Source organism: Pseudoalteromonas sp. DSM 26666 (assembly GCF_900116475.1).
Classification (GTDB): Bacteria; Pseudomonadota; Gammaproteobacteria; order Enterobacterales; family Alteromonadaceae; genus Pseudoalteromonas; species Pseudoalteromonas tetraodonis.
On record NZ_FPAR01000001.1, the window covers coordinates 689059 to 746729 of the forward strand.

53 protein-coding genes (1 of these 53 running past the window's edge) are annotated in these 57671 nt (G+C 39.3%); 9 read left to right on the plus strand and 44 right to left on the minus strand.

Annotated elements, in window-relative coordinates; translation table 11 throughout:
• The first annotated feature begins 49 nt into the window (after positions 1 to 49).
• The gene (locus BM380_RS18460; protein ID WP_302847025.1) at positions 50 to 175 is read left to right on the plus strand and encodes a hypothetical protein; all 126 of its coding nucleotides are present in this window, start codon (positions 50 to 52) and stop codon (positions 173 to 175) included.
• Between the two features lie 316 nt (positions 176 to 491).
• Positions 492 to 1265: a type 2 periplasmic-binding domain-containing protein gene (locus tag BM380_RS03115; protein ID WP_090492844.1), complete on the plus strand. Its 774-nt coding sequence runs from the start codon at positions 492 to 494 to the stop codon at positions 1263 to 1265.
• Positions 1266 to 1301: 36 nt separating this feature from the next.
• Here BM380_RS03115 and BM380_RS03120 read toward each other — a convergent pair whose 3' ends face one another.
• Positions 1302 to 2225, minus strand: coding sequence for a V-type ATP synthase subunit I domain-containing protein (locus tag BM380_RS03120; RefSeq protein WP_090492846.1), 924 nt, complete (start codon positions 2223 to 2225; stop codon positions 1302 to 1304).
• A gap of 196 nt (positions 2226 to 2421) precedes the next feature.
• On the opposite strand from BM380_RS03120, the gene BM380_RS03125 reads away from it, so the two are divergent.
• Positions 2422 to 3321 carry a substrate-binding periplasmic protein gene (locus BM380_RS03125; RefSeq protein ID WP_090492847.1) on the plus strand — a complete coding sequence of 300 codons (900 nt, stop codon included), beginning with the start codon at positions 2422 to 2424 and terminating at the stop codon, positions 3319 to 3321.
• Between the two features lie 47 nt (positions 3322 to 3368).
• On the opposite strand, the gene BM380_RS03130 is transcribed toward BM380_RS03125, so the two are convergent.
• The 6 genes from BM380_RS03130 to BM380_RS03155 form a co-directional block, all read right to left on the minus strand.
• Positions 3369 to 4664 carry a sensor domain-containing diguanylate cyclase gene (locus tag BM380_RS03130; protein WP_090492849.1) on the minus strand — a complete coding sequence of 432 codons (1296 nt, stop codon included), beginning with the start codon at positions 4662 to 4664 and terminating at the stop codon, positions 3369 to 3371.
• A gap of 220 nt (positions 4665 to 4884) precedes the next feature.
• Positions 4885 to 6060, minus strand: coding sequence for a 2-methylaconitate cis-trans isomerase PrpF (prpF, locus tag BM380_RS03135; RefSeq protein ID WP_090492851.1), 1176 nt, complete (start codon positions 6058 to 6060; stop codon positions 4885 to 4887).
• 12 nt (positions 6061 to 6072) lie between these two features.
• Entirely contained in the window at positions 6073 to 8682 is a 2610-nt protein-coding gene (gene acnD / locus BM380_RS03140; protein ID WP_090492853.1) for a Fe/S-dependent 2-methylisocitrate dehydratase AcnD, read from the minus strand.
• Positions 8683 to 8795: 113 nt separating this feature from the next.
• A complete protein-coding gene (gene prpC / locus BM380_RS03145) occupies positions 8796 to 9923 on the minus strand; it encodes a bifunctional 2-methylcitrate synthase/citrate synthase (protein ID WP_090492861.1) in 1128 nt (375 codons plus the stop codon).
• Between the two features lie 25 nt (positions 9924 to 9948).
• On the minus strand, positions 9949 to 10827 hold the full coding sequence (prpB, locus tag BM380_RS03150; RefSeq protein ID WP_013464731.1) for a methylisocitrate lyase: 879 nt from the start codon (positions 10825 to 10827) through the stop codon (positions 9949 to 9951).
• Between the two features lie 336 nt (positions 10828 to 11163).
• Complete coding sequence (locus BM380_RS03155; protein ID WP_024601689.1) at positions 11164 to 11877, minus strand: GntR family transcriptional regulator; 714 nt, start codon at positions 11875 to 11877, stop codon at positions 11164 to 11166.
• Positions 11878 to 12140: 263 nt separating this feature from the next.
• Between BM380_RS03155 and rsmF the strand changes: the two genes are divergently transcribed.
• Positions 12141 to 13580 (plus strand): 16S rRNA (cytosine(1407)-C(5))-methyltransferase RsmF, encoded by a 1440-nt coding sequence (rsmF, locus tag BM380_RS03160; RefSeq protein ID WP_090492864.1) that lies wholly within the window; start codon positions 12141 to 12143, stop codon positions 13578 to 13580.
• Positions 13581 to 14311: 731 nt separating this feature from the next.
• Here rsmF and BM380_RS03165 read toward each other — a convergent pair.
• The 22 genes from BM380_RS03165 to galU form a co-directional block, all read right to left on the minus strand.
• Complete coding sequence (locus BM380_RS03165; protein WP_090492866.1) at positions 14312 to 15025, minus strand: VpsP family polysaccharide biosynthesis protein; 714 nt, start codon at positions 15023 to 15025, stop codon at positions 14312 to 14314.
• The gene (locus tag BM380_RS03170; protein ID WP_090492868.1) at positions 15018 to 15746 is read right to left on the minus strand and encodes a tyrosine-protein phosphatase; all 729 of its coding nucleotides are present in this window, start codon (positions 15744 to 15746) and stop codon (positions 15018 to 15020) included. Before BM380_RS03170 ends, BM380_RS03165 begins: the two co-directional genes overlap by 8 nt.
• A gap of 12 nt (positions 15747 to 15758) precedes the next feature.
• On the minus strand, positions 15759 to 17966 hold the full coding sequence (locus tag BM380_RS03175) for a GumC family protein (RefSeq protein WP_090492869.1): 2208 nt from the start codon (positions 17964 to 17966) through the stop codon (positions 15759 to 15761).
• A 24-nt stretch (positions 17967 to 17990) separates the two neighbouring features.
• Positions 17991 to 18512 carry a polysaccharide biosynthesis/export family protein gene (locus BM380_RS03180; protein ID WP_090492870.1) on the minus strand — a complete coding sequence of 174 codons (522 nt, stop codon included), beginning with the start codon at positions 18510 to 18512 and terminating at the stop codon, positions 17991 to 17993.
• Positions 18509 to 19723, minus strand: a complete 1215-nt coding sequence (locus BM380_RS03185; protein ID WP_090492871.1) for an outer membrane beta-barrel protein — start codon at positions 19721 to 19723, stop codon at positions 18509 to 18511. Before BM380_RS03185 ends, BM380_RS03180 begins: the two co-directional genes overlap by 4 nt.
• Entirely contained in the window at positions 19707 to 21110 is a 1404-nt protein-coding gene (locus BM380_RS03190; RefSeq protein ID WP_090492872.1) for an undecaprenyl-phosphate glucose phosphotransferase, read from the minus strand. Before BM380_RS03190 ends, BM380_RS03185 begins: the two co-directional genes overlap by 17 nt.
• A 190-nt stretch (positions 21111 to 21300) precedes the next feature.
• Positions 21301 to 21699 (minus strand): hypothetical protein, encoded by a 399-nt coding sequence (locus BM380_RS03195; protein ID WP_055011913.1) that lies wholly within the window; start codon positions 21697 to 21699, stop codon positions 21301 to 21303.
• Positions 21700 to 21809: 110 nt separating this feature from the next.
• Positions 21810 to 24023, minus strand: coding sequence for a choice-of-anchor A family protein (locus BM380_RS03200; protein ID WP_090492873.1), 2214 nt, complete (start codon positions 24021 to 24023; stop codon positions 21810 to 21812).
• 389 nt (positions 24024 to 24412) lie between these two features.
• Positions 24413 to 25144: a WecB/TagA/CpsF family glycosyltransferase gene (locus tag BM380_RS03205; RefSeq protein WP_090492874.1), complete on the minus strand. Its 732-nt coding sequence runs from the start codon at positions 25142 to 25144 to the stop codon at positions 24413 to 24415.
• A 15-nt stretch (positions 25145 to 25159) separates the two neighbouring features.
• Positions 25160 to 26353, minus strand: coding sequence for a glycoside hydrolase family protein (locus tag BM380_RS03210; protein ID WP_090492875.1), 1194 nt, complete (start codon positions 26351 to 26353; stop codon positions 25160 to 25162).
• A 2-nt stretch (positions 26354 to 26355) separates the two neighbouring features.
• Positions 26356 to 27438, minus strand: a complete 1083-nt coding sequence (locus BM380_RS03215; protein ID WP_090492885.1) for a glycosyltransferase family 4 protein — start codon at positions 27436 to 27438, stop codon at positions 26356 to 26358.
• 1 nt (position 27439) lies between these two features.
• Positions 27440 to 28777 carry a phenylacetate--CoA ligase family protein gene (locus tag BM380_RS03220; protein ID WP_090492886.1) on the minus strand — a complete coding sequence of 446 codons (1338 nt, stop codon included), beginning with the start codon at positions 28775 to 28777 and terminating at the stop codon, positions 27440 to 27442.
• Complete coding sequence (locus BM380_RS03225; protein ID WP_090492887.1) at positions 28771 to 29820, minus strand: polysaccharide deacetylase family protein; 1050 nt, start codon at positions 29818 to 29820, stop codon at positions 28771 to 28773. Before BM380_RS03225 ends, BM380_RS03220 begins: the two co-directional genes overlap by 7 nt.
• The gene (locus BM380_RS03230) at positions 29813 to 30409 is read right to left on the minus strand and encodes a GNAT family N-acetyltransferase (RefSeq protein ID WP_090492888.1); all 597 of its coding nucleotides are present in this window, start codon (positions 30407 to 30409) and stop codon (positions 29813 to 29815) included. The genes BM380_RS03225 and BM380_RS03230 overlap by 8 nt, the downstream gene beginning before the upstream one ends.
• Positions 30406 to 31500: a hypothetical protein gene (locus BM380_RS03235; RefSeq protein ID WP_090492889.1), complete on the minus strand. Its 1095-nt coding sequence runs from the start codon at positions 31498 to 31500 to the stop codon at positions 30406 to 30408. The genes BM380_RS03230 and BM380_RS03235 overlap by 4 nt, the downstream gene beginning before the upstream one ends.
• Positions 31501 to 31579: 79 nt before the next feature.
• The gene (locus BM380_RS03240; protein ID WP_090492891.1) at positions 31580 to 32803 is read right to left on the minus strand and encodes a VpsF family polysaccharide biosynthesis protein; all 1224 of its coding nucleotides are present in this window, start codon (positions 32801 to 32803) and stop codon (positions 31580 to 31582) included.
• Positions 32800 to 34212, minus strand: a complete 1413-nt coding sequence (locus tag BM380_RS03245; protein WP_090492893.1) for a lipopolysaccharide biosynthesis protein — start codon at positions 34210 to 34212, stop codon at positions 32800 to 32802. The genes BM380_RS03240 and BM380_RS03245 overlap by 4 nt, the downstream gene beginning before the upstream one ends.
• Entirely contained in the window at positions 34212 to 35381 is a 1170-nt protein-coding gene (locus BM380_RS03250) for a VpsD family glycosyltransferase (RefSeq protein WP_090492895.1), read from the minus strand. The genes BM380_RS03245 and BM380_RS03250 overlap by 1 nt, the downstream gene beginning before the upstream one ends.
• Positions 35374 to 35916, minus strand: coding sequence for a serine acetyltransferase (locus BM380_RS03255; RefSeq protein WP_090492897.1), 543 nt, complete (start codon positions 35914 to 35916; stop codon positions 35374 to 35376). The genes BM380_RS03250 and BM380_RS03255 overlap by 8 nt, the downstream gene beginning before the upstream one ends.
• Positions 35917 to 35927: 11 nt before the next feature.
• A complete protein-coding gene (gene wecC / locus BM380_RS03260; RefSeq protein WP_090492899.1) occupies positions 35928 to 37178 on the minus strand; it encodes a UDP-N-acetyl-D-mannosamine dehydrogenase in 1251 nt (416 codons plus the stop codon).
• Positions 37179 to 37211: 33 nt separating this feature from the next.
• On the minus strand, positions 37212 to 38345 hold the full coding sequence (wecB, locus tag BM380_RS03265; protein WP_090492902.1) for a non-hydrolyzing UDP-N-acetylglucosamine 2-epimerase: 1134 nt from the start codon (positions 38343 to 38345) through the stop codon (positions 37212 to 37214).
• Between the two features lie 39 nt (positions 38346 to 38384).
• On the minus strand, positions 38385 to 39281 hold the full coding sequence (galU, locus tag BM380_RS03270; RefSeq protein ID WP_090492904.1) for a UTP--glucose-1-phosphate uridylyltransferase GalU: 897 nt from the start codon (positions 39279 to 39281) through the stop codon (positions 38385 to 38387).
• A gap of 259 nt (positions 39282 to 39540) precedes the next feature.
• Here galU and BM380_RS03275 point away from each other — a divergent pair, with 259 nt between their 5' ends.
• The 4 genes from BM380_RS03275 (at position 39541) to BM380_RS03290 (ending at position 44183) form a co-directional block, all read left to right on the plus strand.
• Positions 39541 to 40239 (plus strand): transglutaminase-like cysteine peptidase, encoded by a 699-nt coding sequence (locus BM380_RS03275; protein WP_024601407.1) that lies wholly within the window; start codon positions 39541 to 39543, stop codon positions 40237 to 40239.
• Positions 40223 to 42229, plus strand: a complete 2007-nt coding sequence (locus tag BM380_RS03280; RefSeq protein WP_090492907.1) for a bifunctional diguanylate cyclase/phosphodiesterase — start codon at positions 40223 to 40225, stop codon at positions 42227 to 42229. Before BM380_RS03275 ends, BM380_RS03280 begins: the two co-directional genes overlap by 17 nt.
• A 21-nt stretch (positions 42230 to 42250) precedes the next feature.
• Complete coding sequence (locus BM380_RS03285; RefSeq protein ID WP_058154463.1) at positions 42251 to 42796, plus strand: hypothetical protein; 546 nt, start codon at positions 42251 to 42253, stop codon at positions 42794 to 42796.
• Between the two features lie 64 nt (positions 42797 to 42860).
• Positions 42861 to 44183 carry an O-antigen ligase family protein gene (locus tag BM380_RS03290; RefSeq protein WP_175527440.1) on the plus strand — a complete coding sequence of 441 codons (1323 nt, stop codon included), beginning with the start codon at positions 42861 to 42863 and terminating at the stop codon, positions 44181 to 44183.
• Between the two features lie 571 nt (positions 44184 to 44754).
• Here BM380_RS03290 and BM380_RS03295 read toward each other — a convergent pair.
• The 14 genes from BM380_RS03295 to yceD form a co-directional block, all read right to left on the minus strand.
• On the minus strand, positions 44755 to 46614 hold the full coding sequence (locus BM380_RS03295) for an alkaline phosphatase D family protein (protein ID WP_090492910.1): 1860 nt from the start codon (positions 46612 to 46614) through the stop codon (positions 44755 to 44757).
• Between the two features lie 4 nt (positions 46615 to 46618).
• Entirely contained in the window at positions 46619 to 47398 is a 780-nt protein-coding gene (locus tag BM380_RS03300; protein ID WP_013464702.1) for a TatD family hydrolase, read from the minus strand.
• A gap of 17 nt (positions 47399 to 47415) precedes the next feature.
• Positions 47416 to 47742 (minus strand): PilZ domain-containing protein, encoded by a 327-nt coding sequence (locus tag BM380_RS03305; protein ID WP_008109887.1) that lies wholly within the window; start codon positions 47740 to 47742, stop codon positions 47416 to 47418.
• Between the two features lie 12 nt (positions 47743 to 47754).
• On the minus strand, positions 47755 to 48669 hold the full coding sequence (locus tag BM380_RS03310; RefSeq protein WP_016899839.1) for a DNA polymerase III subunit: 915 nt from the start codon (positions 48667 to 48669) through the stop codon (positions 47755 to 47757).
• A gap of 1 nt (position 48670) precedes the next feature.
• On the minus strand, positions 48671 to 49297 hold the full coding sequence (tmk, locus tag BM380_RS03315; protein ID WP_016899838.1) for a dTMP kinase: 627 nt from the start codon (positions 49295 to 49297) through the stop codon (positions 48671 to 48673).
• Between the two features lie 5 nt (positions 49298 to 49302).
• On the minus strand, positions 49303 to 50289 hold the full coding sequence (mltG, locus tag BM380_RS03320; protein ID WP_090492912.1) for an endolytic transglycosylase MltG: 987 nt from the start codon (positions 50287 to 50289) through the stop codon (positions 49303 to 49305).
• Entirely contained in the window at positions 50289 to 51080 is a 792-nt protein-coding gene (pabC, locus tag BM380_RS03325) for an aminodeoxychorismate lyase (RefSeq protein ID WP_090492915.1), read from the minus strand. The genes mltG and pabC overlap by 1 nt, the downstream gene beginning before the upstream one ends.
• 68 nt (positions 51081 to 51148) lie before the next feature.
• Complete coding sequence (fabF, locus tag BM380_RS03330) at positions 51149 to 52387, minus strand: beta-ketoacyl-ACP synthase II (RefSeq protein ID WP_008109876.1); 1239 nt, start codon at positions 52385 to 52387, stop codon at positions 51149 to 51151.
• Between the two features lie 269 nt (positions 52388 to 52656).
• Positions 52657 to 52893, minus strand: coding sequence for an acyl carrier protein (gene acpP, locus BM380_RS03335; protein WP_008109873.1), 237 nt, complete (start codon positions 52891 to 52893; stop codon positions 52657 to 52659).
• A gap of 250 nt (positions 52894 to 53143) precedes the next feature.
• Positions 53144 to 53890 (minus strand): 3-oxoacyl-ACP reductase FabG, encoded by a 747-nt coding sequence (fabG, locus tag BM380_RS03340; RefSeq protein WP_013464697.1) that lies wholly within the window; start codon positions 53888 to 53890, stop codon positions 53144 to 53146.
• An 11-nt stretch (positions 53891 to 53901) separates the two neighbouring features.
• Positions 53902 to 54828 carry an ACP S-malonyltransferase gene (gene fabD, locus BM380_RS03345; RefSeq protein WP_036956225.1) on the minus strand — a complete coding sequence of 309 codons (927 nt, stop codon included), beginning with the start codon at positions 54826 to 54828 and terminating at the stop codon, positions 53902 to 53904.
• A gap of 53 nt (positions 54829 to 54881) precedes the next feature.
• Positions 54882 to 55922, minus strand: coding sequence for a phosphate acyltransferase PlsX (gene plsX, locus BM380_RS03350; RefSeq protein ID WP_013464695.1), 1041 nt, complete (start codon positions 55920 to 55922; stop codon positions 54882 to 54884).
• A 12-nt stretch (positions 55923 to 55934) separates the two neighbouring features.
• Positions 55935 to 56105 (minus strand): 50S ribosomal protein L32, encoded by a 171-nt coding sequence (rpmF, locus tag BM380_RS03355; RefSeq protein WP_008109865.1) that lies wholly within the window; start codon positions 56103 to 56105, stop codon positions 55935 to 55937.
• Between the two features lie 9 nt (positions 56106 to 56114).
• The gene (gene yceD / locus BM380_RS03360; protein WP_013464694.1) at positions 56115 to 56639 is read right to left on the minus strand and encodes a 23S rRNA accumulation protein YceD; all 525 of its coding nucleotides are present in this window, start codon (positions 56637 to 56639) and stop codon (positions 56115 to 56117) included.
• Between the two features lie 131 nt (positions 56640 to 56770).
• On the opposite strand from yceD, the gene BM380_RS03365 reads away from it, so the two are divergent.
• The gene (locus BM380_RS03365; RefSeq protein ID WP_090492917.1) at positions 56771 to 57367 is read left to right on the plus strand and encodes a Maf family protein; all 597 of its coding nucleotides are present in this window, start codon (positions 56771 to 56773) and stop codon (positions 57365 to 57367) included.
• Here the strand turns inward: BM380_RS03365 and BM380_RS03370 are convergent.
• Positions 57360 to 57671, minus strand: partial view of an HAD-IA family hydrolase gene (locus BM380_RS03370; protein WP_090492920.1) — the end only. The gene runs 333 nt beyond the window's last position; only the last 312 of its 645 coding nucleotides appear in the window; its start codon lies beyond the right edge, outside the window — the gene reads right to left on this strand; the stop codon is at positions 57360 to 57362. The two genes, BM380_RS03365 and BM380_RS03370, sit on opposite strands and share 8 nt — an antisense overlap.

The window sequence follows — 57671 nt, forward strand, 5'->3', positions numbered from 1 at the left end:
TTCGAATCCACTCAGTCGTACCAATAAAAAAAGAACGTAGGTCGGTTAAGTGGCGAAGCCGCGCCACCCGACATTGGTAAAACACCATAAATTAGGTAACATTCCAACACCAAACGCCACCCAACATAAAGCAAAGCCTGCACCGGTAATAACCAATACCAACATCGTCGGATGACGCCTCCGGCTTATCCAACATCGTCGGATGACGCCTCCGGCTTATCCAACCTACGTTAATTATTAAGGACGTAGGTTGGTTAAGTGGCGAAGCCGCGCCACCCGACATTGGGGAAACACCCGCCATCAAGCAACGCCAACATCAAAAAGCTCCAAAAAAGCGCTCACGATCTAAACTTCCTTAACAAATATTAGGTAACATCCATTTAATCACGTTGCAAAGTCAGAATTTATTGCTTGAAAATTAATACTATGTTAACAAGTAGGCTATCTTATAAGATGAAATATCAGAAAGTATTCTAGGAAAGGATTTACCTGTGAAGTCTGCTGCACTCATTACATTACTATTGCTATTTATTTTTGCTGGGCAAGTTCAAGCTAAAACTCTGGTCAAAGTGGGTGGCTATGAATTTCCTCCCTACATAGAGATTGTTGACGGCCGTGCTTCAGGTCTCACCGTAGAGCTAATTGCTGAACTTAATAAAATACAATCTGACTATCATTTTGAGCTTGTGCTCACCACACCTATTCGGCGCTTTAAAGATTATCAGCAAGGTTTGTTCGATGCGGTATTTTTTGAAGATCCAAACTGGGGGTGGCTACAAGGCAACCATATAATCAGTAACTCCCCTGTGATAGCAACAGACAGCGAAGTATTTATTGCTTTAAAGCAATTTGCAAAGTCACAAGCTTGGTTTGATAACTTAGACGATAAAACCCTAATTGGGATTTTAGGCTATCACTATCAGTTAGCAAACTTTGAAAACAATCCCTCAATACTTGAAAACGAATATAAAATGACGTTACTGAGCAGTCATAAAAAAAGTATTGAATTAGTATTAAAAAAACGCAGCGATATGGCGATTGTTACCCGTTCTTACTTAAATCAATACCTCAATAAATACCCAGAAAGTAAAAAAAAGCTGCTTATCTCTGAACGCGTCGCGCAAACCTATAAACACCAATTATTAATTCGCGCTACACACCAACTTAATGTAAACACACTTTATAAAATAGTAAAAAAAACACTTGCACAAAATACCCTAGCAACCAAATTAAAAATACTTGGCCTACAACAACATGATATTTAGTGGTGCTGCTTTAATACTAATAACATTACTAATAACTTAATGGCAATAACTAGAAAATTTGCTATTTTCATCGTGCGTCGCAAACTCAACTAAAGTCATCAATAAATTACTGTGTTTATGGGTAAAGCCAGTACTAGAAAGGCGTTTTTCTAAATAGGACGTAAAGTTTTTTCGTTGCAGGTGTTGGCTATGTAATTTTATTAACAGCTCTGACTGCTTTTGGTTAATTAACCGCGTCTCGTAAATCGGGTCTTCATCTGGCCAATTTTCTACAGGCGAGCCCTTTTGCTTAAACACAAAATCACTAAGTGAACGCTCGATTTGATTATAATCGTGCTCCCCTAGCAGTTTTTCTATTTCCTTTAATAAGCTTGAGTACAAAACACGCGGGAAAAGCTTGTAAAAATCATGATTTTTAAAGGGCTCTCCTTGTGGAGTTTGCTGCCAATTTTCAAAACTTGCTCGCAAAGCCTGAACTAATATACGTCCTACATAATGGCTTTTTTGGAATGAGACACCTTGCGATTCTAGCCTTGAAAGTACGTGATTTAAACGTTGCTTTAAGCTACGTACTTCTAGCTGCAATTCGCTTTTTTCTGTCTCTAATAATTGTATTTCTTGAGCACTGGTTGTTATTTTTTGCTCTAGTTTATTTATTTTAACTTGCGCGCCATAAAACAAATCACGGGTATCATTAAGCTCAGCCATAACACTGGCATTTTTTAATTTAATACTCGAATTACCCTCAATAGCATAAGTAGTAAGCTGTTTGCTCTGAGAGAGCGCTTTATTTAAAGTACTTTCTAACTTACTCTCAATAACTTGCCCAGACTTACTGCCTTTAAGTAAAGAATGTAAAGTTGAAGAAATATGCTTTTGGTACCAATTTTGGATCTGCTCACACTGCACATCAGATAAATTAGCAAATGGATTGTCTTCACTTATTGGCTTGTTAGCCATAAAAATTCCCTCTAGTAAAAAGACTTTTTGTTGTTATGTCGTATTAAAGTGAAATTACTTACCTTTGCATGTTAATAGCTATCGCTTTTTAAGGCTATATTTAATTGTTTGTATACTAGAAGAACCTCACTATTTAAGTTGTTTATTCCAAATAACGCACTAAACTTAAAATTAAAGATAAAAATGCATTATCCTTATGAGAATATTTTTAATCGCTGCCTTAGTACTATCATTTTTCACTTACGCACAACCTGCGCCAGTAACCTATACGGTCGACAATAAAAATATCACACTTCTCGGAGAGAAATACAAAAGCGGCTATGGCTATAATTTAAAAGCCGATACAGTTCTTCGCTTAGTTACACTTAATTGGCCCCCTTATATAGACGATCACTTATGCAATAAGGGCTGGCTATATCAACTTACAGTAAGCATGTTAGTAAAACGCGGCTATGGTGTACATATAGAGTTTTACCCTTGGGCGCGTGCCGTTCGTGAAGCTGAATTAGGTAAAGCTGATATTTTATTTCCTGAGTATTTTATTAGTGACGATGTAATGTCAGAAAACATTTTAACCAAAACACGTAATCAGTTATTGGCGTTATCTGAGCCCATTCCTGGTGGCGACTTATCATTTGTAGCACTTAGAGATCACAGCATAAATTACGATGGCAGGATTGATTCTGTAAAAAACAGGGTTATGGGGGTGGTACGTTCATATAAAAATAGTAAAGAATTAGATCAACTTATTGAACAAGGCGAAATAAAAACCATCGTTGCTAACAGTGAGTATCAGCTTATTCATTTGCTTTTAAATGGTCGGGTTGAGCTTATTGTTGCCGACTTAGAAGTGCTAAGAGCCAGTATTTATAAATCATTATTATCAGCTAGAGAAAAAAAGAGGATGCTTAGTGCGCTAGTTGCATTAACGCCAAGCATAGAATACAAAGCCCTGTATTATGAAATCAGTAAAAGTACGCCTAATTGGCAATTTATCTTAGATGATATCAACGCAGAAATAGCGAATATGCGTGCAAATAATGAATTTGAGCGCTTTATAAAAAATAAAAAACAGCAGTGTTATAACCTCGATTAAGCCGTAGGCAGCTAAATTTGAGCGTGCCTGTTTTCAGTTATATCTACTCATAGTCTAAGGCTTTGGTTAAACACCACCGTTTGGTTCCGTCCGGTTGTTTTTGCATTATAAAGTGCGGTATCGGCATTTCTTAATAACCCCTGCAGCGAACACGACTCAGAAGTCAAACTTGATACACCACTGCTTATTGTATAACTCACCTGCCCGCCACTTGATAACTGCACTGGGTTATCTTTTAAATGATCTTGCAACTTTGCTAAGGTTTTAACAACGGTACTGACACATTTGGTAGGCGAAACAATGCAAAACTCTTCTCCTCCTAAACGCGCTATAATATCATCACTGTCACAAAATGATTTAAACGTAGCAGCTATGCTTTGCAACACACTATCTCCACCTTCGTGGCCAAATTGATCGTTAATGCGCTTAAAGTGATCTATATCTATCATCGTAAGGGTTAAGTGCTGGCTGTCTTTAATACACTCATCAAGTGCAAGTTTAGCTGTTTCCATAAACCCTCTTCGGTTGAGCAAATTAGTAAGCGGATCTTTAATGGTTAAATCTTTTAGTTGTGCTTGATACCGCTTCATTTTTGTAATATCGCGCTCAATCGCTGCATAGTAAGCCACCTCACCTAAGGCATTTTTTAATGGAAAAATATTCATATCAATCCAATAAGGCTCACCTGATTTTTTATAATTTAGAATTTGCTCAGATACTTGCTGTTTATTTTCTAGCGCATGCCTAATTTTATCGCGTGTGGCTTGTTGAGTTTTAGCGCCTTGTAAAATGCGCGGCGTTTTACCTCTAACTTCATCTAAATGATAACCCGTTACTTTAGTAAACGATTGGTTTGCATAAACAATTTTAGGGCCATCATTAGTAATAGGGCTTGCCTCGGTAACTAAAATAACGTCGCTGGCTAATTCAACAATTTCTTTAAATGGAATAGCTTGTTTTTGATGAGTAATATCTATAAAAGTGACGACTATTTCAGCAATGTTATTCTGCTCGTCAAACTCTGGATAAGCGTTACATAGCACCCATGTAATTTCGTCGCTTGAGCTGTCACATATACCTATTTCAAGATTCATCAATGGTTTTTGGGTTTTAATAACAACACTAACAGGATACTGAGAACTCTGCAGTGGTTGACGAAATTCATCCAGTAATTTCCATTTACTATCAAACGAGTCGCGCCCTAACGCTTGCTCTTTTGTTAAACGTAAAATATTTAAAGCCGCAGGATTTGCATACAAAATTCCTGTGTCTGGTGAATGCACCACCACACCGGTTTGTAAGTTTTGTATTAACCTTTCTGCATTTAGCCTTGATAAATCCATTAATGTACTCCGTACAAACTGTATTGAAAAAATACACGGGCTAGTGTTCATTTCAATATAAGTGAATATTTGCCGACATAACAGAAAAAATGTTGCTGTTTATTGGGCACCCCTCAACAAAGTACATTTTACAACCTACTGAATTGCTAAATAAAAAAGCCGCAAACTAAGTTAAGTTCGCGGCTTATTATTTTACTATAGTACGTATTTTGGGTGCTAGTTAGTCATAATCAAATGGCGCTCTTACCCAGCCTTCCATTAATACACGTGCGCTGCGGCTCATACTCGCTTTAGTCACTTGCCATTGGCCATTTGTAACAACCGCCTCGGCACCTACTTTAAGTGTGCCCGATGGATGACCAAAGTTAACCTCGTTAATAGCACCGCCACCAGCGGCCAAATTGACTAATGTTCCGTCAATTGCGGCTGCTGTGCCAATAGCGACGGCGGCTGTGCCCATCATCGCATGGTGTAACTTACCCATTGACATTGCACGTACTAACAAATCTATATCGCTTGCATTAACCTGCTTACCACTTGATGATTTGTAATTAAGCGGTGCAGCCACAAACGCCACTTTAGGTGTGTGTTGGCGTGCTTGCGCTTCATTAATAGTATTAATTAGTCCCATTTTTACCGCGCCATAGGCACGAATGGTTTCAAGCTTAGTGAGTGCGGCTTCATCAGCGTTTATATCATCTTGTAGCTCAGTACCGGAATAACCAATATCGCTGGCATTTACAAAAATAGTAGGGATACCTGCGTTGATCATAGTTGCTTTTAATGTCCCCACACCTGGTACTTCTAAATCATCAACCACATTGCCTGTTGGAAATAGCGCACCATCACCATCAGCAGGGTCAATAAATTCAAGCTTTACTTCAGCGGCAGGAAACGTCACACCATCTAACTCAAAGTCACCGGTTTCTTGTACTGCACCGTTGGTCATGGGTACATGCACTAAAATACTTTTTTTAATGTTCGCCTGCCATACGCGCACAATAGCAATACCATTATCCGGTACGCGAGATTTATCAACTAAACCATTGCTGATGGCAAACGCGCCCACAGCAGAGGTTAAGTTTCCGCAGTTACCACTCCAATCAACAAACGCTTTATCAATGGCGACTTGACCAAATAAATAATCAACATCGTGTTCGGGCTGTTCACTCTTACTCAAAATAACCGTTTTACTGGTACTTGAGGTTGCTCCGCCCATGCCGTCGGTTTGTTTACCGTATGCATCTGGGCTACCAATAACGCGTAATAATAAGCTATCGCGCGCCGCACCTGCCACTTGGGCTGGTGCGGGTAAATCGGTTAAATTAAAAAAAACCCCTTTACTCGTGCCACCACGCATATAGGTCGCAGGCACTTTAATTTGTGGTTTAAACATAAACGTGTGTCCTTATGATGCTTGCGTGGCTTCTAAAAAGTCTTGCGCAAAGCGTTGTAACACACCGCCTGCCGCATAAATAGAGAGCTCTTCTTGCGTATCTAGTCGACATTTCATCGGTACGTTTAATACCTCGCCATTTTTACGCGTAATAACAAGCTCTAGGGTTGCGCCTGGTGTTGGTTCGCCCTTCACGTCGTAGCTTTCGCTACCATCTAGGTTAAGTGTTTTACGCGTTGTACCTGGTTTAAATTCAAGCGGCAATACGCCCATACCAATTAAGTTAGTACGGTGAATACGTTCAAACCCTTCGGCTGCAATAACCTGAACACCAGCAAGCCTAACGCCTTTTGCTGCCCAATCGCGCGAAGAGCCTTGGCCGTAATCAGCGCCTGCCACAATAATGAGTGGCTGTTTACGCAGCATGTAGGTTTCGATTGCTTCCCACATACGCGTGTTTTCACCTTCTGGCTCTATGCGTGCGTACGAGCCTTGCTTCACTTCTCCGTTTTCATCTAATACCATTTCGTTCAATAATTTAGGGTTTGCAAATGTAGCTCGTTGTGCGGTTAAGTGATCGCCTCGGTGAGTGGCGTATGAGTTAAAGTCTTCCTCTGGTACGTTCATTTTAGTTAAGTATTCACCTGCCGCGCTGCTGGCCATAATCGCATTAGAAGGTGATAAATGATCGGTTGTAATGTTATCGCCAAGCACTGCCAACGCGCGCATACCTGTCATACTGCGCTCACCTGCCAAAGCTCCTTCCCAATAAGGTGGGCGGCGAATATATGTACTTTCTGGGCGCCAATCGTAAAGTGGGTCGTTATCTTCGCCGTAATCAACAGTTAAGTTAAACATTGGCTCGTATACTTTTCTAAACTGCTCAGGTTTTACGCTTTGTTTGATAACCGCATCTATCTCTTCATCAGATGGCCATAAATCTTTTAAGGTTACATCGTTACCTTGCTGATCTTTACCGAGTATATCTTTTTCTATATCAAAACGAATGGTACCCGCAATTGCATAAGCAACCACAAGCGGTGGTGACGCTAAAAACGCTTGCTTTGCATACGGATGAATTCGGCCATCAAAGTTACGGTTACCCGAAAGTACAGCCGTTGCGTATAGGTCGCGATCAATCACTTCTTGTTGAATTTTAGGGTCCAACGCACCACTCATACCGTTACAAGTGGTACAGGCAAAACCCACAATACCAAAACCAAGTTGCTCTAGTTCAGTGAGTAACTTTGCATCTTCAAGATACGATTGCACTGCTTTAGAACCCGGCGCCAATGAGGTTTTAACCCACGGTTTACGCATTAAGCCTTTAGCGTTTGCATTTCGCGCCAATAAACCTGCAGCAATTACATTGCGCGGGTTACTGGTATTAGTACAGCTGGTAATAGCGGCGATAATACAGGCGCCATCTGGCATTAAGCCTTCTTCGTTCTCAACAACACCCGAAATACCTTGCGCTGCTAAATCGCTGGTAGATACACGACGATGCGGATTTGAAGGCCCTGCAATGTTACGCCCTACGCTTGATAAATCAAACTTGAGTACGCGATCGTATTGAGCAGTTTTTAAGCTATCACTCCATAAACCTGCTGTTTTAGCGTAGTTTTCTACCAGGGCAATTTGATCTTCATCACGGCCTGTTAAACGCAAGTAATCAATAGTTTTATCGTCGATGTAGAACATAGCCGCGGTTGCGCCAAATTCTGGGGTCATGTTCGAAATGGTGGCTCTATCGCCAAGGGTTAGTGCATCAGCCCCTTCACCGTAAAACTCAAGGTAAGTCGATACCACACGTTGCTCACGTAAAAATTCGGTAATCGCCAGTACAATATCGGTTGCAGTTATGCCAGGCTGGCGTTTACCGGTAAGCTCTACGCCCACTATATCTGGTAAACGAATATATGATGCGCGTCCTAGCATTACGCTTTCGGCTTCAAGGCCACCTACACCAACAGCAATAACACCTAAAGCATCAACATGTGGGGTATGGCTGTCTGTTCCCACTAAAGTATCTGGGAAGGCAATGCCATCGCGGTTTTGAATAACCGGCGACATTTTTTCAAGGTTAATTTGGTGCATGATGCCATTACCCGGTGGGATCACATCAATATTTTTAAACGCTGTTTTGGTCCAGTTTATAAAATGAAAACGGTCATCGTTGCGTCTATCTTCAATGGCGCGGTTTTTTTCAAATGCATCGGGATCAAAACCTGCGTGCTCAACAGCTAATGAATGATCCACAATCAGTTGAGTCGGTACAACCGGATTTACTTTTGCAGGATCGCCGCCTTTTGCAGCAATAGCATCACGCAGGCCCGCTAAATCAACCAGTGCGGTTTGACCTAAAATGTCATGACATACAACGCGTGCCGGATACCACGGAAAATCTAAGTCTTGTTTACGCTCAATTATTTGGCTAAGCGCATCGGTTAGCATTTCGGGCTCACAGCGACGCACTAAGTTTTCTGCAAATACACGCGAACTGTAAGGTAGTGTAGCGTATGCGCCAGGCTTAATGGCATCGACCGCGGCTTGGGTATCGTAGTAATCAACATTGGAGCCTGGTAAAGGCTTACGGTATTGGGTGTTATTAATAATGGTCATAATAAATTCGCTAATTTGGTGACGGAGGAGAGTACGCTAAAGCGCTATAATGAGTAATCATCAGCGCTATAAACAATAAAAGGTGAGCTAGGCTCACCTTAAACGCTAACTAATTAGCCTCTTGATTCAATTGGCGTGTAGCTACGCGCATCTGGCCCGGTGTAATCAGCACTTGGGCGAATAATACGGTTATTTGCACGTTGCTCTTTTACATGCGCTGTCCAACCAGTTACACGGCTCATTACGAAGATAGGCGTGAACAACTTGGTAGGAATACCCATAAAGTGGTACGCCGATGCATGGAAAAAGTCAGCATTACAGAATAACTTCTTCTCACGCCACATTACTTCTTCACAGCGAACTGATACCGGGTAAAGCACCTCATCACCCACTTCTGCGGCTAATTTTTCAGACCACTTTTTAATAATAACGTTACGTGGATCTGACTCGCGGTAAATTGCGTGGCCAAAGCCCATAATTTTATCTTTACGCTCCAGCATCCCCATTAGCGCGTCTTCAGCTTGATCGGCGCTGCTAAAGCCTTCAATCATATCCATGGCGGCTTCGTTGGCACCACCATGAAGTGGACCACGTAAGGTACCAATTGCGCCAGTTACACATGAGTGAATATCAGAAAGCGTTGATGCACACACGCGACCGGTAAAGGTAGAGGCATTAAACTCATGCTCTGCGTACAAAATTAGCGATACATTCATTACTTGTGCAAATAATTCACTTGGCGCTTTATCGTGTAATAGCGTTAAAAAGTGTGCGCCTACTGAATCGTCATCAGTTTGTGTTTCGATGCGAACACCGTCATGAGTAAAACGATACCAGTAACAAATAATACTTGGGAAAATTGCCACCATACGGTCAATCGCATCGTTTGCTTCGCTAAAGTCATTTTCCATTTCAAGGTTACCTAGCATAGAACACCCTGTGCGCATTACATCCATTGGATGTGCCTCTTTTGGAATGTTCTCAAGCACTGTTTTTAGCGCAGCGGGTAAACCGCGTAAACTTTTAAGTTTAGCTTTGTACTCTGCCAGTTCGCTTGATGTTGGTAGCTCGCCGCGAGAAAGTAAAAACGACACTTCCTCAAACTGTGCTTTTTCAGCCAGTTCGCTAATGTCGTAACCACAGTAAGTTAAACCAGAACCTGTTTGCCCTACTGTACATAATGCGGTTTGTCCTGCTACTTGGCCACGTAAACCTGCGCCACCTAATGCTTTATCTACCATGATGTGTCTCCTGTTGAATTTATTATTATTTGTCAGATTTTGCTGAAAAAAGGTTATCGAGCGTGTTTTCGTACGAGTGATAATCTAAAAAGTCGTAAAGCTCTGCACGCGTTTGCATGTTTTCAATTTGGCTTTGTTGAGAACCTTCATTCAAAATTGCTGAATACACGTTAAGTGCGGCTTTATTCATTGCTCTAAACGCACTAAGTGGGTAAAGCACCATTTCTACGCCCACATCGCTTAGTTGCTCTTTGGTGTAAATTGGGGTTTGGCCAAACTCAGTAATATTGGCCAAAATAGGCACATTAATCGCCTTAGTAAATGCTTGATAATCAGCAAGATCATGAACCGCTTCTGCAAAAATCGCATCGGCACCGGCTTCAACACAAGCTGCTGCACGGTCTATCGCCGCATTTAAGCCTTCTTTTTGAAACGCATCGGTACGCGCCATAATGTAAAAATCGCTATCGGTTTTAGCATCAACCGCAGCTTTAATTCGGTCTACCATTTCAGCTTGGGTAACTATTTCTTTATTAGGGCGATGGCCACAACGCTTTTGCGCCACTTGATCTTCAATATGAAAGCCTGCTGCACCCGCTTTAGTCATTTCTTTAACGGTACGGGCAATATTAAACGCCCCACCCCAACCTGTGTCGGCATCCACTAACAAAGGTAAATCGCTAGCACCGGTAATACGGCGAATATCTTCAAGCACGTTATCAAGGCTGGTCATCCCTAAATCTGGCATACCAAATGAGGCATTAGCCACACCCGCACCCGATAAATAAATAGCCTGATGGCCCATTTTTTCAGCCATCATCGCGGTGTACGCGTTAATAGTACCTACCACTTGTAACGGGTGGTTATTTGCAATTGCCTGTTTAAATTTTAATCCTGCTGACATTACCTTCTCCTAACTTTGAACGGGGCTGCTCATTGGCAACTTAGTATTTTTTAATAATGTGACATCTGTATTAGGGTCTATTGACCTTTCAAAATTTAATTTGCAGCAGCCTGTTTGGTATTTAGGCAAGGCAGAGCCTATGTGGTGTGGTTATTCCCCATAAATAGGCGATAACGCAGCATCAATACCAAACAGGCGCTGCCCTTCGGGTTCTGCCTTGGAGCGATTTACTCTTTGTTGCTCGGTTTTGACTTAGCCCACTAGGTTACAAACCTCGCGCCGTGATTAAACCGCTCCTAGTTTGAACAAATTATAATCCGCAAAGGTCAACAGACCCTAGTTAGCCATTTCATTTTGAGTGGCTTGTACTGATTGATATCTATCAAATTTTGTTTGTATATTCGCTTGTGATGCACTGATATGGCGCTTCATTAGCATTTCGGCCAGCTCACCATCATGATTTTCTATGGCGTTAATAATGGCTAAGTGTTCGTCAAATGCTTTCGATACTCGCGGCCCTACCATACCCATTTGTACACGGTACATTCTTATTAACTGGTACAGGTCGTGGCATAGCAAATGTATTAAGTGCGCGTTTTTACTGCCTTTGATTATTCTGTAATGAAAGTCTAGGTCGCCTGCTTCTTGATAGTACGACTCACCTTCTTTAACACGCTGAGTTTGCAAATGCTGATTAAGTAATTGTTTCAAGCCTTGCACTTCATCTGGTTCCATATTGTCGGCAGCTAACCTACATGCAAGTCCCTCAAGAGCACTGCGCACTTGATACACCTCAATTAAACGCTCTGCGGTTAATGCCACAACACGGCAACCTATATTGGCTTTGCGCTCAACTAAATAACAACTTTCTAAACGGTTTAATGCCTCTCTAAGCGTTGCACGGCTCACACCATAACGCTTTGCAAGTTCCGGCTCAGATATTTTACTGCCTTGTGCAATGCTGCCCTCTACAATTTCGCGGCGCATATCTACAAACACTTTATCGGAAGCGGTTGTGATAGATGTTTCATTTAACAAGTGCTGTGTCATAAAGTATTTTTATATTGTCGACAATTTATGCTCTAACTATGTGCTTATTATTTATACCTGTCAACCCTAGAACCACTTAAACTGAGTGAAAAACCACCACATTGTCGACATTATTAGCCGAAAGTATAATAAAAAATGTATTTAAGCTGTTTTACTCAACAAGATGTCGACACCTTTTAAGGGTTACTATTTCGTTTTTAACACTGAAAAAAATCGTTAAAAATGCTATTATCCTGCTTTATTTTGACTGTATGAGCCAAATCGTGGACGCAAACACTTACATCCCTGAGCCATTTATTAACGACGTAAAAACCTATTTACCCGAGCACCTAAACTTAGATGACTTTTTAAGTGCGTGTCGTCGTCCACTGCGTAAATCTGTTCGCGTTAATACATTAAAAATGAGTGTTGAAGAGTTTAAGCAACAAGCGGCTAAAAAAAATTGGCAACTTACCGCTATTCCTTGGTGCGACGAAGGTTTTTGGTTAGAGCGCCCAAACGATGAAGAGCAAAACCTAGCGCTGGGCAATACCGATTTACACTTAAGCGGGGCTATTTACGTGCAAGAGGCAAGCTCAATGTTGCCGCCAATGGCACTAAAGCAAAGCCTTAAAACCAGTAACACAGTGCTCGATATGGCCTCGGCACCGGGCTCTAAAACCTCACAACTTGCCGCGTTAATGAACAATCAAGGCGTGCTTGTGGCCAATGAGCTGTCGTCATCACGTTTAAAAGTACTCAGTGCCACGCTAAAGCGTATGGGTGTAGGTAACTGTGCGCTATCGCATTTTGATGGTGTGGTATTTGGCAATTACATGTTTGAATGCTTCGACAGCATTTTACTTGATGCGCCCTGCTCTGGCGAAGGCACGGTACGTAAAGATAGTGACGCGCTAAAAAATTGGTCTATCGAGTCAAATATTACCATTGCCCAAGTACAAAAAGATCTGATTAAAAGTGCATTTTACGCACTTAAACCTGGCGGCACATTGGTGTATTCAACCTGTACATTAACCCCTCTCGAAAACCAGCAAGTGTGTGATGCATTGCTAGAAGAATTTGGCGAATACATTACGCCAGAGCCTTTAAATGACCTTTTCCCTGGCGCTGAAAAAGCCACTACAGACGAGGGTTACTTACATGTTTGGCCGCAAACCTTTGACAGCGAAGGCTTTTTTATTGCCAAATTTAAAAAGCACAGCAGCTGCGAAAACCAAAACATTAAAGTGAAAAAAGGGGCATTCCCGTTTAACCAATTTGACAGTAAACAGCAAGATGAGTTTATGAGCTCTCTCAAAAAGCAATTTGGTTTAACAAGCCTGCCAGGTACGTTAAAACAACGCGACAAAGAGCTTTGGCTGTTTCCTGATGAATTTGAAGCAATACAAAATAAAATAAAATATGCGCGATTAGGCATACAAGTAGGCGTTATTCATAAAAATGGCGTACGCCTAACGCACGAATTTGCCACCGTATTTGGTAAGCAGTGTAAAAGTAATGTACTGGTATTAACCAATGAACAGGCTAACGATTACTTTAATGGTAAAGATATACGCCTAGAAGAGGTAACCAAATCCAGCGGCGAGGTGATCCTAACTTTATGTGGTTGCCCTATTGGCTTAGGGAAATGGCAAAAAAATAAAGTTAAAAACTCTTTACCACGAGATTTAGTACAAAATACGCAGTTAATAAACTGGGCGTAAATTCTAATAAAGGTGTGTATAACAAATGTAACTTGCTGTAATTACAGCAGTATAAAAAATGAACAAAAATGTGTATTTTTAGCACTTTTGACTATACTTAAATAACTTTCTTCTTCTCCCTAAGAATCTGAAAGTGTCTTTAGTTAGCGCAGGGCTCAAATACGAGCCCCTCTATAACCCAGAGTTCTTATAGCTCTGGGTCTTTTTTTGTCTAGGCGAAAGTTAACGATCTGCGAGAGTCGGGTTACGAGCTTAATCACTTACCCAGCCCTATTATTACAATAAGAACTTAGTGATTTATTTACCACAGAGGATAGGAGAACACAGAGAAAGTAATTAAAGACAAAGATTAAAGAACTGTTGTTAGTTATTAGATTTCCAAAATTGAAGCTTTTTCTCTGTGCAGCGCGAAGCGCCTCGGTGTTCTCTGTGGTTCAAAAATAAAGGTTTTAGGAGATAGTTAACTGGTTGCAGGGATCGGACAACCGGACCTGGGCATTACAATAAGCTCTTAAAAATTTATTTACCACAGAGGATAGGAGAACACAGAGAAAGTAATTAAAGACAAAGATTAAAGAACTGTTGTTGGTTACTAGATTTCCAAAATTGAAGCTTTTTCTCAGTGCAGCGCGAAGCGCCTCGGTGCTCTCTGTGGTTCAAAAAAGGTTAAAGTTCAGAGTAGACGAGCTGCGAGGTTCAAGGCCCGTTACCCGAAACTCGTGGCTCGTGTTTTAACCACAGTATTTATTAAACATCCAACTGCCTCTAATAGCCTCATAATGAGATCCAAATTGCAGCGATAAACACACTATTGGCAAACGATTCATTTGCTCAGCCATACTAAACACATCATAAAATTTATAACCATATTTAGAGGCTAACTTTAGCTCATTCACATAAAGGGCTTTGTAGGTAGGTGGTAGTTCACTCCAGTGCATTAACGCAATTTGAATAATGCCTAAATGAATATCTAACTTATACGGGCCCACTTTTTTGGCTTGCTGAATATAATTGTATACCCGCTCTGTTGGTCCCTCTTGATAACTTACAACTTGCGCTAAGCTCATCCAAGTTTGTGCCCAAGTTTGTCTAAGCTCAACCGACTTTAATAAAGCCTGCTCAGCTTGTTGATATGTTTGCTTTACTTTATCTGATTGCTCACTTGATGTGGTATCTATACCACTGAGGCTTAGTAATTTTATATGGGCTAAAAAATGCCAATAATGAGGATGCTCGGGATCCATATTCGTAGCTAACGTAATCGCATTTTCTGCAGCTTGAAGCGATGAACCAGATAAAGCACCATCCGACTCTTGCACAATATTAAGTGCATGAAAGTACCATGCATTAGCGCGCATACTTTGCATGCTGCTATATGCAATTACAAGCACTATTAGAGCTAAAATAACAGCAGGCACTACCTTGACCATGTTTAATTTAGTCATTAAATAAGCTCTCGGTTAATTGCAGCGGGTTAGTTACAAAAAGCGCTATTGCCTGCTCTTCACCTATTAACTGCGCTACTGTTTTTCTAGCTTGGCTTAAAATAGGCGGTCGGCGCTTTACTGAATGCGCATCAGAGGCAACATAGTTCACAAAACCATCTTTTAACATTTGCAACGATATTGCTTGAGCGCTTTCGCCCCACTCCCCTTCAATACTCGATGCAGTTAATTGAAAGTCGCAGCCTAACTGCTTTAAGTGTTCAATATAATAAAGGTTTGACTGAATATCGCGATTACGCTCAGGGTGCGGAATAATAACGCGTGTGTTTTGTTTAGCGAGCCACTGTATAAACTTATCGTAACCTTGTGGCATGTGTGAATGCGGTAACTCTAATAACAACACATTTTTGTCTGCTATTTTACCAATAAAAGGCAGCTTATTAGCCATCACCATTGCCATCAGTTCTATGTCTAAACGCACCTCTGCAGCGGCCGCTAATTTAACATTAATACCCTCTTTATGCGCCTCTAGCTTTAAACTCTCTAAATCGTTTTTGATTTGAGCAGTCGCATTGTTAAAGCGACCCACATGTATATGTGGCGTTGCCACCATATGAGTAATGCCGTCGTTTTCAGCCAATTTTAAAAGCGCTAAAGATTCAGTTAAATCTTTAGCGCCATCATCAATACCCGGCAAAATATGCGTGTGAATATCAATCATAAATTAACTTAGTTAGGCTTGTGGCTTTTCAGGTTGTTGTGAGTAATCGTAATAATCATAGTAACCATGACTATGCTCATCTTTCGACTTGCTCATATCTACCTGATTAAGTACAACACCAGCAACGTGGGCTTTTACTTCAAATAAACGCTCAAGGCCGGCTGTAATCGGTTTAATACGAGTTATGTCTGACTTAACAACATACACAACCGAGTCAACACTTTGCGCAATTACCAATGCATCACTTACCGCTTGGGTAGGCGGAGTATCAACAATAATATGATCGTACTGCGCTTTTAACTCGCCAAGTAGCTCAGCAAAACGTGGGTTTGATAAAAGCTCAAGCGGATTAGACGGTATTTGCCCGCTTGGCATAATAGTGACACCCGATTGTGTATCAACATGAACACACTCAGCTAATTGCTCAGTACCTATCATTAAATTACTTAAACCTGGGTGAAATACCGGTATATCAAAACGTTTAGCTAACGTTGGTTTACGTAAATCGGCATCTATCAGTAATACCTTGCCCATTTGTGCCAACGACATCGCTAAATTGGCAGAGGTGGTGGTTTTACCCTCTCCAGGAGAAGTAGATGTAACCGCTATAACCTGATGCGCACGGTCAAGATGAGTTAACAATAAACTAGTACGGAAGGTACGTACCGACTCAGCAAAGCGGCGATAGGTATCTTCTAAATAAGCATGAATCGGAAAATAGCTCTTTTTAGGAACAGCAACGTGAGGCAACAAGCCAAGCATACGCTGAGCAAGTTTATTTTCGACATCATTTTTATTTTTAACTGTGTCGTTTAAGGCATCAAAAACAAAGGTCATTACTACCGCAAAGCCTAAACTAGCCGCAAAAGCTAAAATAACAATTAACTTTTTGTTAGGTTTGCTAGGTTGATTTGGTGCATAAGCCCGGTCTGTAAAGCGCGCAGCAGCAGAGCTAAAGTCACTGGTTACTTCAGTTTCTTTAGAGCGAGATAAAAAGGTATTAAAAATATTACGGTTTGTTTCAACTTCACGTTTTAATTGATTATATTGGGTTTCTTTACGGGTAATATCTTGATATTCAGCACGAATTTTAGCTAAGTCGCGTTCAAGCGCATTTACAGTTCGGGTTGTTCTGTTAAGCTCTTTTTCAATACCGGTAATTAATCCTTTAATTTGCTTATTGAGGTTTGATTTTACGGTTGCAAGCTCAGCCTTAGCTGAAATCATTTTAGGATGTTTAGGGCCGTAAACCTCGCTAAGTTCACTCACCTTACGCTCAACCAATACAACTTCGCGTTTAACATCTTGTACTACACGGTGTGAAGTAATCTCAGGCATACTGCCAAGTAACTCTATGTTATCGTTACCATATTCATTAATAACACGGTTTATGCTTTCAAGGTTATTTTTAGTCGCACGCGCATCAACTAACTGCTTTGAAGTTTGCTCAAGCTCTTGAGTAACAAGCCCTGCTATACCTTCTATATCAACCAGTTTTTGTTCTTCTCGGTAAGCTTGCAAACGAACTTCAGAACTATCTAGTTGTATACGCAGCTCTGATAAACGGGTATTTAACCAGCTCGATGCCTGTTGAGTAATACCCATTTTAGCGCGCATTTGGCTTTCTATGTAAACTTCGCCTACCGTATTAGCCACCAAAGCAGCTAACTTAGGGTCACTTGACTCAAAACTTACACGCACTAATTGCGTTTTCATTATAGGAGAGACACTCAAACGCGATTTGAATGCAGCAAGCAAACCTAACATTTCTCGCTCTGCTTGCTCTTCTTCGCTAAGAGCTGAGCTTTCTTTTTTATTTAAAAAAGGTAACAGCTGCTTAACCATGCCTTTTAACTCACCTGTGATCGAAGGCTTAGCAATAAAGTCGGTATGAGCTTTTAAATTAAGTTTAGTAATTACCTCACGAGCAATACTGTTTGACTTAATCACTTCAAATTGAGTTAAGTAATATTCTTTTTTAGTAGAATCTAAGCCATATATTTCGTCAAAACTCACCGCCTTGGTTTGCTCCGACTCAATCAATAAAGTGGCTGTAGCTACATATTTAGGCACTAAAGTTAACGCAACCATTATAGTTAGTAATGTAACTACAATAGCAAAACCTAAAATCTTCCATTTACTTTGCTTAATAACATTAAGATAAGCACCTAAATCAATAACTTCCTCGTTGTTGCTAGGCTTTTCAGAGTGTGTATTCATTTTATTATTACTGCCTTAAACTGCTTAAAACAAGCGCTGTTCTATTTTTATGGTGTCACCCGCTGCAATTTGGCTATTTAAACTACCTTTTTGTTGCTGCTGTTTGGTTTGCTCTTTAAAAATAAATATTTTATCAACCGAGGCGCGTTCAGTTAATCCACCGGCCAATGCTATTGCTTGATTTACCGTCATAGCAGGTTGATAAGGATAGCCACCTGGTTTTTTAACTTCACCATGTATATAAAAAGGGCGGTATTCTATAACTTGCGCATACACATTAGGGTTTACTAAGTAATCAGGCTGTAAGCCTTCGCTTATTGTTTGCTCAACTTGAGCAACACTTAAACCAACTAGTTTCACCTTACCTAAAAATGGGTAGTTAATCTCACCACTATTGCCAAGCAGTGAGGTTACATCTAAGTCTGGTTGGCCAAAAACTTTAATTTCTATTTTATCACCTGCACCTAAAATGTAGTTTTGCGAATCACTCGCAAAACTACAAAAGCTGAGTAACAATATAAAGCCAGTTAAGATTTTAACCTTCATTCATTACCCTTTAGTGCAAATGTAAAGTTAAGGCCTACAATTACGCGGTCAAACTCAATGTTAGTTTGAGTTGAATTACGGTCAATAAATTCAACATAGCCTGTTAGCATGCCAAAGTTGCTTGCTAAATAATTTAAGCCTAGGCGGGCATTTTTAACTTTATCTTTTCGGTTAAAATTACCAGAGTATTGCTGGTCAACGTAATTAGCACTTACTACAGAGCTTAAGTAGTCGCTCCAATCATGCTGCCATGTTGCACCATAAACGCTTTCACGAATGTAATCGCCTTGCACTAATGGATCTTTGGCTGCACGGCTAGTAACTAATTGTAGTGATGAGTAAGAAAGCGGCTTCCATACAGCGGCAGCTTCCCAACTTAAACCACTAAAGTTATCGCGCAGGTTCGACTCAAAATCTTTATTTTGGTAACCCACTTTAAATGAGCCAGAAGTAACAGCTGTTGCTTCCCACTCCATACCTAATAATACTTTAACGTCGTCTGAGTCACGTGAAATACCGTTTGAATCAATAACGTCGTATTGATAGTTTTCTTGCTTAACCTCTAAAAAGGCACGCGTACCAGCTTGGGTATTATAATAACCTGTAATACCTAGCATAGGCTTGTCGTAATCACGAAACTGCGATATTGCCGTAAAATTTTGATAATTTTTATTATAATAACCTGCAGTTAAAGCAACCTGGGCTTTAGAGCTTTCTGCGCCATATTCGTAACGAGCTGTTAGGTTTTGCTGCTGGTAATGAACTAGCTCATCAACAACATTACCTTGGCCTTCGGTTAAACCCGCACCGCGTGGCTCGTATAACCAATCTGCGTCACCAGTAACATCTAAGCGGTGTTGGCTAGTGAACTCTTTATGCACACCTGCGCCCAAGTTTACTTGAGTGAAATTATCGGTAGTGTCTTTATTGTGGAACGACGTGCTTGATGCAATATCAAATTTATAGCTGTCAGGGCCGTCTTCAATAAGCGCTTCTATACTCGGCGCTATATTCCATATTAAACGCGACTCGGTGTTTTCTGGAGTGCTAAAAAAGTTGTCGTTGCTACTTACACCCAACTGCAGCATAGGTGTAACCTCAGCGCCATCTTTTGTCATTACACTGCCTGGTTGTAATTCTACTGCTAATGCAGGTGCTGATAAGCCTAACGCAACGAGTAAAGTGGTAATTGTATTAGTACGCATTTTCACTTTTAAATCCCTTAAAAATTGTCATAAAAATTATTTTCACATCAAACCATAAAGACCAATGTTTAATGTAATGTAGGTCGTATTCAACTCGCTTGGCCATTTTATCAAGTGTATCGGTTTCGCCGCGCCAGCCGTTTATTTGTGCCCAACCGGTAATACCCGGTTTGGTTTTATGCCTAAACATATAAAACTCTACTTTTTTTCGGTATTCTTCGTTGTGAGCAACTGCATGGGGCCTTGGGCCAACAATCGACATATCGCCTTTTAAAACATTTATAAACTGCGGCAGTTCGTCAAGGCTAGTTCGGCGCAAAAAACCACCTAGTGGAGTAATGCGGGCATCATTTTTAGTTGCCTGAGTCACCACATCGCTGTTTTCGGTCACCGTCATCGAGCGGAACTTCCACACTTTTATTTTTTGCCCATCTAAGCCATAGCGATCTTGCTTAAATATAATAGGCCCTTTTGATGTCAACTTTATTGCGGCCGCTATCATTACTAAAACCGGGGCGATTAAGGTAACAATAATAGCCGAAACAACTATATCTTCTGTGCGCTTTATAAATTCATGAGTACCAATACATGGTGCTTCAAACACGCTTAACGTATCAACATCACCCACGTGCTCAATGCGAGCATGTATTAAATTTGAGAGTAAAAAATCTGGCACTATGTGCACATCTACTGTGGTATCGCCCAACTGCAATAAAATGTCGGCTATACGTTTTTGCGCTTTCATAGGCAGCGCAATATAAAGTATGTCTATTTCGCCATTGCGTGCTGCGTCTACCGCACTTTGTATACCGCCCTCAACACCTTGCTGTTCAAGTTGTTCAAATAAACGTTCAGGGCTTCTGTCGTCATAAAAACCTTTAAAGTTAAACCCTAACTCGTCGTGTTTTACAATTTCAGCATGTAAATAAGCAGCAGACTCAGTGGCGCCAATAATGGCCACATTGCGTTGCGATAGTCCTAATTTACGGCGGCTACGTTTATACCAATAAACCCCTAAGCGCCAAATATATAAATACGCCGCACTTAATAAAAACCAAATAACCACACCAACACGTGAAAGAGACTCGGTAAACTTAAATACAAAAGACACGACTAATAAAAACGCAAAAGCAATGAGCACACTACCCCACGCACACATTACCATTGTTCTAAATTTGCCCGCTCGCCAAGAGCGATAAGTAGAAAACAGCTCAGCGCTGTATAAAAAGCTAAGTGCAACGGTTAGTGCAGAAGCAGCATAAATAGGAGTGAGTTTAAAATTATAAATTAGGGCTGCGCACTGAAAAGCTAAAAACAACGCAAATATATCAAATAATCGGTAAAAATTGGCATCAGAGGAACCTGAAGGTTTAAAAGTCCTTGGAGATGTCATTTTGCTTAATTCCTTATAGCTAATTCAGTGTGAGTAGCACCTCACAAAATCCACGGGGATAATATAGTATTAGCCAATTTTGTTCAATTACTGATTCCGACAAAAGTACTAAAATTCATATTTAAATCTTTTAGCAAACTCTTACTTTGTTTATTAAGTATCAAAGAGAGTACTCGCATTTTATTTAAGTTTAATTAAATAACCCCTTAAACCAGCTCCAAACCCCAAACGAATATCCATCAAAAATATCAATTCCCAATGCTGACTTAATCAAATATAAAACCAGCAAAGTAAATAAAATAGTAAACGTAACTACCAAACTTAAAATTATTGCTTGAGTAAACCTTGCTATTTTTTGCTCTTTTATGCTTAATTCGCGTCTGTTTCGCCCCGCTAAAAAAACATAGTAGTAACGGTATTTAAAAAACTTAACTACGCCTCTGCAATCAACAGCATGATTACCCCACTGCCTTGCACCTATGGCTATTTTTAAATGCGCTAATTGTTCATCAGTAAACGTAGTTTGAATGTTTTTAGGCATTCGCTCTAGTAAACTTCTAATAGCTGGATCTTGCTTTAAGTTCGACAAAAAAACCTCAAATGCAATATGATTATTAATTGTCAATTATTTTAAACAACTATTTAATAATAAAAAGCCAATTAAAACTTAATTGGCTTTTTATTTGCTAAAAGTACTTTTTATTTAAGCGTACTAGAGCGATAAGTATTGTTATTTAACCAACTTGGTAGTTCATAGGTTGGTACCTTACCATCTTGGCTAATGTTAGTTTGATGATATGAATGTTGGTTCCAAATGCGAGTTGCATTTTTCCAAGGCTTGCTATTATCAGCAGCACCATACACAGTGACACCATTATTAATGCTATATCTAGAATCAGTATTATTTGATACAACAACAAGCTCTGCATTATCGTCGCCCTCTAGGTCAACAACAATTGGGTATTCCCAAAGCGTTCCTGATGAGTTAGCAACTGTCGATAATACTTCACCATTAAGGCCATTTAATACTCTTACTTTATAGTGATCTTGCACTATAACTTCGTCAATACCATCACCATTAAAGTCATATGCACTCAAGCCTATTTTACCGCTCCATTCATCGTCATTAGCTACTGACCATTCTAAACCACCTTGACTATTGTACATATCAATTGATTTATATCCAGCATGGGCTATACCCATATCATCTTTACCTAAAAAGTTAGATATTGACTGTGCACCGCTACCGCCGTTTACTGAATTATCTAACTCCCATTTAACATTTCCATTTGCTTCAAGTGCGACTAGCTTGCTCTTGTTAGCTGTAGCTGATGTGGCTGGAATAGACAGGATAACTTCAGGCTGTTGGTCTCCATCAATATCTGCTATTGATGAAAACCATATTTTGTCCTCACCGACATATCTCCAAAGCTCTGCTCCATATACATCATTAAGCTGACCACTAGATAATACTTCTTGGACACCATCAGAATTAGAATCAAATATTACTGAAGAAGGAGCCCAGTCAAAAGTATAAACTGAACCAGTATCATAGTTATAAACGGCATCACCTAGCGAAAACTCTACAGAACCATCATTATCTAAATCAGCAATAGAGACGTTACCAATCGTTGACCAGTTAGAACCGACTTTTGATATCTGTTTTTTAGTTATACCATTATTATCGATAACAGATACATATTCACTAAGCCTACTTGAAACAATAATTTCAACTACACCATCACCATCTAAGTCGGCAACTGCAGGAGTATATCTAGCATCAGCTGCAATAGCGCCTGATGTATAACTCCAAAGCTCGCTTCCATCTATTCCACTCAACGCTCTAACTACACCGTTAGATAAATCGGTTCCTTTGTAAGAAACAATAACAACGTCAGCAACATCATTATTATTAATAATATCATCGCCATTATCATCGTTTAACTGCGCTACTACAGGAGTAGAAATTACTTGGTTATGCTCAGGCATAAAGTCGCTAGAATTCCAACTCCACTTTTGTGCCATTTCAAATGGTGCAATAGGCTCAGCTAAAGCAGGTAGGTCACCATTAAATTCGCCACCTAGTAATGCCATAGAACCTTTAAAACTTTGGCCAATAATTGGCATTTTAGCCGTACCGTAAGCGCCTTTAATATCAGCGTAAGGGGCAAGTATTACACCCTCCCAACGGTTACCTTTAATATTAAGGTTTTGCGCATCAGGGAAGTTAAATACTGTTTTACTTGCGTGGCGGCGTAAATGCCAAAAACCTTTACCGCGTACATGTAAATCAGCACCACCTGTAATATTAAAAATTACAGTTGCATCGCTTGGTATGCCCCATACTTTAAAAGTATGCGCTTTCGCAAAATCACGGCCATCAATATTAAACACTTGCGTTGAAGAACTGCCGTCACCTTCTAGGTATAAACCACCCCATTTACGGTAAACTGTACCTGTTTGGCTTAACTGGTTTAACTCGGCGCTTAAATTTTTGTAGTATTGTTCTTGTTCATCAAAGTTAAATGGCATGGCCGATTCATCTTGGTTAGAAAGGATTTTAGAACCCCATTCCATACCCCAGCGTACACCCCAATGAATGTCAGTACCGCCACCGGCAATCATGCTACCTACATATTGGCGACCATATTTAAAATCGATAGTTGATTCACTAATTAAGTAATATTCTTCAGAGCTGTATGGGCGAGTGTAACCTACACTGTAACCTTGAAGATCGATTTCACCGGCAGCAATTGCGCCATCTGCACGGCCAAAGTTTGATTTAAAATCATTAAAAACAAATGCTGAAAAATTATTGGCTACGCCTAAGTCTGCAGCTAGTGTTGTAGAGCTGGCTAAAGAAAGTGCGATCACTGCACTTATCTTTTTAAATTTAAGTAATGAGTTAGTCATTTTTTCCCTCGAAAATGAAAAGTGCATTATAGGCACCAAGTTTATGTCATTTGTTTAATGAAAGTTAATTCATCAAGCGCTGGTGAACATTATATACACAAATAAAATCAAAAGGAACAAAAAACACTACGAAAGTACCAATTTCAGACCCCAAAAAAGGAACTGAAAATTAAAATCAATGACTTACAGTTCGTTTTAATAAAAAAACAATTTAAAAAAAACAAAAAAACACCGTAAAGGATTGCTAAATGTTAATTTTTAGTTAATATTTACATTTGGAAGAAAAGATCAACGATTTCACGTTAATCTTATCTTTTTGTCGTTAATCACTGAAGAGATATAGTAGAATTGTGTGAGGGGATAAGTGCCTTAAAATAGGTTTCTCAATATCAACCGTTAAACTTATTTTTTATTAAAAGATAGACAAACTTTGAATTTGTAACTAAGTAGCGCTTCCACATTCTGCCTGGTTCTTGAATTACCCTATATAGCCACTCTAAACCGGCTTTTTGCATCCACTGTGGTGCTCGCTTTACTTTTCCTGCTACAACATCGAACGTACCGCCAACACCCATTACAAAGTCTACACCAAGCTTATCTTGCCATTTATTAATAAAATTTTCTTTTTTTGGGGAGGTAATCGCAACAAATAATAACTTAGCGCCCGATTCGCGTATTTTAGTGACAACGGCCTCTTCATCATCCCAAAAGTAGCCATCGTTATAACCTGCTATGTTTAAATTTGGGTTCTGCGCTTTAACTTTGCTTACTGTTTTGCTAACCACCTCTTCGGTGGCACCGAGCAAAAACACAGGGAAGTCTCGCTTGGCGCTCATTGCTAACAATTCATGAAATAAGTCAACCCCTGCTACACGCTCTGGTACTTCGTGCCCTAAAAAACGCGCACCAAACACTACACCCATACCATCAATATTAATTACCTCACACGCTTTAACCGACTCAGCTAAAACAGGGTCTTTTTGCATATTTACTATTTTGGCTACATTAACCACAACATGCTGTAAAAACTGCTTTTGCTCAATTCTACTTTCAATAAAAAACACCGTCTCTTGCATGGTGGCAATATCCATTGGGGCTTTTAAAAATTCAATACGTTTCATTGTTGAGTCCGTTTTTTAATGTTGTTCAATAACTGCACTTTTAGCGCTGTTCATTTTTTGTCGATTAAAATAAGCAAACGAATAATATACCCATGCTTGTGTCCAACGCACATAGTCAACCTTATTGGTAAAGTACTTATTTTTTTGATAAATAAAACGCTGCTTTTTAGGCATATATAGGGTTTTAATAGCGCGGTTTATTACTTTTTCGGCCATCGTAAAGTCATCTGGCGTTTTACCTACTTTTAATAATGTAAAAACAGCTTGCGATACACTGTGCATATCGAGTGGGTAGCGATTATTATTGTAATATTTTGCAGTGCCATCTTGCTCAAATAGATGCGTTTTATAATAAGTAAGTCCTTTAGCAATTGCAGATTCAAACTCATCAGTTTGTAATTCATCACTCAGTAAGCGAAGTGCCTCTAGGTTATAACCGGTATGAAAGCCATCAATAAACTGATGATGATGACGAGCACCATATACCCATGAGCCATCAGCCCCCTGTTCGCTTACCGACTGCCTTGCTGCATTTAAAGCAAGCTGTTTGTAATGTTGGTTGTTAGTAAGTACAGCAACTTTTGCAACCCATGCAGCGCCCCAAAGACTAGCATTATGCACAAAGGCCGTTTCACCTGGTATGTAACCAAAAAACTGTCTACCATCACATTCTTTGTATAATGTTTTTACAATAAAATGCGCACTATCAATTGCAGTTTCTGAGTATTTTTTGTCTTTGGTGATTTCACCTAACGCATATAAAGCCTGAGCAACATAAATAGTAGTAATTACGTTTGGCTTACCTTTAGGTACAAAAAAAGCACGAGCATTCCAATCAAAGTGATAACCCCAACAGCTATGTTGCCAAATAGATTTATCACTTTGCTGGGTCAATAACCAATCAGCTAGCCCTATTGCTTCATTTAAATAAGTTTGCTCATTGGTTGCTTTATAGTCTTCCAATAAACCTAAAATAAACAAACCAATACCCTTAGGGTTACGCTTTTTAGGCACACCACATAATGGCCGCAAGTTTATAGCTAAACGTTTATGCAGCTGAATCCAAGCAAGCCCTACAATGCCTTGTTTAAATCGAGGAATTAATTCAAATAGTTTACTATTGAGCCCATCAAATGGATCCTGACCAGCGTATTCATATTTTTGTGCTAGTTTTAGTATTGTTTTTGCGCAATAAAAGCTGTCAGTCATAATCAAGCGGCCCCTGCTTTTCTAGTTAAGCTATCGTATATAGACTGTAGCTGAGGAAGAATTGCTTGTTGGGAGAAGTTGTTTTCAAACTTTGTCTTTCCAGACTTAGCTAATTGGGCATTTAGCTCTCTATCCTGTATTAGTTTAATTAATGCTTGTGCTAGGGCTTCAACATCACCTGCATTCACTAATAAACCATCTTTATCTGATTCAATTGCATCAGGGATACCTCCGGCATAGGTCGAGACAACGCAAACATTAGCAGACATAGCCTCGATGACCCCCATAGGGAAACCTTCGTTATAGCTAGGCAAACAGTATATATCAGCAGATCTTAAAACAGATAATTTCTTATCTCCACTGATCCACCCTAAGAACATAACCGAGTCTGAAATATCAAGTTCAGAAGCTAACGCTGTGAATTTTTCGATATCCCCATCACCAGCCAACTCTAATTTAGCATTTGGACATTTGGCTTTAACCTTTTTAAAAGCTCTAATTAAATCTCCAGCTCCTTTTCTTTCACCAATACGACCAAGGAAAACGACTTTTCCTATTTGAGAATCACTACCATTATTTGCAATAGGAATGACTGAGTTGTATAAAACTTGAAAATGCTCAGTTGATGGGAAGGTAACCGCTGCCCAGTCTAACCATTGCGTAGATAAGACAAGCACTTTATCTACCATCATGAACGTATTTCTAATATGCTGCTGTTTGTCATCTGAACATTCATTAGAATAAAAATCTCTAAACTCAGCACCATGCAAATGAAGTATTACTTTCACATTAAAAAACTTTAGTATTCTTACTATTAATGACTTACGACTATAACTTCCTCTTGATGCCATATGAATATGAGCAACTTCAATTTTATAGAGCAAAAGTAAAAAAATAATTTTAAAAATTGATAATAAGAAGAACAATTTCATCAAAAAATGACTAACACCAGACTTGTTCACAGAAACTAACTTAATATTATTTTCGTCAACAAACCCCATTTCAAAATAACTGTTAATAACGGTTGAGATTCCTCCTTGACCTTCACGTTTTGGCCCAACCATTAAATTAATTCTTTTCTTCATTTTAATCCTTAATTTTACAAATAGCTTGTCGCATTTTACCATTTTTAGTCCGTTGTATGCTGTCCACAACTTCAACGGTTACAGCTATGCTCTGACCTAAACGCTCTTTAGTATTTTCAACTAGAATGTTACGCTCTTTTTCGTTAAAAACAGCTGTATCTACCATAACAAAGATATGAACAGCTCCTTTTTTTTGTTGATAAAACTGGCAAGCAATTAACCCTGCAACCCCTTTTGGTATATGGTTTAATATGTGAATTTTCTGATTATCTTCTGCGACTAAATAGTCGCCAACTCTACCTTCAATTTTTTCTATAATAGGGAAAACTCTGCCACAGGGACATGACTCTTCACTAGATAAATAAACATAGTCACCTGTTTTATATCTTATTAAAGGGAAGTAATGATTATTAAAATTAGTACCAATAATTTCATGTCGTCCTGACGCATCAACGGGCATTAATTCTACATGGGAATAATCGGTTAAGAGATGGTATCTTCCATGTTCACACTGGCCTATCGCAGCTACTCGCTCAAATAAACCATACCAGTCAAATACTTTACAGCTAAACCGAGTCTCAATTAAGTGACGATCTTCTTCAGATAAAGACTCAGAAGATGTGAGGATTGATTTTATTTTACTTGGGTAGTAACTATCAATAGACTCTAAGTACCTTGCTAATGCAACGATCGAAGATGGATATGCCTGTATAACTTCTACACCAAAATCGACCATAGCTTTAATATAATCAGGTATTGTAATAGCAGAAATATGAAAAGAAGATAACAAAATCATATCTTCAAAATAAGAATAACGCCAAAATGGAGATTGCTTTTGAGCAAAGGGCACAACCATATCCCCACGGATCCATGCTCTTTTATCACCCTTTTTATAGCCAGCCCACTCTCGCTGTCTATCAAAAAAAGCCTGCTCTCTATTCACTGCAATGAGGTCTTGATATATATTAAGAGGGCTCCCTGTTGTACCGCTTGTTGCCCCACTGATCACTACTTTTGGCTTAACATCTGAAATAAAAGCGTTAGGATTATTGCGAACCACGCTCTTATCTATAACAGGAAAGCTATTAATAGATTTATCTTTTAATGCTTGCTCCTTATAAAAATCAACATTCTTTAGAGCATTATCAATACACGATTCGAGCATTGCGTCTGAATAAGATTGTAAATTATCCGCCGAACGCTCATTTCTATGAATATTGTGAAGAGTCTCTTCTGAAAAATTATTTCTTTTTAGTTTAACTCGAATAAATCCACGTATTGTTAAAATACTATTTTGGATAAATATTGGTGCTAGCTTATATATTTTGCTGTTTAACATTCCACTAAGTCCATTTTTTCAGTGTATTCTTTAAGCGTCATAAAACTATTGAATTGCGAAAGTACTTTTGAAAATGGGCTAAATAAGCTCAAATCCTTAGGATGTGCAATTAGTACTAGCGGGTAGTTAGGGTCTTGTACACGTCTTTGTTTAATTGCAACTTTAAAACGAGTAATTTCCATAGAACTAGATAAACACATATCAAAATTACTATTTTTAAGCATTTCAGTATTTTGAGCGCTTTTATCTTCTCTATTATGAGAATATGGTACGTTTTTATATTGGCGATTTTTAATGGTAGAAAATACTCTAGCCCAGCTAAATCGTTGTAGTTTATTAACACTGATTGTCAATAATGGTAGCTCAAGCAATCTTCTAACGGATTTTTTATCACTTGGTATAATTATTGAGTCATCACAATGCCAATAAGGAAGGTTACTAGGCGCCATTGTGAAATCATAATTAGAGAGGCTGTTAGAAAAAAAACCAGGGCAAACTGAAGAGTCGCAGTAAATATTATTATCTAACAGTGCATTTACACTTTCATATGAATTACCTACGTTATAACCGCCTGCACGAAAAGCAGAACAATTATAATTTGGGTCTACTTCTCTAACACGCTTTTCAAGCATTTCTTTACCTAAAGCTAGAAGTTCATATTTTCCAGGTGACCCCTTAGTTGAACGCTCAGGAAGATCAGAAAAGCTCCACCATTGATGGTTTAATTTCCACTGCCCGTTAACATACTCGGCATTGTACCATTGCGGATGTAAGTGAAGCTGAATATCATGGCCTTGCTTTATTAGCTCAGCAATTTGCTTTTCAATTGCAACTGCCTCCTTGTATTCATTACTCTCTTCTGGATATAACTCTTTTAAGCCTATCAGCTTTTCAACTTCTAGTATTTCAATAAAAAAAGTAGCCTTGGTGCCAAATTTATCGAACGCTTTCAACATTTTATAAGTAGGGTCGATTAAATGTTTAAAAACACATCCCTTACCACTTCCAAATAACTCATAGTCAATTGTTATAATATTAGTCATTAGTTTCCCTTGAAAGCTCATACCTTTTGCCAAGTATCATTAAAGTTTTAACTTCTGATACCTGTTTAAACCCAGTTTTAGTGAAAGAGGCTATTGATGATAGATTTTGAGCATTTATAGAAGTTACAATTTTAGATACTCCCTTTGCTTTACATTTCTCAATTGCAAAAAATATCATTGCTTTATTTATACCTTTACCTCTGTGCTTTTTATCAACAAAAACAGGGCCAATCCATGCAGAGTTATTAGCACTAAGTAAAACCTCTCCGAATCCAGCGATTTCCTTTTTACCAAAGGATAAAAAAGTGAAACCTGCCACTTCATCATTTACCTTTGCAACAAAGCATTCACCACCACCTTCAAAGCTATTTGCAACATCCGCTTTTGATAAATGCAAAATCCCTATTGGTTTATCTATATCTTTTAAATCCACTGTTTTCAGTTTTTCAAATTCAAGTTCTGAGATGTTTAATTCAAAACCTAATGTACTTGTTTTTCTATAAAAAAAACCTGTTACTTTTTTCAAGAACATTATAAAAACATTGTAGAAGCCGTCAGTCTTACATCGTTTTAAAACCTTAATAATCATTTTTTTACCTGCATAAAAAATGGTTTTAAATCTTTTAAATCGAATATATCAGTACTATTTGATCTAAAAATTGATAAGTTATCTTTAAAGTACTTTTTAAATGATTTAGTTTTGGTAAATAAGATCATACAAGATTGAATATCTCGCAAAAACGATGACCATTTTATGGTTGTGTTTAAACGCTCTCCCTCTTCAGCCTTTCCATAGAGCAACTTAAAGGGGGTAATATATTTGCTACCTATCGCACTCATTAAGCCGCATGGCCTTGAGTTTGCTTCAATTAAAAAATATGTTCCTGTTTGATCGCATTCTTTAAACTCTACTTCGATTAAACCGACATAATTAGAACTTTTTAAGAGTTCAACTATCGGTCTGTATATAGAATCCATAAAAGCAGTGGGAGCTTCAAACTCTTCTACATAAGAACCAAAACCGTTTTTAGATATTCGGCACTTTCTAGTCAAAAGGTATGCTACATGCTCACTTGAAATTGAAAGTTGTAGCGATATGTTAGAATCCTCTGCTCCACTAATATAATCTTGAAAAATTAGATATTGGAGTGTGTTTTTGCTCACACTTGTATAAAAGTGCTGAAAATCACTAAAGCAATTAAAAACTTTTGTTTTAAAGTTAGCGTCACTAGTACTATGTAATACGTCCTGATTCCATTTAACCAAAATTGGATTTGGTAATTCACCATTTTCATATAAGGTAGTCGGTTCGTAGCTTTTTGGATATTTAATGCCTATTTCTTTAAAAAAATTGTAAGTTGAATCTTTATGGGCAAAGAGTTTTATTAGCTCGAATGGTTTAGGATATATGTCATACAATGAACTTAATTCTTTTCCATAGTCAACAATAGCCTGCAACTCTTTACCGCCACAGATGTGCATTTCATTGAAATCACGATTCAGCAATTTTAGTTTTTTTATAAATTCTTGAGGGTCCTTAACACATAGCTTTTCACCATACTTCGAATGAAATGCAATTTTCTCATCTAAAGAAACCAACAATACTTTTTCACCTTGCCTTGCTAATAGCCGAAGAACATAAAGAGCTTGGGGCCCAGAACCTAAAATTATTGCACTCACTAATGACCTCTTACTTATTCTTAAAAATTATTAAATCACTTATCAAAAAAACTTTAATAGCGAATTTGTAATATATAAATCACTTAACCCCAACCTTTTTATCATCAGTCGCTTTAGTGGAATAAACCAAATATAAACAAGAAATAAAAAATAGAAGTACGGGGGTTTTTGTTGCTAGTGCGTTATTGGTAACCGAAGCCCCTAATAAAACAAACAATGCTACTTTTAATTGTGTTGGACCATTGAGAGCCAATTTCCCAGCAGTGCTAAAACAAGCAATTAAAAGTAAAACCGTTGAAATTAATCCAAAACTCACAATCCAGCCAACGATATAATTTTCTATCGTATTGATACCAATATAAAATTCAATATTCTGCATGATCGAGGCTGGTGCGCCAAGAAGCCACTCGCTAAAACTCAATTGTTCTAAAATAATAAACACATCAAATCTAGCCTGAGCACTAGAGTCAACATGTAACTTATTTAAGATACGTGCTCCAATTGGAGTCAAAGTTATTATTAATACAGTGAAAATAGATGCAAAAAAAGCGAGCGCTTGTATTACTGCAAAGCGCATTTTAGATACTCTAAAACCGTTAGACACAAATGATGGGATTTTAGGCATTACAAATAAGAACATGCCTAGCAGAAATATCCCAGTAGCTCCCCTTCCACCAAAAGCAAATAGTGCTAACGTAACTACAGTAAAGTAGATTAAATAAGGAATTCGCGTATAGCTCATTAGTAAAGGTGCCAATGCAGCAGTAATCAACGCGTTATTAAGTGGATGAGTCAGTAAAGCAACAGATCTGAAATAACTAAAACTAGAGAACTGAACAGATATCAGTGAACTACCAAGCATAAACTCTAAAATAGCTATAACTGAATTTATGAATAATAAGTATGCAAGCAACGTTAATAGTTTATTTTTATGAGTGGTACCCAACTGACTCAATAAATATAGAGCTAAAAGCGGGGCTACCATAGTATCGACCAAGTAAGCCATCCCCGACGTACCAAATCTAACTAAGCCGTATAATATAACAAGTACAATACACAAAAAACTTATTAGCCATGATGCTCTAAGCTCTCTTAGGTTAGTTAAAGGCACATTAATACCTCTTCTAAGCGTAAAAATAGCAACGGTCATCATTAATATATACGTCGAAATATGTATTTTAACTAACGGATTTCCGCCTTCTGATACGTATTTTATACCTACGTTTTCTAGTAAATAGCCGCCAAAAATAAAAGCAGACAAAAAAGTGAACACCATTACTTTATAAATATTTTCACTTTTCATTTATTTATTACCCATGCTTTACATTTTTTATAATTTAGTAAGGCAAGCACACATGAGAAAATACTCACACCAATAACGACATCAATAATAATATTGACGATGGGTATATTAATTATCACAAAGTGATAAACACGTAACTCTGGTAGGAATATAGCCATACATACAGTTGAAAGTATAATTTTATATACCTGCGACGGTACAGTGTATTTATACCCTTTCCTTAGTGATAACCATAGGCTCATAACCAATGCGATAATATTAGCAATTAAAAAAGCACTCGCTGCACCTATCAAACCAAAAGGAGGAATCAAAGTAACTAATAATGATAGGTTTAATATTAATGAAAAAACACTGATTTTTGGCAGGTATTTAGTGTTTAAAGAGAACTGTAAACCATGGTCTATATAATGTCCCTTCAAATTTAAAACAAACACCCCCGCACATAAAATATAAATAACAGTAGAACCTTGTGATAAATACTCTTCACTAAGCAATAGGTGCGTTATAGGCTCGGCTAAAATACAAAACCCAACTAAAGCAGGCACTGAAATTAAACATAACAAAGTTAAATATTCACCATGGGCTTTGTACAAAGCGGCTTTATTGTTTATTTTTTTTGTTAATTCAGGAAAACCGGGTAATGCAACAACCATAAAAATAAGTGCACCTATTCCTAATAAAATATTTGATATAGCGGCATAAATACCTGTTTGTGCTAAATCTAATGAGTCGGCAATAAAGTAACGATCTAAACGACTTGATATTGCTGCAACTAAGCCACTGGCCATAAGAGGTAAGCCATAAGAGAAAATAGCCTGAGCATCTGCAGTCTTAAGTTTATTAATACTGATTTTAAGCGGTTTAAAAACAACTAAACCTGCAGCTATGTAGCTCAAAGCAAGGGCTGATAACGCAGAAAGGATATTAGGAGAGTAAGCTAGCAAGCTGCCTGTAATTAATACAGCCATAATAGATTGAGTAAGTACGGCAATTCTATATTGGTTTAAACGCTCCATTATACGGGCTAATTCAAGATAGAACTGATAGAGAGCTTTAGTTAAAAAAACTAAAAAGGTAGCTAAAAACGTAGATAAGGTTAATAAGCCTGTTAAATATAACCCTAAACTAACTAGTGCTAATGCTGGCAATGTGCAGCAAAAAATAATTGAGCAGGCAATCGCTGCAAAATTATTATGTTCGTCTGTTTTTTTACTAGGAAGTAAACGCAGCATGCTAGAGTTAATCCATTGGGCAGCTACCGCCCTTACAACTTCAACCGTTAATAGCATTAATGCCAACATTCCGTATTCTGTTGTAGTTAATAACTTGGTATGAATACTAATTAATGCAAAAACACTAATTGCAGCAAAAACTTGCACTGGAGCATATTTTAGTAATGCATTAAACATTATTGTTCTCGCTCAGCCTTAAAAACAAGCTCATTATAAACGGCCTTATATTGCTTAATTATCTGTGAAGTATTAAATAACTCTTTTAACTTTTTCACAGATAATTCTCTATCGAAGTTATTTAAGTTTGCTGTAATTTCATCAACTGTTGTTGACTCTGTTATATACAAAACACCGATTGATTGAAAAAACTCTTTTTGCTCAGCGAGTATGCCTACTTCAGTACAAAGTAAAGGAAGCCCCGTAGCTAAAATTTCAAGCGGAACTAAGCCAAATGTTTCTTCTTTCGAAGTAAAAATGCCACAATTAGCATTATTATAAAGCTCAATTAATTCGTATTTGTTTTTTCTGCCTAAAAAGGCAACTGAGCTCTCTAATTGTAACGCTTCAATTTTACGCTCAAGTTGTTGTGCATATTCTTTGTTCGACTTAGACCCCACTATATCTAAACGGCATGCAATACCGTTTTGATTAAGCATATGGACGATGTCTATAGATTGCTCAATATTCTTTTTAGGATTAATTAAGGCACACGTTATAAACTTTATTTCCTGAGGGAGCTCAATTAATTGACTTTGTTTGGAGCTATTAAAAAAGCTGTCATCTATCGGGTTATAAATTATGTTTGCTTTAATATTATTTTTAGCGAGTTCTTGTTTTAAAATGTCACCAACAACAAACTTTTTATCACCTAAATGCCGAGTAAACTTAGGAATTATTTTTTCATATAAAAAATTATTAAAAAACCCAAAGTTATGACGCCCAATTTTTTTATAACTATGAACAGTGACAACCGATTTCCCCCTAAAACCACTGCCAATTAATACACTCCAAAAATGGGTATGTACTAAGTCAGGATTCAAAATTTTTAACAACTTGCGAATATGCCAATTTTGCCAAATAATGCCAGGAATTTTAAATTTTGATTGCTTACTTGATGCAGGCAGCCAAACAAAATCAACATTATCTGATAGACGAATAACATCACCAGAGAAAGGGGTTTTACTCTGTGGGTCGAGCCCAATAATGGTAAACCTAAAGTTAGCGTCATCATGGTTAACCAAATATTCTGCAAACATTTGGCATACACTATCTACGCCGCCACAATTGTTATTGCCCCAGTCGTAAGTTGAAAGGGGCATAATTAAAGCGATATGTTTTTTAGGCATTATATTTATTCATAATGTATCGGCCAGGATCATTTTGGTTGACTACTCGAGAAGGGTTACCAACAGACGTAGAATTTTCAGGTATATCCTTAATAACCACAGAGCCAGCACCAATAGTGACGTTATTTCCTATGACAACATTTTCGACTATGCAAACCATAGGACCTATATACACGTTATCTGCAATAGAGGCAGCTTTCCCATGGTTACTTCCAATATTTACAAATTGACTAATATTGCAGTTGGCTCCAATTTCAACTGTTGGACTTAAAACTATTCCAGTAGCATGACCTAAATTGAGCCCAGGACCAATTTTTGCTTCTTTAGGTATTTGTATTTGATACCTAATAGATAAGGTTAAATGCATAAGCCTTGCTAATGTCCTAATCAATAGGTTATTCGACTGAGTTAGCCTCCACCAAAAAGTGTACTTAAAAGAACGGTTATTATTGATTAAGTTTTTTATTAATAATTTATGGGAGTACCTTGCGGTACTCCGATACAAATCACATTTTATAAGCTCAAAAGGAGTCATAAATGTTAGCCTTACAAAATACCGCGAGTATCAATAACAACTTTTGATGCAAACTCTGTTTTATCTGCAGCTTTAAATTGTTTATGATCAACTAGTACTACAACGACATTTGCTTGCTCTAGTGCGCTTTCTAACGACACTAAACTAACATTTTTATCTGCAAGGTTAGCTGGTAGCTCTGCAATATTTGGCTCTACCGCAAGTATTTCACCAATATTTTTTGCTGCTAATTCTTCAACAATATTTAATGCCGGACTCTCACGAAGGTCGTCAATATCTGCTTTAAATGAAAGGCCTAGGCATGCAATTACTGGGCGTTTAAATTCATCAGCGGCTTTTGCTACTTTTTCAATTACGTAGAATGGTTTTGCGTCGTTAGTTAAGCGTGCTTGTTTAATTATTTTTGCTTCGTCTGGGCAGCTTGCAACAATAAACCAAGGGTCAACCGCAATACAGTGGCCGCCAACACCTGGGCCTGGGTTTAAAATATTTACACGCGGGTGACGATTAGCAAGCTTAATAAGCTCCCATACATTAATTTTTAATTTGTCACAAATGACCGACAATTCATTGGCAAAGGCAATGTTTACATCGCGAAATGAGTTTTCGGTTAACTTAGCCATTTCAGCAGTACGAGCATTGGTAATAATACACTCGCCGCGCACGAAAGTTTCGTATAACTTAACCGCTTTTTCGCTACATGCTTTGCTCATACCACCTATAACGCGGTCGTTTGATACCAGCTCTTGTAATACATAACCAGGTAATACACGCTCAGGGCAATGCGCAATGTTAATGTCGGCGGCATCGCCTTTATCTTGTGGGAACGTTAAGTCAGGACGCGCTTCACTTAACCAAGCGGCTAGTTGCTCTGTTGCACCTACGGGTGAGGTGCTTTCTAAAATAACTAAGTTACCTTTTTCAAGCACTGGGGCAATCATTTTTGCAGCCGATTCAATATAGCTTAAGTCGGCACTGTGGTTACCACTTTCGCTGTGAATAAATGGTGTAGGTACAGCTACCATAAACGCGTCGGCTTTTTCTGGCGTTGTAGTCGCTCTTAAATTACCAGTAGATACTACGCCACGAACTATTATGTCGAGATCAGGCTCTACTATGTGTATTTCACCGGCATTAATGGTATTAACTGCTTTTTCGCTTACGTCTAAACCAATTACTTTCATACCACGCGATGCAATAACCGCTGCAGTTGGTAAACCTATATAGCCTAAACCAACAACTGAAACTGTTTTAATTGTCATTACTAAATCCTTGAAAAAGTTTTAAACTTTATTTTAACCTTTAAAGTGTTGCTTAATTTTTGCCACAATGCGCTCACACGCTTTACCATCACCATAAGGGTTATGTGCACGGCTCATTGATTGATATTCTTGAGCATTTGTTAGTAAGTTATTTACTTCACTCACAATACGAGCTTTATCTGTACCCACTAGTTTAACTGTACCTGCTTCTACCGCTTCTGGGCGTTCTGTAGTATCACGCATAACAAGCACAGGCTTACCTAGGCTTGGCGCTTCTTCTTGAACACCACCTGAGTCGGTTACTATTATGTGAGCCTGATTCATTAAGTACACAAATGGTAGGTAGTCTTGCGGCTCGATTAAATGCACATTATCAACATTTTTTAATATGCGGTTTACCGGTTCGCGTACATTAGGATTTAAATGCATTGGGTATAAAATTTGTGTACCTGGGTGCGCGGTTGCAATTTCTACTAACGCCTCACAAATTCGCTCAAAACCGCCACCAAAACTCTCACGGCGGTGCCCTGTTACTAAAATAAGTTTTTTAGTTTCATCGAGCTCTGGAAACTTAGCTTTTAGAGTTGAAATTAAAGCGGTATCAGTTTTTACCTTATCAACCACTTGTAGTAATGCATCAATAACGGTGTTACCAGTAACTAGAATATCGTCAGCATTTACTGCTTCGTTGAGTAAGTTTTGCTGTGATGTTTGCGTTGGTGCAAAGTGTAACTTTGTAATAGCGCCAGTGAGTTTACGGTTACCCTCTTCCGGCCATGGTGAACTTAAGTTACCTGTGCGCAAACCCGCTTCTACGTGCCCTACTGGAATTTGCTGATAAAACGCAGCTAAGCTTGCAGATAAAGTCGTACTTGTATCGCCATGAACAAGCACTAAATCTGGTTTAAACTCTTCAAGAATAGATTTTAAACCTAACAAAATATTTGTTGTTACATCGTATAAGCTTTGACCCGGCTTCATAATATTTAAATCGTAATCTGGTACAATTTCAAACAACTCTAAAACTTGGTCAAGCATTTCACGATGCTGTGCAGTAACACATACTTTTGCGTCAATACCTTCTGCTGCATTTAGTGCTTTAACAAGTGGCGCCATTTTTATTGCTTCAGGTCGCGTACCAAAAATACTTAATACTTTAATAGCCATGATTTCCCTTAATTTTTTACTAACCGGTTTTGCATAACTTTATGCATTTGCCATTAATTGCTTAACGCGCTTTGTAAATTCTTCACCCATTAGGCTTGATTGCATTGCGTATTCTACGTTTGCAAGCATGTAACCTAATTTTGAGCCGCAGTCGTGTGACTTACCCTTTAGATGGTACGCTTCAATTGTTTCAAGATGACGTAACTGCAGTAATGCATCTGTTAATTGTATTTCGCCGCCAGCCCCTGGAGGCGTAAACTCGAGTAAATCCCAAATAGCGGGTGATACAACATAGCGCCCTGTTATGGCTAAATTACTGGGTGCTTCGTCATTGTTTGGCTTTTCAACCATGTTGGTTATGGTTGCATTTTCGCCAGGCGCAATATTTTTACCTGCCAAATCAACCACACCATAGTTGTGCACTTCCTCATGAGGGACTGGTTCAACCATAATTTGATTATGTTGAGTGCCTTCAAATTGGGCGATCATTTGCGCTAGGTTATCAACCTTAAGATTTGACTTATATTGATCGATAATTACATCGGGCAATAAAATAGCAAAAGGGTTGTTGCCTATAATTGGACGTGTTTCAAGTATTGCATGGCCTAAACCTAATGGCGCCGATTGACGAACCGATATAATGCTTACATCACGCGGGATTATTGAACGCACCTCTTCTAATAGGCTGCGTTTTACGCGCGCTTCTAGAGTAGCTTCTAGCTCAAAACTGGTATCAAAATGATTTTCTATTGCGTTTTTAGAAGCATGAGTAACCAGTACAATTTCTTTAATACCGGCTTTTACGGCTTCGTTTACAACGTATTGAATGAGAGGTTTGTCGACTAGTGGAAGCATTTCCTTTGGTGTTGCTTTGGTAGCGGGTAACATACGGGTACCCAAGCCTGCAACAGGCAAGACTGCTTTTAATACTTTCACTTCAATTCCTTTTATAGTTACTTTTGGTTATAACGTAGCTATTAATAAAATACCGCTGCGAGTAGCGAGTTTTAAATACTACTAACCATATGGGCGGGTATTATACACAACACAAATAATCGCTCAATATAAAAAGCAGCCTTTTTGATTGTTTTAGGTTAACTTTTTGTTAACAGTTTATTTTTGCTTTTTTTGTAATCTATCAATTTACTTTCAATGGGAATATAATGGCTTTGTTAACATTTTAGGGATGGGCTTTGTGCGCGTTGGAATTTGCATCATTATATTAGTGTCTTTTTTTGCTTGTGCACAAGACATGCTTTTGCATCTGCGAAATAGCGATATAATAAGCCGTGCCAAACAGTTTTACGGCGATGCAGGCCACCAACGAATAAAAACGTGGCTGAGTTTTATAGATGACTCCGCCGATAAGAGCGAATGGCAAAAAATTCATTTAGTTAATGATTTTTTTAATAAGCATATAAAGTACAAAACCGATGACGAACTTTGGCAAAAAAAAGATTACTGGGCCACCCCTCTAGAAAGCCTAGGTGTGGGCATGGGTGACTGTGAAGATTATGTTATTGCTAAATATTTTACTTTAATCGCTTTAGGTATCCCCGAAGATAAAATACGCTTTATGTATGTACGCCAGCGTACGGTTAATCAACCACACATGGTGCTTATATACTTTGAACAACCAAACCAAATACCGCTGGTGCTTGATAACTTTAATACAAAATTAGTGCCTGCAAGCAATCGGGGCGATTTAAAACCTATATACAGTTTTAATGGCCAAGGTTTATGGTTAGCCAAATCGAAAGGGTTAGGTAATAAGGTTAAAAATAGTCGTGGCGTTTCTGCTTGGAACACTATGCTTGAACGAATTGAACAAGGTGAGCTTGCCCCCGCCGCCAGTAACAATAAAGGAACTAGTAGTTATGTCTCGAATATTTAAATATGGATTGAGTTTAAAAACTCAAGTATATGGCTTGATCATATTAATTTCGGTTATTTCATTTTGTGTACGCGTTATTACCGATGTGGATACAACCCGTAATTATTTACAAACGCAAATGGCCAGCCATGCGCAAGACACCGCTACCAGTTTAGGGCTTTCTATATCTCCTTATTTAGAAGGCGACAGCCTAATGATTGCCGAAACTATGGCAACCGCTATTTTTGACTCTGGTTATTACAGCCAAATTAAATTTACCGATGTGCAAAATAATATAGTGTTTGAGTTACAAAACCCTAAACGCGTTGAATCTGTTCCTGGTTGGTTTATTAGTGCTGTTGAACTGAGTGCACCTACTATGCATTCTGAAATAAACAATGGTTGGATGATGGCAGGCACACTTGATGTAACCAGCCATACTGGGCAATCTTACCTTACATTGTGGCAACACACACTCCGCAGCTTATATAGCTCATTTTTGCTATTAGCAGCATCGCTGGCTATTGCATTTTTAATTTTACGCGCAGTATTTAAGCCGTTAAAAGCAGTAGAAGACCAAGCCACTTTAGTGACTCGAAAACGCTTTACCTTAAATAAAGAAATACCAGTAGCACGGGAGCTTCGCACAGTAACCCAAGCCATAAATAATATGGTTATAAACTTACAAAGTACCTTTGATTCGCTGACCAAACAAACACAAGCGCTTACTGAAGAAGTTTATATAGATTCGTTAACGGGGTTGGGTAACCGTAAGTCGTTTGAAAACCACTTTAATTCTGTTGTAAATAATATTACTGACGATACGCCAATTACTGCAATGATGCTTACCCTACCCTCGTTAAATAATATTAACCAAGTGGTAAGCTACCAAGATGGTGATCAGCATGTACTTGATGCCGCTAAAATACTTAAGCATGTTGCCGATGAGTTACCAAATTCAACTATATTTAGGCTTAACGGGGGTACGTTTGTTTTACTGGCCCCGTATGACGTTTTATTTTTAAATAAAGCCCGCCTAGACCTCATTGATAATTTAAGTCAAAAAGAAAACAGCTTACATATAAACGGTTACGCTAATTTAGCGATTGTTGCTGTTGAGCAAGGAACGAGTTTAGGTGAAGTGTTATCGCTACTTGATACCGGTTGCACTATAGGTGAAGACACTACGTTTGATAAAAACGATAAAGAGTCATTATTTAGTGTTAACCAATGGCGTACCTTAATTAAGTCGATTATAAATGCTGGCGAAGTGAGTTTTTCGGTGCAACCTGTTAAACAAGCTAATAAAACTGATTCTCAGTGTTACTTTGAGGTATTTGCACACTTTATTCATGAAGGTGAAAAGGTAAATAATGGTCACTTATTTGCGATGGCTGAAAAATTAAATTTAACCGAAGAACTCGATAAAAAAATTATACGTAGCTTTGTAGATGTAAAAGAGCACTACCCTAATGATGTGTTTGCGTTGAATATTAGTAAAGCATCATTGTATTCAGCCGACTTTATACAATGGCTTACCCTTTACTCGCACACTAAACCGGTAATTAAAACAAACTTAGTGTTTGAACTACATGAAATTGGTTTGCTTTATAACGTGCATGTTGCGTCTTTACATATAGATGCAATTAAAGAGCTGGGTATTAATGTGTGTATTGAACACTTTGGTACTAGCTTAACGTCGTTTAGGTATTTACAAGGTCTTGATATTGAGTACGTTAAAATTGATGGTAGTTACATTCAAGATTTGGTAACTAACCCGCAAAGTCAATTTTATATTCAAACAGTTAATAATATTTGTCATGGCTTTGGTATTAAAGTTTTAGCCTGTTTAATTGAAAAAACCGAGACTTTAGAAATACTTGAATACCTAGGATGTGATGGGGTACAAGGTAATTTAATATTACCACCATCAAAAATTATTAAATCTAATGAAAATGGCGTAAATAAAGAGTTTACTTTTTGCACCGATGCGCTAAAATTTTGCAATTAGTACTCAACCAAGGGACGAGAAATGAAAAAATTAATTTTAGCTGGCTTAGTAGCTAGTGCGTCTGCTCTAACTGCTTTGCCAACCTATGCACAAACGGATAATAATGCTGTGGTTCAAGAAGTGAGCATAAATAGCATTATTGATATTCTTAATAACGTAACAGCAGATACTACGCCAGAGCAATTACGCGAAGATTTAGTAGAAGCGATTAAACGTATTTGTAAAAATAAAGAAAAAATCAAGCTAGACGAAAAACTGCTTAATGGCGCTTGTGGCGCTGCTGATATAGATGCAATGGTTGCTGCTGTTGTGGCACGTTTTGGTGCAGACAATCCATTAATTTCTGACTTTTTAGCTGCTCTTTCAGCTGCTGGTTTAGATACTGATGCAATCACCCTAGCAGCAATTACCGCAGGTGTTGATGCAACAACCGCTTCTGAAGCAACTGCTGCAGGTCCTGGTGCAGGTCAGCCTGCTCCGCCAGTAGGCAGCTTACCAACATTACCAACACCTCCAGGTTCTGGTGGTACAGGCGGTGATAACGGTATATCTGAAGTCGGTAACTAGTTTTTACTATTAGTATATTCAAACGCAGCCAATTGGCTGCGTTTTTACTTTGTTTGAGTTTATTTTGAATCGTTTTATATTTTTTCTTATTTGTCTGATCCTTTTTTTGCTTCCCCTTCCTTTAGGTAGTTATAGGCCTTGGGCAATTTTAGCTATTGGTATTTTAACTAGCTTTACCTTTATTACTCACTTGGCAAACAGTGTTTTAAATAACCACCAAGCACTTTTCCCTCCTCGATATACTTGGCCGTTATTTACTGCCTTAGGCATTGTTGCTTTAGTGTGCGGGGTCCAGTTATTTGGCGTAAGTATTGATGCTTTTCAAACAAAACAAATGTTATTAAAAACCAGTTTTTTAATAATGTTGAGCTGGTTAATATTTAATTACTGTAATAATGTAAATCGTATTAAAAAATTAATTTACGCCGTCATTTGCGCCGGTGTTTTTCAGGCTTTGTATGCTAGTTACTTAAACTTATCGCCCGATATTGTTAGCCCTTTATTTGGCTACAAACACACCGACAGAGCTATTGGTACTTTTACCTATTCTAACTTTTTAGCTAACTATTTAGCGCTGTGCTTATGCTTAGGCATTGGTGTTTTAATTAGCGAACTAAAACGCACTAACAGCGGCTACAAGCCTACTTTAAAACAAACCTTACGTGCTTGGGCTGAGATTATATTAAGCTCTAAAATAATTTTGCGTATATCGCTAATTATTATAATTGTGGCGCTTATTTTAACCCGTAGTCGCATGGGTAATTCGGCCTTTTTTATCGCCTTAATTATAGTGAGCTTACTGGCGCTGTTTGTTTATAAACAAAAGCCTAAGGCATTTAAATTGCTGATTGTAAGCTTTTTTATTATCGATTTAATCATCATTGGTGCCATTTTCGATGTAGAAAAGGTAAAACAACGTATTAGCGAAACCAGTTTACAATCGGAAACTCGCGATGAAGTTGTACGCGACTCAATCCCGCTGATTTTAGATAACCCGTTATTAGGCTCGGGCGGCGGTACTTTTTACACTGCGTTTCCCGCGTATCAGTCTGAGCCCTACTCTGGTTATTACGACAACGCGCATAACGATTATGTACAATTTGCAGTTGAGCTGGGTATTCCTGCAACGGCGTTATTGGGGCTGTTAGTGGTTTATTGTTTATGGTTATGTATTAATACTATGCGAACGCGCAAAACGCCCCTTTATCAGGGTGTGGCGTTTGGTTGTGCTACAGCTATTGTGGCAATGATGCTGCATTCGTCGGTTGATTATTCGCTACAGGCGGGGGCTAATTCGATGTTGTTTATAGTAGTGTTATGTTTAGCTTTATTAACCAATAAGTTGCCAGCACCAAAACGGATTAAAAAACGGCGAAGTGAAAGTTAACGGGCTGCGGGGAGCGAGTCACGAGCTGTATCCTAACATCTTTTTGGCCTTCTCATTTGCTCCTCATTCACTTCTCTCAGTGCAATAAGATCTTTAAGAAAAGTATGCACAAAGAGGGCTAAGAGACGCTGCGCTTTTAAAGGTTAAAGTCGAAAGTTACCGGGCTGCGGGGAGCGAGTCACGAGCTGTATCCTAACATCTTTTTGGCCTTCTCATTTACTCCTCATTCTCTTCTCTCAGTGCAATAAGATCTTTAAGAAAATTATTCACAAAGAGTGCTAGGAGTCGCTGTGCTTTTAGAGGCAGTAACAAAACAATTAATCACTTTGGTTAGTAGCTTTATTTTCTCATTTACTCCTTATTATCTTCTCTTAGTTCAATTAGATCTTTAAGAAAAGTATGCACAAAGAGGGTTAAGAGGTGCTGCGCTTTTAGTTATTTAGCCCGCAACTCGAAGCCCGTCGCCCGTCGCTCACGACATTAAAAAATACCGCGACATGAAGTCGCTGCTACAAGTCGGCAATAATATCGACCTGATACCTAGCACCTAAAACCTATCGCCTGTTCCAATTTACTGCTCTTCTAAATCAAATTCGGTGGTGTGGCCGTCGCCGTGTATGAGCTGGTAGCGGTCTAAATTACCGCCTTTGAGGGTAACCAAACTAATAGCCGAATCACTTACTAGGTACTTTTGCCCTTTGCCTTTAGTTTGGTGTTTGTCGACTTCCATGTGCCAGCGTTTGGTAAAAAAGTTAAGCGGACTTTTAGGGCCATATAAAATGGAGTCGAGCTTATCAAGCACATTTATTAGCTTACGCGGGAACTCGTTTTTAATGCCACTAGCTGTGAGCTGCCAAATTCTGTTGGGGTGATCGCCAAAACGCTTTTGCACTGAAAAACAAAACGAATAATGCACGTCGCCTGATAAAATCAGCGTTTCATTTGGAGTGTCGGTACGTCTAAATGTGTCGAGCAATTTTTTAGCTGAGCCTTCGTGCGCCATCCAGTTTTCTACATCAACCATAAGCGGTTGCCCACACATGTTAAACACCGCTTGAATTGCCTCTATTGATTTAACCCCAAACACCGGAGCGGGCGATACAATAATGACTTGGTCATGGCTGAGTAGGCTTTCTTCAAGCTCAGTGAGACGCTCCCAATCTAACAAGCCTGAGGGTTCATTAAAGTTCTGCTCGTTACGCCAGCGGTGTGTTCGGGTATCAAGCACCACCACTTTAGGAATAGTTGTTAGCTCATAATGCCAATGGTTAAAATCGTTTAGATGTTTATCAAATGCTTTGAATTGCCATTGCTTATCCCCAGCTAGACTTGTTGTAAATGGAGTAAGTAGCGCACCGGTTTTTTGCAGTGCGTCGTTCCCCATTCCCTGAAACAGCCAATAGCTTGCTAAGCCATTATTTACAATACGCTTGCTACTGGGGTTTTGATTAATGGCTTGCTCCCACCCGGCGGTGAGGTTCCAATCATCAGTTACATCGTGATCGTCAAACATCATTAAGGTAGACACATTGGCACATAATCGCTCTACCTCAGCTAAGCCTTTAGCGTAATCAATGAGTGTGGCTTTTTCTGTGCTAAACAATGCTTGGCTTTTTTCGTTACCGCCTGAGTAATTTAGCTTTGATAAGTCAACATATTGCCACGCGGTACTACTAAAATTAAGTAAATACAGTGCCACAAATTCTTCAAAATGAATAAGGTGGTTATACGCTTTTACGCTAGAAAAATGCGGCTCGTCTTTTTTTAACCAGTAACCTATGCCTAATTTAGAGCGCTTTTTCCATGAGGTGGTAGGGAGTAAATGATGGCGGCCATAAAGCTGTTGGCTAATATCGTCGGGTAAATCCAGCGCAAGCGGTTGCTCTTTGTAAATGCCTAATTGCTTAATGAGTTGATGGATAGCTAATAACATAGGCCCTGCTACATCGTCAGCATATACCTGATCGCCCGAGAGCAATAGCAACTGCGCACCTTGCTGATTATGACTGCGTTGAGTAGCTTGCCACTGACTTGAACTAACTAGGCTGTCTTTTGCGGGATGATGTGCATTGCGACATGAGCCATGCAATATTTGCGTCAGTCTTTTGGGGATCACAAACGCAGGTAACGCGCCATCATTAAAACTAAACGCTGATAAATCAACGGGGCTGTCATCAAAAAACAACTGATATTGTAATAATATGTCGCGCGGGAACTGGCTGTTTATGGGTTTAATAACTATAAACTGTAAAAATAAATGTTCACCCAGTCTAACGCTGTTTTGTTCGCTATAGCATTCGTAGCCCATTAGCTCTATACGGCCGTTTACCTGCTTTGAGGTAGCAAACTGAATACAAACTGTGGTTTTTTCTGCTCGGCGCACCATAGGCCCCATAAGTAACAGCGGGTGTTGCACCGAGAGAGTCGTCATGAGGTTAGCCTTTAGCTGCTAATTTAAATAAAGAATAAAAATTATCGGTAGTGGCCTTTGCCAATTCGTTAAAGCTAATACCTTTTAGTTCACTAATATAGTAAGCAACGTCTTCCACATACGCTGGCTGATTAGTTTTACCACGGTACGGTACTGGGGCTAAATACGGCGAGTCGGTTTCAATAAGCAGTCGATCAAGTGGGATTTGTTTTACCACTTCTTTAAGTTCTACCGCATTTTTAAAGGTTACAATACCTGAAATAGAAATATAAAAACCCATATCAATGGCTTTTTTAGCCATATCCCAATCTTCGGTAAAGCAATGTAATACCCCACCGCAGTTTTCTGCTTTGTGTTCACGCATTAGATTAATGGTGTCGGCACGTGCGTCGCGGGTATGAATAATAAGTGGCTTTTGTAATTCGTTGGCTACTTCAATATGGCCAACAAAGCTTGCTTGCTGCACTGCGTGAGTGTCTTTTGCGTAATAGTAGTCAAGCCCGGTTTCGCCAATGGCCACTACTTTGTGGTGCGAGGCTAAATCAATTAATTGCTGTTTGTTGAGCGCGTCTTTTTGATCAAGCGGATGTACACCACATGACGCTGATACGTCGTCGTAATGCTTAATTTGCTCTAGCATGTTAGGGAACTGATCAAGTGTGACGCTCACACATAAAAAGTGTTCTACTTTTTTGGCACGGGCGTTATCAAGTACTTGGTCTAGGTTTAAATCGAGTTTATCAAAATCAAGACGGTCTAAATGGCAATGAGAATCTACAATCAAAATAAGGCCTGTTTTTACTACATGGTATAAGTTGGATTGCCGGAGTTTAACATAGTCCCCAGCAGTTTTTCGATCTTCGCGTTTAGGTTTGTTTTATCATCTAAAAAGCTAATGCCGATCCCCGGAGGGTTTGAGCTTTGTGCACCTTGCGGAGTGATCCACGTAACTTTGCCGGTGACCACATCGTCTTCTAAGGCATCAGGTAAGGTTACTCGTAAAGCGAGTGAATACCCAGGCTCATAACGCATATTGGTGCGTACAAATAGCCCCCCTTTTTTTAAAAAAGGCATGTAGCAGCGATATAGTTCGTCAAGGTCATCTATATCAACTAATAGCTCTTGCATATCTAATCCTTTTTATTGGTTGCGTAATGTATACGCTAGTCGTGATACCGCAAGCGGTAAGTTTAGCCCAAGAATTTGTATGTTATTTTGTAAAAAATCATTCAAGGCTTGCTGTGCAACTTGGTAGGCTTCAAAACTCATGCCGTTTAAAAGCTGCTGTTTTAGCTGCTCACTTAAAAATAAGGTAAAAATACGAACAAGCTCAGGCTGTTTATTTATTATATCGACTAACGCATTGAAATTATGGCTTTGTTTAAACTCAGTTGCAAATTTATAGAGTGTATCAATACTTTCTAGCTGATTTTGCTGTTGCCACTGCTTTACTTGCAGGGGTTGACTGTAAAACAATGATAACCATGGGTAGTTAGGCACATCTAAAGAACTTAGCCACTGCTTTGCTAGCTGGCTGTTGGTTACTTTGACCTCAGTTTTAGCACAGCGGCTTAAAATAGTCGCTGGTAATTGCGCCGCTTGGCTGGTTGTGAGAATTAAAAACCGGCTGTTACTGGGCTCTTCTAAGGTTTTTAATAATGCATTTGCTGCTGCCGTTGTCATTTTTTCGCAGTTTTCAATAATCGCCACTTTGTTGCCATTTTGCGCCGCCGACTGGTGCATAAAATCGCTTATGCCGCGTATGTCGTCTACACCTATGCTTTGCCCTTCTACTTGAGTAACGCGTTTATCTGGGTGCGTCCCAGCTAGGTTTAACGAGCAGCTTTTACACTGCCCACACGGCGTTAACACGCTATTAGGTGCACTCAACTGCGATTGTGTATTATGACATAACAAACTGTTAGCTAATTGCTCGCTTAGCTCAAACTTGCCTACTCCAATAGGCCCGCAAAATAGCTGCGCGTGATGAAAGCGCTGCGCTTTATAGCTTTGAGCTAAACGTTGCTCTACATCGTTAAGCCATGGCAATGCCATATTATTTTAACCCTGAAAAAAATGTGCGCAGTACATTGGTAATATCACGGTGTACTTTATCAATACTTTGGTTGGCATCGACTGTTTTTATGCTTTCATCATCGTTTGCAAGCTCAATGTAACGCATACGGGTGCGCTGAAAAAACTCAATGGCTTCTTGTTCAATTCTATCGAGTTCACCACGCCCTTTTGCACGTTCAAGACCAATAACAGGGTCAATATCAAGGTAAATGGTTAAATCGGGTTTTAATCCTTTTAACACCATAGAGGATAACGATGCTAACGTGTTTGCACTAATTCCGCGTCCACCGCCTTGATACGCCTGTGACGATAAGTCGTGACGATCAGCCAATACCCATTGCCCTTGTTCCAGTGCCGGGTTTATTACATTGTGCATTAGCTGTGAGCGAGCTGCGTACATAATAAGTAGCTCAGTTTCAAAGGCGATTTCTTCTTGATGCTCTGCTTTTACTAAAGTACGTAAGGATTCAGCCAGTGGTGTACCACCGGGTTCACGCACATTAATAAAATCAATATGATGATGGTTTAAAAAGTCTTGGCACAGGGCAATAGCGGTTGATTTACCCGCGCCCTCTAGGCCTTCTATCACTATAAATTTTGGTTTCATAAACACTAATTCTTTTTATTTAAAATATACCGGTTAACCGCCGCATTATGTTGCTTTAATGTGGTTGAAAACTGATGGCTGCCATCGCCTTTTGCTACAAAGTAAACATACTCGCTTTTAGGCGGGTTTACCGCGGCTAAAATCGCTTCTTTGGATGGCATGGCAATTGGCGTGGGCGGTAATCCGTTAATACGATAAGTATTATACGGTGTGTAATTTCTCAAGTCTTTACGTTTAATATCACCGTCAAAATCTTCGCCTAGCCCATATATTACGGTTGGATCGGTTTGTAAGCGCATATTGGTATTTAATCTATTTATAAATGCCGATGCAATTAACGGACGCTCGCTGGCAAGCGCGGTTTCTTTTTCGATAATAGAGGCCATGATCAGTGCTTCATAGGCGGTATCGTAAGGTAAATCACTTGCCCGTTGCTGCCAAGCATCAGCCAACGTTTGCTGCATTTTTTGCGCAGCACGTTTTAGTAAACTGCTGGCAGTATCATTGCTATGGTAATGATAGGTATCGGGGAATAACCACCCTTCTAGATGGGTTTGCTTACCTATTATTTGCTCGCCAAGTTGCTCAAGTTTTAAATCGTTTTGTAAGTGTGTAGAAGTACTCAGGGTATTTAAAACATCCCTTAGTGCTTGGCCTTCAATAATGGTAAAGCTGAAACTAATTTGCTGACCTTGATTAATTTTCTTGATGTTATTAAGCACGCTATCTGCGCTTAGCTCGTACAAGCCTGCTTTTAAATCGGTCAAGGTTGGGTCGAGCTTGGCTAATATTTGAAAACGCCAACAGTCTTCTACCCACTGTTGTTGTTGCCATTGACGGCACAACTTATTAAAGCCGGTGCCTTTTTTAACTTCAAATTGGGTGTTATCGGCTATCTGTAATGGCGTTTGAATTGTTGCCTGTAATTGCTGATAGCCAATCACTGAGCTAAAAAAAGCCAGCAATAATACTGATACTATAACTTTTAACACTAAGCCTCCTTGGCTACTGTTAGTAATGACTGACTGTGAGCAATATCAAAACAGTGCTCGCCTATGCTTTTTACCGGCACAATTTTCATTAAACTATTACATACAAATACCGCGTCTGCTTGGGTAAGCTCATCAACGCTGATAGTTTTAAATTCAATTGCTAATTTATCACATAAAGATTGCAGAAAAACACCTTTAATGCCGCACTCATCAAGCCTGGGGCTAATTACTTTATTATTTTTTATTGCAAAAATATTAGCCGCGGAGGTTTCAATTACATTGTTGTTGTAGTCAAGTACAAGTGCATCATCACTTTGCTCGGCTTGTAGGGCATTTTTAATCAATACTTGCTCAAGCCTATTTAAGGTTTTAAGCCCTGCTAAGTGCGGTTGTAAAGCCAGTTTAATTGGGCTAATAGCTAAACTAATTCCTGTCTCATGTAAGCTGTGATAATGCGCTGGATAAGGTAAAACACTAACAATAATGTTTAAATTACATTCGCTTGGTGGCGCATAGCCTCGCCCGCCCTCACCTCGTGTTACCACTATTTTAAGAACCGCTTGAACCTGTGATGCTATTTGCTGAGTAATGTGCGACTCAAGTGCTTTAAACTCAAGCGCTGGAAACCCTAAACGCTGCGCACATTCAATTAAACGCGCTTTATGATAAACCCAATGCTCAACCTGTCCATGAGTAATAATTGCGGTTGTAAAAAAACCATCGCCATAGTTTAAGCCCCTATCGCGGGTACTTATGGTACTGGTTTCACTTGCTGTTATTATTGTTTGCATATTTTTTTACACATAAAAAAACCCAGTTAAACAACTGGGTTCTTATTGTCGTTCGTTGTTAAAAAAGATTATACCTTTTTAAACAGTAACGAGCCATTAGTACCACCAAAACCAAATGAGTTACATAAAGCGTAATCAAGTTTGGCGTCTCGCGCTGTGTGCGGTACGTAATCTAAATCACACCCTTCATCTGGGTTGTCTAGGTTAATCGTGGGTGTTACTTTTTGCTCGGTCAACGATAAGATAGACACTATCGACTCAACAGAGCCCGCTGCACCTAGTAAATGACCCATCATCGATTTAGATGAGCTTACCATCACATCTTTCGCTGAATCACCAAAAATGGTTTTAACCGCTGAGGTTTCGGCTTTGTCACCCGCGTGAGTAGACGTACCGTGTGCGTTAATGTAGCCAACTTGCTCTGCATTTACTTGCGCATCGTTTAATGCGTTTTCCATAGCCAGTGCTGCACCTGCGCCGTCTTCTGGTGGCGAGGTCATATGGTAGGCATCGCCACTCATGCCAAAGCCAACAAGCTCTGCATAAATTTTAGCGCCACGTGCTTTAGCGTGTTCGTATTCTTCAACAACTACTACACCAGCGCCATCAGAAAGCACAAAGCCATCACGGTCTTTATCCCACGGACGAGACGCTGCTTGTGGGTCGTCGTTACGCGTTGAAAGCGCACGTGCGGCATTAAAGCCACCCATACCAATTGGCGTACACGCTTTTTCTGCGCCACCGGCAACCATTGCATCGGCATCGCCGTAGGCAATCATACGTGCTGCATGGCCAATGTTGTGCAGGCCTGTGGTACATGCGGTTACAATTGAAATATTAGGACCACGCAAGCCATGCATTATTGATAAATGACCCGAGATCATATTAATAATGGTAGACGGTACATAAAACGGCGATAACTTTCGTGGACCGCTGTTTAGTAGTTTAATGTGGTTTTCTTCGATTAGGGTTAAGCCACCAATGCCTGAACCTACCGCTACACCAATACGGGTTGCGTTTTGCTCAGTGACTTCGAGGCCTGAATCTTGAAAAGCTTGAACACCCGCTGCAATGCCATACTGGATAAATAAATCCATTTTTTTAGCATCTTTTGGCGACATATAAGCCGATGCATCAAAATCATTGATTAAACCAGCGAAGTGAGTACCAAATTTTGATGTATCAAAGTGGGTAATATTTTGAATACCACTTTTACCATCTAATAAGCCTTGCCAGGTTGATTGCACATCATTGCCTAGCGGCGTCAACATTCCTAAGCCAGTTACGACGACACGACGTTTAGCCACGGTTTGCCTCCAATAAGGAATTATTATTATACCAATTAACTTAGCTCAGTTTATTTCAGCGTTAACGCTGTTGCTAGTTATGTTATTAGTATTGGGGATGATCATACCCAAGCTACCTCAAAGTGCGAGTCTCAAACCAATAACCAACGCTGAGCAATAACAACTTAATTGCTAATGATAGGTGAGGGTTTGGAATTGAATCATGTACTTTGAGGTGGTTTGGATATAAAGATTAAAGGCAGCGGATGCTGCCCTTAATTTGCGATTAATTACTCAGCGTGAGCTGTAACGTAATCGATTGCAGATTGTACTGTAGTGATCTTTTCAGCTTCTTCATCTGGGATCTCAGTGTCGAACTCTTCTTCAAGAGCCATTACTAATTCAACAGTATCAAGAGAGTCTGCACCTAGGTCATCAACGAATGAAGCTTCGTTTTTAACTTCTTCTTCTTTAACACCTAGCTGTTCGATGATAATTTTCTTTACGCGTTCTTGGATATCGCTCATTCTTCTTTCCTTTATTAAAAACGCCAATGCGTTATTTTCAGATTGCGGCGTAGTTTACGTCCGATAATTCTCTGATTCAATCTTTTGACCATAAATAATTTGCTGGTCAAACCTCTTGAGTGTTTATTTTATCTTTTATCGCTTATTTTCACAGCGATTTCAAGTATGTTTAAAGCAAGTTTGCGAAAAATTCAATATTTTTTAGCAAACTCATTAGTAATTTGTGGTTTAACTATTTCGCATTGCGAAGCTAAACCATGTACATCGCACCATTTACATGCAAAGTTTCACCTGATACGTACGCAGCAGCGTCAGATGCTAAATAACACACAGCTGCTGCAATCTCATCTGGCTGGCCTAAACGACCCGCAGGTACGTTTGCAAGCGTTGCTGCTTTTTGCTCATCTGTCAAATCATCCGTCATGTCTGTTTGGATGAATCCCGGTGCAACCACGTTAACAGTAATACCACGAGAAGCAACTTCACGCGCTAATGATTTAGAAAAACCGATAACACCCGCTTTAGCTGCCGCGTAGTTCGCTTGGCCAGCGTTACCCATAGTGCCCACTACTGAGCCAATATTGATAATACGGCCGTTCTTTTTCTTCATCATTGGGCGAAGTACCGCTTTAGATAAACGGAAAATAGAGCTTAAGTTGGTGTCGATAATATCGTCCCACTCACTCTCTTTCATGCGCATTAATAAATTATCGCGCGTAATACCGGCATTATTCACTAAAACATCAATATCACCTAAATCGGCTTTAATTGCCGCTAATGTTGCCTCAATTGACGCAGGATCGGTGACGTTAAGCGCATAACCCTTACCGTTATCACCTAAGTATTCGCTAATTTTAGCCGCACCTGACTCGCTTGTCGCTGTGCCCGCTACCTTTGCGCCTTGTGCCACTAAGGTGTTTGCAATCGCTTTACCAATACCACGGCTAGCGCCGGTGATCAGGACAACTTTGCCCTCTAAAGAAAATAAATTACTCATATTATATACTCTTATTTAGCTGTATCGATTGATGCAAGGTCGTTAACTGAGCCACACACCATCGCTTTATCAATGCGTTTTGCAAGTCCTGTTAATACTTTACCAGGGCCAAATTCATAACTTTGCGTTACGCCTTGTGCAACTAATGCTTGCACTGTTTCAGTCCAACGAACTGGGCTATATAACTGACGTACTAATGCGTCTTTAATTGCATCGGCTGAACCTTCAGCTTTTACATCAACATTATTAATTACATCACACTTAGGTGAATTAAATGTTAAAGCCGCTAAGTCAGCGGCTAATTTTTCAGCCGCAGGTTTCATAAGTTCACAATGCGACGGTACGCTAACCGATAATGGCAGTGCACGTTTTGCGCCGGCTTCTTTACAAGCGACTGATGCTCTATCTACTGCATCTTTATGACCGGCAATAACCACTTGGCCTGGCGAGTTATAATTAACCGGTGAAACAACCTCACCTTGTGCAGACGCTTCACATGCTGCTTTAATTTCGTCATCACCTAAACCAATAATAGCGGCCATAGAACCCACACCCGCAGGGACAGCTTCTTGCATGTATAAACCACGGTTTTCAACCAGTTTTACGGCTTCACTTAGACTGATCACATCGCTACATACTAGTGCTGAGTATTCGCCTAAGCTATGCCCTGCCATGACAACGTCTGCATCTGGATTTGCAGCTAACCAATGACGGTAAATAGCAACGCTTGCTGTTAATAAAGCAGGTTGAGTACGGTGAGTTTGATTTAGTTTTTCTTCTGGACCGTTAAGAACGAGATCTGCTAGGTCGTATCCTAGTGCGGTTGATGCTTCTGCAAATGTGGCTTTTACTATGTCTGAGCTTTCAAGTAGCTCGTTTAACATACCCACAGTTTGCGAGCCTTGACCTGGAAAAAGAAGTGCAATTTTTTGTGCCATAGTTTGCTCTTTTAATTAAACAAAATAAATAATGTATAACACGGCACATCAATTTACTGATTGGCCACCGTGTCTTTAGAATGTGTTTTTTCGAAGATAGCAGCAATTTTATCCGGAAGTTGACGTTCTACTTCTTTCACTGCTTCGTCGATTGCGGCATGAAATGCTTTAGCTGAGGCATTTCCATGGCTTTTAACAACAATACCGCGCAATCCTACCAGAGAAGCGCCGTTATACTGGTCGGGGTTCACTCTTTTATAGAGTTTTTTTATGATTGGCGCCAACATAAACGCCATGCACTTATAAACAACGTGTTTTTCGAGGGCACGGGTGAACTTTTTCATGATAAGTTTGGCAATGCCTTCGCAGGTTTTAAGTGCAACGTTACCGACAAACCCCTCACAGACAATAACATCGGCTTTGCCAGAAAAAATATCGCTACCTTCGCTATACCCAATATAATTAATCAGCTCGCTTTGCTGCATTAACTGCGCGGCTTGCTTAATTTCGTCGTGACCTTTGATGTCTTCGGCGCCAATATTTAATAAACTGACTTTTGGGTTATCACACCCAAGTGCTTGTCCTGCCACTACCGAACCCATAATGCCAAACTGATACAGCATTTGCGCATCACAGTGCACATTGGCACCTAAATCGAGTAAGTAAACAGGATTTTTACGTTCAGTCGGTACAGCCGATATGAGTGCGGGACGTTTCACTCCTGGAAGCATTTTTAATACGTAATGCGCCATAAAAAATAGCGCCCCTGTATTGCCAGAGCTAACACAGGCTTGCGCTTCACCCGATTTAACTAAATCAAGGGCAACACGCATTGAGGAATCTTTTTTTGAGCGTATAGCAACAGCGGGTTCGCAGGCATTGGTGACAACGTCATTACAATGGCGAATTATTAATCTGGGATGAGAAAGTGAATCGAGTGATTCTAATTGTTTAGCTATTACTTGCTCGTTGCCACATAAAATGAGTTTTAAGTTGGCATTAGCATTTACCGCGGAAACGGCTGCGGGGATAGATGAACGGGGGCCATAATCGCCCCCCATCATATCTAACGCTATGGTTAGATTGGTCAGCATATAAGCAATCTCTTAGTTAGAAATTACTTGAACGCCTTTGTAGTAACCATCTGCAGTCACATGGTGACGACGATGAGTCTCACCAGATGTTTGGTCTACAGTTAAAGTTGGACCACTGATCGCATCGTGTGAACGGCGCATGCCGCGTCTTGCACGAGACTTTTTGCTTTTTTGTACAGCCATAGTCTTCTCCTAAGAATCTTTCTTAAGTTGTTTCAAAATATCAAATGGATTTGGTTTATCATCTTCCGCCTTTAAAACACCAAAGCTGGCAGGCTCTGCTGTATAACTGCATGAAGCTTCGTTGTGGGTAGGCACTAATGGCACTGCTAAAATAAGCTCGTCTTCGATTAACTCAAACACGTCTATTTCACCATTTTCATCAAGTGCTACTTCGTCGTAGCTTTCTGGAAGATCATCTGACTCTGCATCCAAACCGACTGGCGAATACACAAAGTCTTGATCCAAATCCAACCCTAAATCACCATTACAACGTTGACAAGTGACAGTTACGTGTGTGGACAAATTGCCACTAATCACAACTAAACCTTGCTCATCGTTTTTGCAATGAATTTTTACCGCTATTTCACCTACTTCTTCCTGGATAACCCCTCGTAAACGAGGAAGTTTCTCAAGCGGTACAATGCCGTCATACTTTAAACGGTGTTGCGCTGCTTTGCCCGGATGAAGGGTGATGGGAATTTTCACCTTTTGCATAGGGGCTGCATCATATAGATAGTTAGTGGGTTAGTCAAAGTAAAAAACCAATTTTACGTTGTTTTTCACGTGTTTTACTCACGGATCTGATTTATCCTAACTCAATCTGATTTACGCTAGGAAAACATGCCATGAAGCACTCTCTTATATTAGCCTCAAGCTCGCCTTTTAGGCAGTCTTTATTACAAAAATTTAATCTGCCTTTTGAAACGTTTTCGCCCGATGTTGACGAAACGCCTCACAGCAACGAAACACCTAACGATCTTGTTAAACGTTTAAGCGAACTAAAAGCCGCAGCTGCGGTCGAGCATTTTGGCCAAGGCTTAGCGATTGGCTCCGATCAGGTTGCTGTATTTAATGACCAAATATTAGGTAAACCACACAATAAAGAAAACGCCATAAAACAACTCAGCTTATTTAGTGGGCAAACGGTCACTTTTTTAACTGGCTTGTGTGTGTACGATATAGACACAAAGCAAAGCAAAACCCTTGTTGAGCCCTTTAATGTCACTTTTAAAACGTTAACAACGGCGCAAATAAGTGCTTATTGCGATGCAGAGCAACCTTATAATTGTGCAGGAAGTTTTAAAAGTGAAGGCTTGGGTATTTGTTTATTTGAAAAGCTCAGTGGTGATGACCCAAATAGTTTAATTGGTTTACCACTCATTAAACTCAGCCAATTATTGGCTGAGTTTGGCTTAGATGTATTAAGCGCACAAACTAACTAAGTAAAAGTTGTTGCAACTGCTGATAGTTGTCAGCGGTTGCAATAGGCGTAAACTCGTTTAATTGCGCAGCGTTGTGCACGCCCATGGTTACCCCTAGTCTATCCATACCTGCAGCTTTTGCCATTGCCATGTCGATTTGCGTGTCGCCTATCATCAATGCTTCGTCGGCGCTTATAGCCAGCTCTTCAAGTAGTTGATAGAGCATATCAGGAGCTGGCTTTGATTTGGCGTCGTCGCTGGTACGCGTAGCACTAAAAAAATGACGCAGCTGGCTCTCATCCAATAAACGCTCCAACCCTACCCG

Bases quoted from the DNA above. Each gene is read 5' to 3' on its own strand.
- BM380_RS03120 (WP_090492846.1), bottom strand. From the start codon at position 2,225: ATGGCTAACAAGCCAATAAGTGAAGACAATCCATTTGCTAATTTATCT.
- BM380_RS03125 (WP_090492847.1), top strand. From the start codon at position 2,422: ATGAGAATATTTTTAATCGCTGCCTTAGTACTATCATTTTTCACTTAC.
- BM380_RS03130 (WP_090492849.1), bottom strand. From the start codon at position 4,664: ATGGATTTATCAAGGCTAAATGCAGAAAGGTTAATACAAAACTTACAA.
- prpF (WP_090492851.1), bottom strand. From the start codon at position 6,060: ATGTTTAAACCACAAATTAAAGTGCCTGCGACCTATATGCGTGGTGGC.
- acnD (WP_090492853.1), bottom strand. From the start codon at position 8,682: ATGACCATTATTAATAACACCCAATACCGTAAGCCTTTACCAGGCTCC.
- prpC (WP_090492861.1), bottom strand. From the start codon at position 9,923: ATGGTAGATAAAGCATTAGGTGGCGCAGGTTTACGTGGCCAAGTAGCA.
- prpB (WP_013464731.1), bottom strand. From the start codon at position 10,827: ATGTCAGCAGGATTAAAATTTAAACAGGCAATTGCAAATAACCACCCG.
- BM380_RS03155 (WP_024601689.1), bottom strand. From the start codon at position 11,877: ATGACACAGCACTTGTTAAATGAAACATCTATCACAACCGCTTCCGAT.
- BM380_RS03165 (WP_090492866.1), bottom strand. From the start codon at position 15,025: ATGACTAAATTAAACATGGTCAAGGTAGTGCCTGCTGTTATTTTAGCT.
- BM380_RS03170 (WP_090492868.1), bottom strand. From the start codon at position 15,746: ATGATTGATATTCACACGCATATTTTGCCGGGTATTGATGATGGCGCT.
- BM380_RS03175 (WP_090492869.1), bottom strand. From the start codon at position 17,966: ATGAATACACACTCTGAAAAGCCTAGCAACAACGAGGAAGTTATTGAT.
- BM380_RS03180 (WP_090492870.1), bottom strand. From the start codon at position 18,512: ATGAAGGTTAAAATCTTAACTGGCTTTATATTGTTACTCAGCTTTTGT.
- BM380_RS03190 (WP_090492872.1), bottom strand. From the start codon at position 21,110: ATGACATCTCCAAGGACTTTTAAACCTTCAGGTTCCTCTGATGCCAAT.
- BM380_RS03200 (WP_090492873.1), bottom strand. From the start codon at position 24,023: ATGACTAACTCATTACTTAAATTTAAAAAGATAAGTGCAGTGATCGCA.
- BM380_RS03205 (WP_090492874.1), bottom strand. From the start codon at position 25,144: ATGAAACGTATTGAATTTTTAAAAGCCCCAATGGATATTGCCACCATG.
- BM380_RS03210 (WP_090492875.1), bottom strand. From the start codon at position 26,353: ATGACTGACAGCTTTTATTGCGCAAAAACAATACTAAAACTAGCACAA.
- BM380_RS03215 (WP_090492885.1), bottom strand. From the start codon at position 27,438: ATGAAGAAAAGAATTAATTTAATGGTTGGGCCAAAACGTGAAGGTCAA.
- BM380_RS03220 (WP_090492886.1), bottom strand. From the start codon at position 28,777: ATGTTAAACAGCAAAATATATAAGCTAGCACCAATATTTATCCAAAAT.
- BM380_RS03225 (WP_090492887.1), bottom strand. From the start codon at position 29,820: ATGACTAATATTATAACAATTGACTATGAGTTATTTGGAAGTGGTAAG.
- BM380_RS03230 (WP_090492888.1), bottom strand. From the start codon at position 30,409: ATGATTATTAAGGTTTTAAAACGATGTAAGACTGACGGCTTCTACAAT.
- BM380_RS03240 (WP_090492891.1), bottom strand. From the start codon at position 32,803: ATGAAAAGTGAAAATATTTATAAAGTAATGGTGTTCACTTTTTTGTCT.
- BM380_RS03245 (WP_090492893.1), bottom strand. From the start codon at position 34,212: ATGTTTAATGCATTACTAAAATATGCTCCAGTGCAAGTTTTTGCTGCA.
- BM380_RS03250 (WP_090492895.1), bottom strand. From the start codon at position 35,381: ATGCCTAAAAAACATATCGCTTTAATTATGCCCCTTTCAACTTACGAC.
- BM380_RS03255 (WP_090492897.1), bottom strand. From the start codon at position 35,916: ATGACTCCTTTTGAGCTTATAAAATGTGATTTGTATCGGAGTACCGCA.
- wecC (WP_090492899.1), bottom strand. From the start codon at position 37,178: ATGACAATTAAAACAGTTTCAGTTGTTGGTTTAGGCTATATAGGTTTA.
- wecB (WP_090492902.1), bottom strand. From the start codon at position 38,345: ATGGCTATTAAAGTATTAAGTATTTTTGGTACGCGACCTGAAGCAATA.
- BM380_RS03280 (WP_090492907.1), top strand. From the start codon at position 40,223: ATGTCTCGAATATTTAAATATGGATTGAGTTTAAAAACTCAAGTATAT.
- BM380_RS03285 (WP_058154463.1), top strand. From the start codon at position 42,251: ATGAAAAAATTAATTTTAGCTGGCTTAGTAGCTAGTGCGTCTGCTCTA.
- BM380_RS03295 (WP_090492910.1), bottom strand. From the start codon at position 46,614: ATGACGACTCTCTCGGTGCAACACCCGCTGTTACTTATGGGGCCTATG.
- BM380_RS03305 (WP_008109887.1), bottom strand. From the start codon at position 47,742: ATGCAAGAGCTATTAGTTGATATAGATGACCTTGACGAACTATATCGC.
- BM380_RS03310 (WP_016899839.1), bottom strand. From the start codon at position 48,669: ATGGCATTGCCATGGCTTAACGATGTAGAGCAACGTTTAGCTCAAAGC.
- tmk (WP_016899838.1), bottom strand. From the start codon at position 49,297: ATGAAACCAAAATTTATAGTGATAGAAGGCCTAGAGGGCGCGGGTAAA.
- pabC (WP_090492915.1), bottom strand. From the start codon at position 51,080: ATGCAAACAATAATAACAGCAAGTGAAACCAGTACCATAAGTACCCGC.
- acpP (WP_008109873.1), bottom strand. From the start codon at position 52,893: ATGAGCGATATCCAAGAACGCGTAAAGAAAATTATCATCGAACAGCTA.
- fabG (WP_013464697.1), bottom strand. From the start codon at position 53,890: ATGAGTAATTTATTTTCTTTAGAGGGCAAAGTTGTCCTGATCACCGGC.
- fabD (WP_036956225.1), bottom strand. From the start codon at position 54,828: ATGGCACAAAAAATTGCACTTCTTTTTCCAGGTCAAGGCTCGCAAACT.
- plsX (WP_013464695.1), bottom strand. From the start codon at position 55,922: ATGCTGACCAATCTAACCATAGCGTTAGATATGATGGGGGGCGATTAT.
- rpmF (WP_008109865.1), bottom strand. From the start codon at position 56,105: ATGGCTGTACAAAAAAGCAAAAAGTCTCGTGCAAGACGCGGCATGCGC.
- yceD (WP_013464694.1), bottom strand. From the start codon at position 56,639: ATGCAAAAGGTGAAAATTCCCATCACCCTTCATCCGGGCAAAGCAGCG.
- BM380_RS03365 (WP_090492917.1), top strand. From the start codon at position 56,771: ATGAAGCACTCTCTTATATTAGCCTCAAGCTCGCCTTTTAGGCAGTCT.